The organism is Metabacillus mesotrionivorans (assembly GCF_052171315.1).
Taxonomy (GTDB): Bacteria; Bacillota; Bacilli; order Bacillales; family Bacillaceae; genus Bacillus_P.
Window position 1 is genome coordinate 344858 of the sequence record NZ_JBQMFF010000002.1, and the last position, 56666, is coordinate 401523.

The following is a 56666-nucleotide window of genomic DNA, read 5'->3' on the forward strand; positions in this document are numbered from 1 at the left end:
CGAGAATAAATTTAGCCGCTTTTTTCTTGCTTCCGATCCCTACAACATCAAGAAAGTTTAATTCTTCATCGAAAATCGTAAACGTGCATCTTGATACTGAAACAATATTCAGCTTTCTGTCCACCAGAAAGTAAGGAAATGGGATTTTGTCATATTTACTTGCGATTAATTGCATTTCCATGGCGTTCAGTCCTTGAATTAGTATTTTGAAGCCAGCTTTTCAGCTGAACTATGTTTTGAATCACCACGGTGTTTGGAGGGCAGTAATAATCGACATCAAAATCACTTGTCTGTTTTCCTCCAAGCATGACAGTTGGAGAAAAAGTCAGATTCTGCAATTGCGAGACGTATTCAATAACCGCTGGAATATTTGAAACAAGACTAGTTGTGAAAGCAATCACATCAGGCTTCCAGCGTTCGGCATACTGGCAAATGTAATCAATGGTCACATTGGATTCGATGCAGCATGCTTCCCAGCCAAATTCTCTAAACAAGAATGAAGTCATAATGCTTCCGACCGCATGATCTTCATTTCTCATAGAAAGCAGCATAACACGCGGCTTAACTGCTGCAGGCAGTGATAAATTGGAGTGTGTATGTATTTTTTCGACTTTTTGGTAGTAATAGGTTGCAATCATCGATTTGCAGACAGCCGCTGCAACATATTCATCTGCTACTGTTGCGCGATTCATCTCCCAGAGTTCCAGTACATTGTCCATAGTATCTGATAAAAAGCCATACACCTCAGTGCTTGTCGTATCCGTTTCAAGCAGACTGTTCAATAAGCTCCACGAAAGGCCAAGTTCCCCATCAATAAACAATTGACTCATTTCTTCTACGGGATTCATTAAAAATCACCTACCAATCGTTTGTATGTTTTTATCAGCCTAAGGACAGCGGAAAAGAGATTGCGCAATATGAGATTGTTAGGTTAAGCGTAACACATAACGCGTTAAGTAGATACAACAATTCCTTCGTAAAGCTAATTTTTCTGAAATCTTAACAATCTTTACGCAAAATCAGTCCGCTTTTGATAGAATGTAAGACATTCCACAATGAAAGGACTAACTCTTATGACTGAAAAACTCTATTATACTTCCCCAAAAACATTTGAATGGCAGACAGAGATTGTCCGCTGCACAAAAATAAACGGCCAAAGAGCTGTTATCCTCAAAGAGACTGCTTTTTATCCCGAAGGCGGCGGCCAGCCTTCAGATAGCGGAACGATTGGAACGATTCCAGTTCTTGACTTAATAGAAATAGAGAATGAACTTTACCATATTGTTTCTGAATACCCTGAAGGCATGTCTGTAAACTGCCTGCTTGACGACGCCCGCAGAATGGATCACATGCAGCATCACTCAGGACAGCACCTACTGTCGGCAGTCTGCCTTGAGCTGTATGGTTATGAAACTGAAAGCTTCCATCTTGGTGCAGAGACCGTCACGATCGATCTGAATACCCCGCACCTATCTGAAGATCAGATGACCGAAATTGAAAACAAAGCCAATCACTATATTTTTGAAAATCGAAAGATCCATACCTTTTTTGCCGGTGCAGATGACCTTAAAAACCTGCCGTTAAGAAAGGTTCCGGACGTGGATAGACCCCTTCGCATTGTACAGATTGACGGAATCGATACCTCAGCATGCTGCGGTACACACACCGCAGGTACAGGTGAAATCGGCCTGATGAAGCTGATAAAAACAGAAAAACAAAAAGGCAGGATCAGACTTCATTTTAAATGCGGCATACGAGCCCTGTCAGAGTTTCAGGAAGTACATAAACTTGTTAAACGTACAGCGCGCTTTTTTCAATCATCACAGGAAGAAATCCCTGAGCGGCTCCATTCAATCGATCAGGAACTGAAGCAGATTAATAAACAACTGGAATTTTTGAAAACTGAGAATGCTTTACTGCTTACAGAAAAAATAAACACTGACCAGCCTGGAAAATTGGCAGCCGTCCTTAAAGAAAGGGCATCACTGAAAGATCTTCAATTACTGGCAGCAAAATTCCATGGTAGCGGAAAAGAACTTGTTCTGCTTGGCTCTATGAGTGAGCATGCTGTTTTATTCAGTCAACAAAACAGCATCCATGCCGGCAATACCATTAGAGAGTGCCTGAAAGATTTCAGCGGCAAAGGCGGAGGAAGCGAAAAACTGGCGCAGGCCAAATTAGCAGACGTCTGCGAAACTGAAGCGTTCTTTCAGGCTATGAAAGAACAGATCCTGAATGTATTTCAGGATCTTGCGCCGAACTAAATGCCAAATGTGTTCCCGCCATTCACTGTAATCGTTTGTCCTGTTATATAGGCTGAATCATCTGACGCAAGAAAGGCAACTGTCCTCGCAAGCTCCTCAGGTGTTCCCATCCTATTCAGGGGAACGCCTGAATGATAGGCGGCGATATCCTTTGCACCTACATCACGATGACGCTCTACCGGAATAAAGCCCGGATTGACTAAATTAACCCGGATGCCGTATTCTCCGAGTTCACTTGCCCATGACCTGGTCATCCCCAGCATGGCTGATTTTGCTGTAACATAACTGGAAAAATGCGAGTTTCCAAGAGCTATGACTTCACTGCCTATGTTTATGACTGAGCCGTTTCTTTTTTGCTTCATTCCAGGAAGAACCTCTTTAAGCAGAAGGAGCGGAGCTTTCACAAAGAAAACAAGCTGGTCTTCGTAGTCTTTCCATGTTGCCTCTTCCAAGGACAGCTCCGGCTGGGGACCTGTGGCATTATTAACAAGAATGTCATACGTCCTTTCAGCGGCTGCCTTTTTAATCCCTTGCTCGGAAGTAAGATCTCCCTGGGCAAGAAATGCTGTGCCACCCTGCTCTCTTATCTGTGAAAGCACATCCAGCGCCTGCTGCTCAGACGATGAATAATTTATGTAAACCTCAGCTCCCTGGCGAGCGAGCTCTATCGCAATAGCTTTTCCCAGACCCCGGGAAGCTCCGGTTACAAGTGCTGACTTATTCGCTAATTTCATAAAAAACCTCCCAATCAACCGGTTACTAGTATGTATGTCAAGTGGTAATCACATCCATTTTAAGTATAATCTCAAAAACTTTGAGATTCAATAAATATCACTTGCATCCCCGCACTACGATTAGAAAGGCCAACTTTAAAGCAGTTGGCCTTTTTAATCGAACATATTTAATCAGCTTTTTTGCCCGCGTGATTGACCAGAATGGCAAAATACCAGCCGCCTTCACGAATGATTGGTTTCAGGCTTTGAAGTCTCATGCCGGACTGTTTTGCAAGAGCATCCAGTTCTCTTTTTGTGGGAAGAGCGTACAAATTATCAAAAGCGGTAAAAAAACTATTAAAGACACTTGAAAATTGCTTTCCATGCTTTGGTTTTCGAATTGGCGTTATAATGGTAATCATTCCATTTGCAGAAAGAGAGCTGCTTAATCTGCTGATAACTTTCGGACGTTTTTCGGGAGAGAGATAGTGAAGCAGATTATTCATCATGATCAGGTCTGCTTTATTTTCCGGCGACCATTCTTCAATATCCATACAATCAATTGAAATGTTTTTAAGCTCACTGCATCGATTGGCCGCTTCCTCAGCCACGTCCTTGTTCACTTCAACACCTGTTAATGTCAGATCTGGAAACGACCTGGACAGCTTCTGCATGTAGCCCCCATGTCCGCAGCCTACATCCACAACCGTATGGATGCTGTTTTTCTTTAGAATCTGCACAAGCTTAGGATAAGCAAGCTGTTCCAGCATAGCAGAGGTTTCTGCAACAGTCGCTCCGTGCTGTTTGTGATCAAAGGTCTGGCGTTCATCTGTTTTCATAATGGACGGATATGTCAAAAGCGCGGGAATGTGCAGCTCCATCATTTCTTTAAGCAAAATGCCGACAGACTTTGGATCACGCTTGCTGTCAGGCAGCATAAAGCTTCTGGAGGTTTTAAATTTATTTCTTGAAACCTTTTTAAGGTACTTAATAGAGACCCCGACTTCCACCCAGCGTTCAAGAATCTCTGTTTCTAATGAATGACTGGCTGCAACCTCTTCGATCGTTTTTGGAGATTTAAAAATTTCAAACAGATCAAGTTCATACCCGACATATGCGTGCCAGCTGTATAAGAACGGCAAATTCTTTTTCATCCAGCTTCTCGCTTTGTAAAGCCTTACATATTCAGCAATCATCAACGGCTGTACCTCCCTTTCGCTTCCCACGGATAATCATTTTCATACGTGAACATGTAGCGGGTATGCAAAAATTCAATATTCTGAATCGATCTCGCCGGCATCAGGCCGATCTGAATCAGCCTGTCCACAAACGATTCCTTCCAGATTCCAAGCCCCGAAATATTAAGCATTTGCTTTGTATGAAGCTTTTCATCATCTGTCATCTGTTTAAGGCTTCTGTTTCTGAGTGAACCAAAGTACCTGAAAGGCTTTGAATACGCTAGCGCGGACAGGTGGCTGAGGCTTAGAATAAAATCCACCCTTGATTTGCGGACTTTTTCATACCACTTTAAGTTATCCTGACTGTGTTCATTATGCCTGTACATCCAGCACAGCAGTTCGCCGAGCACATCTCCGTCCTGAATGGCAAGATTCATGCCTTCCCCTGCCATCGGATGCACGCTGTGCGCAGAATCTCCTAGAATCGCCATGTTCCCAGACACATATGAATCTGCGTGGAAATGAACGGGAATCATCAGCTGGATCTTCTTCCACTCCGTAAGTTCGGTCACATAGCCATCAAGTTCAGGACACAATTCGATATACTTCCTGTGAAAATGTTCGATGCCTTTTGCCTTAAGGGACTGATAGGCACCTGACTGAATGAGGTAGACCGTTCTGACTTCATTGTTTGGAAGCGGAAAGAGTCCGAGAAAAGCATGAGGTGTAGAGATGATTTTTCCTTCCGCCATGTCAGCCGGCCTTTTGAATGTGACGGTTAAAAAGTGATGATCATATTCATGCTCATTCAGGCTGACATTCATCGCTTTTCTGACGTTTGATTTTCTTCCTTCAGCTCCTATAAAATAATCTGCCTGAATTTCCACTTCCTCTTTTCCCATTGATACAATCGCTGCTGAATCATCACTGAATGACTTGAATCGCGCAGGCTGTATGTAATGGAAAGAAGGAAACTTTTTGGCTTCTTCAAGCAGGAGTTCCTTTAATTTTTCATGGGGGATCATCAAAGCAAAATTGTACTTGCTCTCAATGATTCCGTAACGCATTACAGCTGATCCAAGCAATCTATATGAACCTTTCTTGCGTTTCATTTCATTCATTTCGATTTCATTGATCCGGTGTCCTGATCTTAGAACAGGCTCTGATAAACCGAGAGCGTCAAAGATTTCAAGACTTTTCGGCTGAAGCAGCTCCCCTTTATACAAATGCGGGGAGCCTTTTGTCTGTTCTACCACGCAAACATCGATCCCGCACTTGGCAAGCTTCAGAGCAGCGGTCAACCCTCCAACTCCCCCGCCAATGACTAAAACCTGTGTTTTCATCCTCCCACCGCCTTTCACCTTTCATTTCCACATTTGGGAAACATTGAAACCATGGAATGCTCTCGGAAAAGCGGAGCCGACTGTTTAGGCCTGGCAGTCAGATAAGAAATCACCGGAAAAGTCCGGGTTTGACTTTTTCGGGGATTTTGTTCTGGCAGAAGGACTAGGAGGCGGAGCTGGACAGTGGAAAAGCGGAGCCGACTGTTCAGGCCTGGCAGTCAGATAAGAAATCACCGGAAAAGTCCGGGTTTGACTTTTTCGTGGATTTTGTTCTGACAGAAGGATTAGGAGGCGGAGCTGGACATGGGAAAAGCGGAATCAGCCGGTTAGCTCCGACAGGCAGAAAAGAAATTGCGTTAATGGTGCTTTGTATGGGGAAGCATTTTCCCAGAATGTAACCCAATATTTAGCGGTTAGCAATTTATAGGGCTGCACTTCTCCAAAATGGTACCCTCTATTTTTGCAACAACAATTTATAAGGATGCATTCCGTCAATATGCTACCTTATATTTATGAGACAGCAATTTATAAGGTTGCATTCCGTCAATATGGTACCCTTTATTTCTGCGTGACCAATTTATAGGGATGCGTTCCGTCAATATGGTACCCCCTATTTCTGCGCGACCAATTTATAGGGATGCACCTCGCCAAAATGGTACCCTCTATTTTTGCAACAACAATTTATAAGGATGCATTCCGTCAAAATGCTACCTTATATTTATGAGACAGCAATTTATAAGGTTGCATTCCGTCAATATGGTACCCTTTATTTCTGCGCGACCAATTTATAGGGATGCATTTCACCTAAATGCTACCCTCTATTCATCCCCAAACAATTTATAGGGATGCAATCCATTTTACTGCTGGCATCCCGCGATACACTGGGCATCGCTCCACCCCAACAAAAAAACCCAAGACTGCTGTTTAGAAGCAGTCTTGGGTAAAAAAGTGAAGCGGGAACATTTACACTGCCCCTTGATTTGAAAATGAAATCATCACAGAATCCTGGATCGGCTTGTAGCCTATTTTCTGATAGATGCTGTTGGATGTTGGATTTGAAAGATCTGTATATAGAGTGCAGAATGAATAATTCTTCAACAGCTCACTGCTGAGTGCGGACACGCAGCTGCTCGCATATCCTCTTCCCCTGAATTTTTCCGGAGTGTATACAAGGGATACCGTTATGCCGTTTTGAGTTGACCGCGATTTTTTTGCCATCGAAACAGGTATTCCGTCAACCGACCAGATGTAAATAGAGTCCTCAGCGAGAAATTTCTTCATTCTTTCTGCTGCCTGTAGTGTCGTAATCGGGGGCTCATTTGTAAACGTCATAAAGTCCGCCATCCACTCTGTTAAAAGCGGCAGGTGTTCAAGTTTTGCTTTTTGAAAGGTCCCTTCACTGACAGAGACAGGCTGCACCTCATGAAGCTGATAGATTTTTTGCTCCATCACAATGTCGGCTCTATTCCCCGCCTGTTCGGCCCACTCTTTGGCAAATCTTTCTGTCCAGTACCTCTCACCGACAGCACCCGGCACAGAAACCCCTGCTGAGATCAGCTGTCTGACCATTTCAGCAATCAACGTTTCACTGATTAGTTCGTTATTATATGTAAGAATTAAATTGTGAGGGGGCGTCATAAGCAGCGCTGCCGCAGGTGCCCCTTCTGTTTCCATCAGAGCGGTATATACGTCTGAAGCCGGAACCGTCTTTTTAAAAACAGACAGGAGTCCCAGTGCCAAATTATTTTCCGCTTCCTGCTTCATAAGCAGCGGTTCTGATTTTTCAATGTACGTGCGGCGGTCTTTGTATTCTTTAAGCATCATCCATTATCACCTCTAATCTTTGTATTAGATTCACCCCCTCAATTTCCCTTTAAAATAATTATTTTTTTCGCAAAAAAAACTCCGAGGCAAATCCCGGAGTTTAGAAGGTTGTAAACCTGAAAAATTTCTGCAGAGCATAAATGCCCCTTTTGAATACCGGCATGTCATCTCTGTATTTTTCAACATTAAGGGTATATTCAGCTCCGTCATTCGTCCAGAGTTTTGTGAAATACGCTTCGACTTCTTTCATTACGTCCTCATTCTGAGGTGCGGTGATTTTCAAGTCGTTCTCAAGATTAAGGTCATCAAGATTCCGTTTTGTGAAATTCGCCGAACCGCTGATGATCGTGGATTCATTTTTCCCTTTAATATAAAGAAGCTTCGGATGATACTGTTCATTTGTTGTGTTATACCATCTAATTTTCGCTTTCTTTTTTGTATCTTCCATCAATTCTTCAGCAACCGGACGGTTAGGCAGACCAATTTTCTCCTGGCCGAATGCATTTTGATTCGGATCAAGAATCATATTCACCTCAACACCGCGGTTAGATGCCTCAACGAGTGAGTTAATCACTTTTCTGTCAGCTAAATAGAACATTCCCATCCAGATGACATCCTGTTTTTCTGCAGCCCTGATCGACGACAGCAAATGCTCGTATATTTTCCCTTCAGTCAGCACCTGCACGCCGATATTCCCTTTCTCATTTTCCGTTTCAGTGTACTCAGGAAGTTTGGGTCCGCCGGAGTAGTCCGATACAGCCTGTTCAGATTCGAGCACGTCTGCAATGACATTTCCGCTAACCTGAAATGCGGTATTGGAATGAAACCCGCTTGCATCGTGAGGATTAGCGGATGAGACAATGGCTGTCTTCTCCGTTGCAACTGCTTTTCTGTGATTTGCCTTTACATTAAAAAGCTTTAAATAAGACCTTACCGTCATATCAGGAGCAGTATCCCCAAACGGATTGGCCACCCAGCCTTTTCCTGACTGGCCGAACCACTGAAAAAACGTTCTCCAGACACTGGAATACAGCGGATTAGAATCTCGCAGAGTCTCCATATCCGACAGAACGACATCTATGCCTGCATCCTTAAAAGCTTCAAGCTCCTTTGATTCGTGTGACCCATATGAGGTATTGATTTCGTCTGTAATAAAGACAATCGGCATGTCAGGGTTTTCTTTCTTTTTTTGAAGCAGTGCCTCAGTCAGCTGAGCACTGATATCGGGATAGGATTCTCCCTTGTTGTAATAGCCGTTAAACAAAAATAAGTCAATCACAACAAATTCTTCAGCTTCATCAATCGCTTTAAGCACAGCATCAAATATCATCCGATCTGATTTGACCCTGTTTTCTTTCTGATACGTCAGGTCATATAAAAAATCGACATCCTCCACCTTGCGTACTTTCCCTTCATATGAAAGACCCTCGGGAAGAGGCTTATAGCTTTGATACATAACAGTACCTGTTAAAATAATGAAAATTAGCAGGATGACAAACAGGCGTTTCTTTTTATAGCCTGAAAACGAAAACCTTGACAATAAAACTCCCCCTACAACAGAATAATGGCTTTCTTTATATCCCCTGTTTCATTGATATAAAAACCTTTAACAAAAAAATAGACCGCAGACTGGCTGCGGCCCGTACAATTAGTTATTTCGACTGGGGAAACATACGCTTCACCATTTCACCGAATTCATCTGCCAGTCCTGAAACCGGTTCGCCGTTACGGATTTTATCGCCGTAGTCTTTTACACGGTCAAAAAAGTCCGGATTTTCCGAAACAAACACGTTGTCCAAATTGCGGTCTGTTGATCGTACCTGATCAGCTACTTTGTTCTTCAATTCATCAGACAGTTTGCCTTTTGGATTGCCCTCAAGCATAACTGCTGCATATGCCGTATTATCAAGAACAATGACATTCGCATATTTGATTTCTTCTAAATCTGCCACTTTTTTTGCAGCATCGTCAGCTACATTCATGCGGTTATCGCGGTTTTCATTCGTTTGTTCATCATAAGTGACATTCTTAAGCTCATTGTTCATGATGTTGTCGTTTTCACGTGCGTTATTATCCATTCCACAGCCGGCGGCAATCAAAACAGAGAAGAAAATGGCTGTTCCTGTCATTAGAAACTTATTCATTCAGCATGCCTCCCAAATTTTTATTCGCTTTATTTTCTGCAATTGAGAACTGATTATGCAGGATGAACAAAAATACTTGTGGGAGACAATGAGAAAACCAGCCCCATCAAGAAGGCTGGCTCGTGATTTTTTGGAGTGCGTACCCTTTTTCTTTCCAGATATAAAAAATCCCCTGCTTAAAGGACTGAAACGTTTTTACATTTAATTTATAGCCCTGATGAGTGATGTGCTGCACAAGCTTTGGGTTCATCCCTGCAAAGATGGATACGGTCCCCATAAGCCGCAGGCCTTCTGCGATTTGATTAAGATGAAAAGCAATTGTTTCATCAAATGTCTCGCTAATGCCTGTAAAGTCAAAAATCATATACTCAGCTCTCCGCTCTGCCGCTTCCTTCAGGATCTTCTCCTTCATTATTTCCATTCTTTCTTCTGTCAGGGTTCCTGTCAGAGCGATCAAAAGAGCAGAGTCGAGTGCGGTGCCGATGATTGGCGTATACATTTCCTCAAGCAGCGCTTTTCCCTCTTCTATCACATCTTCATATTCTGTTACATCACGCCATGTCAGGACAAATCCTGTCTGTTCCCCTTGAAGATTGGTCAGTTTGTCCACAACGATCTTAGCTGTGAACCGGTTAAACAGCCTGATCTGGGCACTGTGCGGAAACGGACCGTTTTTAAGGATGTCATTTTGTTTTTTTTCGTGAAAGCGCCGGATATCAAACCCGATAAATGCTTCCGGATCAGTAATTCCTGCAAGCGGCCCCACTTTTGACAGAATCTCTTTTGCAGCATGATTCATCCAGATGATGCGGTACTCATCATCTGCAAAAATAAGACCTTCCCCTATCCGGTCCAGCAGAGAATATACATTCATATCCTCTAAAATCGATGAACTCATCTTCACTTGCCTCTTCCCCCTAGAAGACTATTTTTCTGTATGTATTCCACAATTATATCCTTTTCCACCATTTTGAAAAGAATAAACGTGCTGAGGGGTCAGTCCCGCTGTGCGTCAATGCACAGCGGGACTGACCCCTCCTTTATCCTTTTCCAGCCTGAAAGCTCGGGTATTTTGTCATTCCGCCGTCTGCATAGAGGGTGATTCCTGTTACGTAGCTTGCCTCTGATGAAGCAAGGAAGGCCACACAGGCAGCGATTTCTTCCGGTTTGCCGATGTATCCCATCGGGATGAGGTCAATGACATCTTTTTTAATCTCAGGATCCGCAAATTTTTCTGCATTGATTGGTGTATCTATTGCTCCCGGCGCGATATTGTTGACGCGGATGCCGGATGAAGCATATTCGAGTGCAAGGGTTTCAGTCAAAAGCTTGATTCCGCCTTTGCTTGCTGCATAGTGGGCAAAATGAGGCCAGGGAATCTGCTGATGCACAGATGACATATTGATGACAGAGCCTTTAATGTTATGATCAAGCATATGCCTGATCGCTTCTCTGCTTCCTAAAAAGCATCCTGTCAGGTTTGTCTGTATGACTTTATTCCAGTTTTCAAGGCTCAGTTCTTCCGTGGGAATCTCCGCCTGTATTCCAGCGTTATTGACCATAATATCAAGTGTGCCGTAAGTATCGACTGCAAACTGGACAATACGCTTCACATCATGCTCCTGTGAGACGTCACCCTGAATTTTTGAAGCTTCACCGCCGTTTGCCTTGATCTCTTCGATGACAAGGTCGGGCTTATCGTCCTCTGTTAAATAGTTGACAACGACTTTTACGCCCTCTTTTGCAAAGCGCTGTGCAATGGCTTTTCCAAGTCCGGATGATGCACCGGTAACAGCAGCAACTTTTCCCTTTAAGCTTTCATACATTCTGCATTCCTCCATTTACCTTTTTGTATAGCCAAGCAGCACTCCGCCTCCGATAATCAGCACGCAGCCGATAATAACAAGCACAATCTGTTTTTTTGTCTTTTTTTCACCAAGCAGAAAGATTCCGCCAAGTGTGGAAATGATGATTCCTGTCTGGGATAAAGAAAAGCTTGTGGCAACTCCGATTTTCGGAAGGGAGAGAAGCAGTCCCAGATTTCCTGCCGCCCACATTAATCCTGTCAGAATGTTCCGCAGTGCATATTTATCAAAAGGCTTATGTCTCGCGGTAAGAATAATAGCTGCAAGCACCATCCCAATCGCCTGCGGCAAAATGGCTGCCCAGCCGTCAATCTCAAAGTAGCGGATAATAATAACGTAGCCGATGTATCCGATTGAGGAAATAAACAGAATGAAGAGTCCACGCTTCAGGCTTTTTCCGGCTCCTTCTTCATCCTTCTGGCCAATGGATGTAAATACTACTCCTGTAATGATGAGGAGGATGGCAAGGCTTCCAAGGATAACCGTCATTTTAGTATCCCATTCTTTAAAAAGCAGAACGCCGAACAGTGTCGTCCCCAAAAGCTGCATGCCTGTTGAGATCGGCACGGTTTTGGATACGCCGATATGTTTGACACTGGCAAGCTGATTCAGCTGCCCGACCGTCCAGAAAATACCCGAGATAATTCCGATTGACCATACAACCGGAGTGAGATCAGGATTTGAAAAAAAGAACATAACAACGGAAAACAAAAACGCTCCTATTGTAATACCAAGTGTTTGGCTGTATGCATTACCGCCAAGTTTTACACTAACAAGCACAAGACTTCCCCACGCAACGGCGGGAATTAAAGCAAGTAAAATTCCAATCATGATGATATCCCTTTCTACTATGTAGTCGTGCAGCTATTTGGACATTTGAAAGTATTATTTCCCCTTATGCAGAAAATAACACAGCCTGCCTTAGTTCATTCCACTAATTAGAAAGATTGAAACAGCATGTTTATAAATGGCGCCGCTTTTTTATACTGGATAGAAAAAGGAGGGTCAAATATGGAAGATATTTTTGCTGAATACGGTGCGTGGGATCTCTATCTTAGAGACAGATACCCTCTTTTAGAATCCGGGATACTCAAAGAGGCTGAAGAAGATGAGCTCAGAGGCTTCTTTGAAACGTTTGAGTACGATTCATATGAACAGTTTTCAACCCTCTTTCCGCTCTATTTATTTCTCAGAAAGAAGAACCGGCAATTTTGATAAGATGCCGGTTCTTCTTTTTAATTTTTTGCTCTTTTCGTAAATAATGTGCTTTTGCATAGATGTTTAAAACTCCAGTGTATTGAAGTGGAAGGCACTTGACTCCTTGTCCAGCTGCAGCGCTCAGGCTCCTCTGTCAGAACAAAATCCCCCAAAAAGGCGGGACCCGGACTTTTCGCGTGATTTCTTATCTGACTGCCGGAGCAAAACGGGCGCTTCCGCTTTTCTACGGGATGAAGAGGGCACGGGAGATCCCGCAAGCGCAGCTGAGGAAGCTCCCGGCGCTCCCCGAGGTAATCTTGTGACTGGAACGAAGAGGAACGGGTACATGTGAAAATACAATAGACTAACCTAAATCAGTTTTGGTTTCAAATTCGAAAAAAATTCGAATACAGAACCCTTATTTATTGTAAATTTTGAATTTTTGATATATTATTCTATTTGTAACCGCTTACATATAGGCAGGCAAGGACCTGCATCTTGTTGGCGGGTCTTCAGCACGATTTTCTACATAGGTTTTCACCACAAATATTTAGGAGGCTGATGAAATGAGTCAAGCTACACTGAAGGCTGGAGAAAAACTGGAGAAATTTCTGCAGGGAAACAAAAAGCTGTTTATAAACGGGGAATTTGTAGAAAGCGTTTCTAAAAAGACATTTAATACACCTAACCCGGCAACCGGTGAAACGCTCGCTTCCGTGTATGAAGGAGATAAAGCCGACATTGATCTTGCTGTTAAAGCCGCAAGAAAAGCATTTGACAGCGGTCCATGGTCAAAAATGAGCGCGGCTGAGCGCAGCCGATTAATGTACAAGCTTGCTGATCTCATGGAAGCCAATAAAGAAGAGCTGGCCCAGCTTGAAACACTTGATAACGGGAAACCGATTAATGAAACAACTAATGCGGATGTCCCTCTGGCGATTGAACATATGCGCTATTATGCAGGCTGGTCAACAAAGATTGTCGGACAGACGATTCCTGTCAGCGGACAATATTTCAACTATACAAGACATGAGGCATTAGGGGTTGTCGGACAGATCATCCCGTGGAATTTCCCGCTGCTCATGGCGATGTGGAAGCTTGGCGCAGCTCTGGCAACCGGATGTACAGTGGTCCTGAAGCCTGCTGAACAAACACCGCTTTCTGCCTTGTATCTGGCAGAGCTCATTGCAGAAGCCGGCTTCCCTGAAGGTGTTGTGAATATTGTACCTGGATTCGGCGAGACTGCAGGAGATGCTCTTGTCATGCATCCTGATGTTGATAAGATTGCCTTCACAGGATCGACCCCTGTCGGAAAAATGATCATGGAAAAAGCGGCAAAATCCTTGAAGCGCGTTACACTTGAGCTTGGAGGAAAATCTCCAAACATCATTCTTCCGGATGCTGACCTGTCAGCAGCGGTTCCAGGTGCACTGACTGGCGTTATGTTTAACCAGGGACAAGTCTGCTGCGCAGGATCCCGCGTCTTTATTCAGAAAAAACATTATGATAATGTCGTGGCAGACATGGTGTCGCACGCTAAAAATATCCGTCAGGGAGCAGGAATCGAGCCGGAAACGCAAATCGGGCCGCTCGTATCTGACGAACAGCAAAACCGCGTGCTGAACTACATCCAGCGCGGCGTCGAAGAAGGAGCCGAAATCCTGACCGGCGGAAGCTCGCCATCTGAAAATGGATACTTTGTATCCCCAACGATCTTCTCTGCCGTGAAAGATGAAATGACGATTGCAAGAGAAGAGATCTTCGGACCGGTTATCGCTGCTATGCCTTATGATGATCTTGATGAAGTGATCAACCGTGCCAATCAGAGCGAATACGGCCTGGCAGCAGGACTCTGGACACGCGACATTGCAAACGCGCATTATGTGGCTGGCAAACTGAAAGCCGGAACGGTCTGGGTTAACTGCTACAACGCATTTGATGCCGCTTCTCCTTTTGGAGGCTACAAACAATCCGGTCTTGGACGGGAAATGGGCTCATATGCGCTCGATAACTATACGGAAGTAAAGAGTGTCTGGATCAATCTGCAGCGTTAATGCTTTCATCCTCCCCTGCCCGCTTGAGGCCGTTTTGCCTCAGCGGGCAGTTTTTATTTTGCACGCAAGTTAAAAGCCAATAAAAAAAACCGCCTGATCAAGCCAGACGGTGCTGCTTCTTACTTTTCCTCGAAATAATCTTTGTAAAAACCGCTTACTTTCCCATTATTGTCGATCACAAAGTAAAATTCTTCTGTTTCATTTTTCACTTCATATGTATTTCCCGCCGTTAACACTCTGTTGACCATATACTTCTCGGCATTTGTATGTTTGCAGGTAACCGTTTTGATTGTTTCTCTGTTAAGCCAGTCCTGATGAATCATCCATGATTCTCCTTTGCGCATTTTGACCTCATTATACTATAGAAATGTAGGTGCCGCCACCCGCTGAGTAATAACCTTCACTTCCCCGAATAGACTGGTGAAGATGAGGTGAAACATGTGAACCTATATAGACGGACAAAAGATGCAGTACGAAAGCGGATTGCAGAACTCAGAGACGTTCAAAGGACGGATGGTTCCTTCCGCTTCTGTTTTGAGGGCGGACCTATGACTGATGCATTTATGATTATTACGCTCAGATCCCTTGGAGATCAGGATGAACAGCTGATAGAAAAACTTGTCCGCAGGCTTATAAAGATTCAATCTCATGACGGGGTATGGAGACTGTATGAGGATGAAAAGGCAGGAAATCTGACAGCAACTGTTCAGGCCTACACGGCGCTTGTTATTTCAGGACACTTTACCGCTGCAAGCCCTGAACTTCAGCGTGCAGAGACATTCATTCTCGCAAACGGCGGTCTGTCTGACGTTCATTTTATGACAAAATGGATGCTTGCAGTCAACGGTCTTTATCCGTGGCCGAAACGATTCAGGTTTCCGCTGTCATATTTGCTGCTCCCGGCATCTTCCCCCTTCAGTATGTACCAGTTAAGTTCTTATGCAAGAATTCATTTTATGCCGATGATTCTGGCCATGAATAAAAAGTATATTCATAAGGGACTTGAAACAGCTGACTTTTCACACCTTTATGCATCTAAACCCAAATCAATCGACTGGCTGTCCCTTCACCGTGATGAGCGGTCCCGTCCAAATCTTTTCCTGCAGATGATACGCTCTATCGCAGCCTATCCAGCCTACCTTAACAAATCAGGATATCAGGCAGCAGAAAAATACATCCTTGACCGGGTTGAAGCAGACGGAACCCTTTTCAGCTATGCCAGCGCCACTTTTTTTATGATTTACGGATTGTTTGCCACCGGATATAAAGAGCAATCGTCGCAAATCCAGCGTGCCATATCAGGATTAAAATCACTAATCTATGAAAAGGACGGCCTTGCCACACTTGAAAATTCGACATCCACTCTATGGGACACAGCCCTTCTCAGCTACAGCCTTCAAGCTTCTGGTGTAAGCTGCCGGGATCCGATGATTGCTGCGACTACTGGTTACTTGCTGAAAAGACAGCACGCCAAAAAAGCTGACTGGGCGGTTCATAATTCTAAATCAGAAGCTGGCGGATGGGGATTTTCTGACATCAACACCAATCATCCTGATAACGATGACACCGCAGCAGCTCTCAGGGCCTTAACACCTGCAGCGGTATATGATCCCATCATGTTTTCCAGCTGGAACAGAGGAACCTCCTGGCTTCTTTCCATGCAAAACCGTGACGGAGGTTTTGCTGCATTTGAAAAGAATACGGACAGTGCCTTGGCTGCTATGCTTCCTCTTGAAAATGCAGGCGATGCTGCAGCCGATCCTTCTACAGCAGACCTCACAGGGCGCGTGCTTGAATACTTGGGATCGTTTGCCGGACTTAAAAAGAATCATCCTTCAGCAAAAGCAGCAATCAATTGGCTCAAAAGCCATCAGGAAAAAGACGGTTCCTGGTATGGACGCTGGGGAGTCTGCTACATTTACGGCACGTGGGCAGCCATTACAGGAATGAGAGCTGCAGGTGTATCTACTAACAACGCCTCCATTCAGAAGGCCGTGACCTGGCTGCTCAGCATTCAAAACGAGGATGGAGGATTTGGAGAATCCTGCAGAAGCTGCGAGGTTAAATCCTATGTGTCTCTTGGGTACAGCACACCATCTCAAACGGCGTGGGCACTTGATGCCCTTCTCACCGTTCTTGATAAAGAGCATGAGGCCGTTCATCTTGCCGTGAACCGTCTGCTGCTGCCTTTTGATCAAAAAAGCGAAGAATATCCAACTGGAATCGGTCTGCCAAAACAATTCTACATTCGCTATCACAGCTATGGCAGAATTTTTCCGCTGCTTGCTTTAAGTCGTTACCTGAAAATGAATTAGAAAAGGAGCCTTTTCCTAAAGGCTCCTCTTTTGCACGGTGCTTACGCAGTCAGACTTCACTTGATCTATTGTTATTTCGTACTCTTAAATGATAAACCAGCCTCTTCCAAAGCGGCTTTTAACTTAGGAATGGTACTCGGACCGACTCCATGCAGTTTCAATATATCCGGCTCACCATACTCTGACAGGCGCTGAAGGGAGGTAATATTGTTCCGTTCGAGAGCTCTTCTGGCAGGTGCACCTATCTTTGAAAGAAAATCACTCTCAATCTCTCTCTCCGATTCGCACACAGGGCAAATTGGGCAATCCGAGCTTTTAAGATAATTGTGGCCATTTTTACAAGTCCTCAATGTTTTATCCGCCAGCGTCGTTGACCTCCTTTTCATGAGAATCCTTTATTACAGAGTCGTGCCTGTTAAAAGAAATCATAGAAAAACGATTTTCTATCCGGAATCAGCCGTTCGAGACGGATTGCAGCCTCTTCACTGCCTTCCATTTCCCCAATTTCATATAAATCCGACGGCCGCTTATATCCAAGTAATGCTGCTGTCAGCGCATTAATGGAAAGGCTGATTTCGCTTTTCTCCGCGTCTGTTTTCGTCACGTTTCCATCGCTGATCTCGTACGTCCCATTATTCCACGGAGCATGTTCATCCTTGATCGTGAGGACTGTGCGTTCTTGTGAAGCAAATTCATAGTCTTTTAAAAAGGCTTCAGCATCTACAATTCTTGCCATAAAGTAAGGAGTCACTTCTGCTTTGATTCTTGGCTCTTTTAATGAATAGAAAAGAGGATCGCTTTCAAACGTGGTGATTTCAAGGTCTTTGATCATCGAGTCATGCTGGCAGATGAAATTCCATAAACCCGTTCTCGCTGAAGGTGTCAGCGGAACAAACTCTTCAACGGTCATTTTGGAATCTTTCACTTCATATAGGAGATATCCTTCTGCCGTACCGCTTTCATTGTAATAGACTGCTGCACAGGTGTCGTCGCTGTATATGGATTGCAGCCACCATCTCGTTTCCCTTTTCAGCATGCCTGAGAATCTCGAGGCGAACTGATCATAAACCTTCTCAATTTCTTCGGAATGGCCATCCTTTCCGGCATAACGCTTTACAGTTCCAGGAACCTGTTTTCCCATGACAAGACTCTCAGATTTTAAAGATGCTTTCAAATGGCTGCTGAAAAGTTCCCACCCGTATTTCCGGTAAAAAGGAACGGAAAAGGGATGAAGCATGGAAATCGTACAGCCTTCATTTTTCATCGTTTCCAGCAGGTCCGTCAGCATTTCCCGGACAAACCCGCTTCTGCGGTATTCAGGATATGTCGCTACACCGGCGACTCCGCCCATTTTTACTGTCCGTCCTCCCATATACACCTCTAAAGGCAGCAAATGAAGCTTTGCTGCAAGCTCTTCTCCTGAAAAAACACCATACAGCTGATGATGTTTATCCATCAAATCCAGCCGTTCTTCCACCTTCTCCTCAGGTACTTTGTACTGAAAAGCATATTCTGATAATTTCATTGCTTCTTTGTAATGCTCTTTTGTCAGTTTCACGACTGTCATCTTGATAGTCCCCTCTTTCATCATCGGATAAATCCGCCTTCTGAATGTATCGTCTGGCCGGTGATCCACTCGCTTTGCTCACTTGCCAAAAAGGCAATAAGCCTGGCAGCATCCTCAGGCTTGCCGATTCTCCCCGCCGGAAATTTCAAAACCAGAGAAGCCTTTATTTCATCAGTCATCCAGCCAGTATCTGTGGGACCGGGATTCACGGCATTGACTGTGATCCCCTTATGGCCGATTTCAGCTGCCAGCGTTTTTGTCATGTCTGGTATACATGCTTTTGTTGCCGCATATGCAAGCTCACCGGGCATCGGGCCAAGCGACTGTCCGGAAGTGAGCGTGATCACTCTTCCTCCCCGTCCTCTTGTAAATCTCCTCGCAAACTCGGTGCTCAGCATGATTGGAGCCCGCACATTTAGCAGATAGTGACGATCCAGAACAGCAGATGTAAGTGTTTCTGCATCGCTATAGACAGAGTAGGCTGCATTGTTAATAAGAACGGCAGCCTCGCCAAGCGTTCTCTCCGCCTCGTCAAACAGCATGGAAAAAGAAGCTGCATCTGTTAAATCAAGCTCCATACTGGCGCAGCGGACTCCCTTTTGAACGATGCTCTCTTCCAGTTTTTCTATGTCTTCCTTCAAAGAACCCCACGGCTGCTCGGAATCATAGGGTCTGTAGTACGTAAAAAAGATATCGATGCCTGCCTCAGCAAGCTCAAGGCATATGGCTGCCCCGATGCCTGATTGTCTGCTTGCTCCAGTGACAATCGCCATTTTTCTGTTATTCATTCATACACCTGCTTTTTAGAGATGCTGATTCAAGAAATCAGCAATTGCTTTGTATACAAGAATCTCATTTTCTTTTTTTGAAAATCCATGTCCTTCGTCTTCAAGCACTATATAGTCTGTCTTTCTTCCTTTTTGCCGCAATGCTTCTACAATCTTATCAGACTCTGCTTTGACAACACGGGGATCGTTTGCCCCTTGGATCACAAGCATCGGCTTTGTCATGCCGTCAATATGAGTAATCGGTGAAAAATCAATCAGTTTTTCACGGTCGCGTTCAGGATTGCCTACCCACTGATCCATTGCCGGCTTCCAGAATTTCGGTACACTCTCAATAAACGAAAAAAGATCGCTCGGCCCGAAAATATCCACTACCGCTTTGAAGTAGTCAGCGTGACGTCCGTGCAGCAGCAGAGCCATATAGCCGCCATAGCTTCCGCCCATCAGAAAGATTTTTTCTTTATCAGCAAGCCCTTCCCCAATCAGCCAGTCAATTCCGGCCGTCATGTCAAATCGCGGCCCATTCCCCCAGTCACCTTCAACCAATTTTGAAAAAGACAGGCCATATCGTGTTGATCCTCTGAAATTGGGTGCAAAAATGCTGTAGCCGCTTTTCAGAAGATATTGAAACAAAGCCCTGAATGCATTGGTCTCAGCAGATTGAGGACCGCCATGAGGCCAGATAATCATGTGGTGGTTGCTTACTTCCGCATGTGCCCTGTAAAGAGAAGCTTCAATAGCCATCCCGTCGAAAGAAGGATAGGTTACGGTCTCCGGTTTTACCAGATCCTCCGGTGAGAGTCCAGGCACACCGTGATTGGTTACTTGCTGCCATGAGTGTGACGGCGTTCTGCTGAAGATATTCAGCGGCATAATGGCAGACTGTCCAAGGAGGAAGAGCTTCCCTTCCTTTGTGATTTGCAGTTTGCTGATGCGGTCGGCAGGCACGTTAAGCTGTTCATAGGACTGATCCGACAGATCATAGCTATAGAGCTCATCCTTGACCCCTTTTTCTGCAATGATATAAAATTTGCCGGTGAAAGAGTCATATTTCAGAGTACTGAAGTCTTTGCCTTCAAACTGCAGAACCTTTGCAAAACTCTTTGACGGAAGGTGAAACTTTGCCAGATAGGAAAAGTCTGATTCATAGTTCGTCAGAAAATAGAGGTCATCCTCAGATATGTAGACAGCATCATTCTGCGTGTAAGAGACTTCACTTTCCGGTGCAGCGAGTATGTTTTCTCCGTCTTTTTCAACATAGAGGAGAGATGACGTATTGCTGAAATTCTTTATAAAGGCAAAGCTTGTTTCTTGCGGTGACACAGCAAGTAAATAAATTGGCGCATCTGTGCCCTTGAGCATCAGTTCTTCTTTTTCGCTATCAATTTCATAGCGGTATACTGCAAGGTTTTTTTCATAGCCATTTTTAGTTGATGTGTAATACAGCGATTTTTCGTTCTTTGAAAAAAACGGCTGCATATGGCGTTCGCCTTCAGCCAGACGCAGCGGAATCTGGGAACCTCCCTTTTTGGACAAGGCATAAAGCTGCGTATTTTCATCCCCGTCCCGGTCAAAGCCTGCAAGGATAAAATCCGCCCGGCTGTTATAAGCCAGACTGCCGCATGCCTGATTTACGGTTGTCAGAGGATATGGATAGTGGTTTGGAAGATCCATCGCCCACAGATTATAATGGCCTCCGATATTTGTACTGAAAACGAGCTGATTGCCATCAGGTGAAACGATGAAATCCTGAATGGACAGCACGTTCAAAAATTGCTCGACATCCGGCTGATTAAAAGTAATCATTATGTACACCCCTCAAAAAAATCATTTCGTGTTCTTATTCGACAAAAAGAAATAAATTCCTTCACCGTATTAGTGTAAAATAATTTTATTATGTAAACTTAATGTCGTACTTAAAGGCCCCTTCCAGGACCTTATTTTTCTTTCATCTGAATGAATCTTAATCCGGTCTGCAAATTGGAAAACGTCTGAATACTGTCCATTGAAACACCAAGATTGATAAGTGTCTGTGCGATCTCCGGCCTGATCCCGACAATCATGCACTGTGCACCGAGGAGTTTTACCGCTTCGGCTGCCTGAATCAGATGATTCGCCACATATGTATCAACAACGGGAACCCCTGTTATCTCCATAATGACGTAACGGCATTGATAGGTTTCCACACTGTGCAGCAGATTTTCGGTAATAACGGCAGCGCGTTCATCATGAACCGCACCGATTAACGGAAGGATGCAAACATCTTTTGATATAGGGATAATTGGTGCCGAAAGCTCATTAATCATGCTGTCCTGTTTTCTGTATGCTTTATTCCAGCAGTCCGTGCAGATCTTAACGAGCTCTGCAATCATCGGATCAAACCAGCTGTCCGTTTTCTCATAAAGCTCATCTGCACTGGCCGAATCCTCCATTTCATCAATAATTGTGCGTTTAAACTGCTGAATGGACGTGACCAAATACTTCAAACACTCTTCTTCCCTGTAGTGCCTGTCAATCCATTCTTTAAAGAAATGAACAGCCTCATTTTCCGATTGGCTGATTTGACTGAAAATGATCTGGAACGTTCTCCGCTTATCCTCTTCCGTTAAAAAATTCGGGCTGGCTACCTTTCCTTCCCATCTCTGAAAAAGCAGCTCCTCGTTCCGGTTCATCATGTCAATTACTTGCTGCATATACATTCCCCCAACTTTCTTTGCTATTGTACCGTACCCTCTGAAGCATCTCTCTCAAACGCTGTGTACAAGCTTTTTAGTAGGGAAATTCTAAATCTGACTCTATTGTTCCTTTTATTTTTTTCAGGAAGCTGTCCTTTCCGTTCAGCCAATCTTTGAAGTCAATTGAAACCGGCTCCCTGTCTCCCCCTGCGCCTATAAGGACTTGGAGTGTTTCAGGTACATATACAGCTGTATGAAGAGTTCCAGCCCAGTTGCCGTACTCTTTTTTGAATATGACACCATCTGTCCGGTTGAAAAAAGCAAAAGCGTCTTTCGGGTTCAGCTCTGTATGAAATCGCCCCTCTATCCTCTTCTTTCTTTGCATGGTTTCTTCAAGACGATGCCTGTTTTCAGAACGTTTATCACCCAATTCAAAATGATTGGTGCAGGCAAGCTTTTGCCCTCTTTTCACCTGAACGCCTTTGCTTGACGCTTCAGCAATAGCTGCATGCCCTGACGAGTCATAGAGGGAATAGTTAAATGCGTGGCGGTGAGGGATATCTTTCAGCAGCCAAATGGCTTCCTCAGTTGATTTGCACGTATCGAGCAGCATTCTTGCAATGCTGCAGCAAATAAACCCGTCACCCGGCTTGAGACGGTTCACAAAGTGATAGCCGACTGCAAGTCCCTTTTCATTCATTCCGTCCATGCGTCCGATCATCCGCGTCGCAAACCCTATGCTTGCATAGGCGGATTCCGGCTGCCAGATTAAAAACCTGCCTTCATATGTCTTTGGGTGATAATCGTAGTTTCTCGCATAAATTCCATCCTGCATCAGTGCGCTGCAACCTGACTTTTTCCAGTCTCCCTGATAGCCGCTGTATTCATGGATGACATCCGCTAGAGGCCACTCCATTCCCTCTGAAAGCCCTTCAAGCTCCGTCCACAAACCCGGGGCAAAAGATTCTATAAGGCGCTTTGCCTCCTTTAATTCTGTACTGTAGGACTTTGCAGATTTCACGCGTCTCTTTTTATGATTTTCAAAAAGGTTTGATCCCCTGTGGATCTTTCCCTGCTTCACGCCAAGGTCAAAATAAGTGCCTCTCCCCTGGATAATTTCCACTTCGATTTTTGTCATAACGATCACTCTCCGTTACTCTATCATGAATGATTTTATCGGCAGAAACAAATTCTAATGAGCAGATTTAATGATTTTGTGCGAAAGCAGAAGTATGATGATAGATGAACGAAAACATACGGAGGTTGAGACTAATGAATTCAGAGTATAAGCAGCTCCTTCAGCCATTTTCATTTAAGAATGGCGTTCAATTAAAGAACAGGATTGTCATGGCCCCCATGACAAACTTTTCCTCAAACGATGACGGCACTGTGACAAAAGCAGAAACGGATTACTACAGCCGCCGTTCAGGCGGACCCGGGATGGTCATTACTGCATGCGCCTATGTGACTCCAAGCGGAAAGGGCTTCCCGGGAGAGTTCGGCAGTGATACTGACGATATGATTCCTTCCTTAAAACAGCTGGCTGCAGCCATTAAAGAAAAAGGCTCAAAAGCCATCATGCAAATCTTCCACGGAGGACGAATGGTCCCCGCTGAACTGGTTCCAGGAGGAGATGTTGTGAGCGCAAGCAATGTGCCGGCCGAGCAGGGACACCCATCCGGCGAGGCGCCTGTGCCGCGTGCTTTAACAATAGATGAGATCCGCTCCATCATCGATGACTTTGGAGAATCAACGCGCCGCGCCATTCAGGCAGGATTTGACGGCGTTGAAATTCACGGCGCAAATGGATACCTGATTCAGCAGTTCGTATCGCCGCACAGCAATCGGCGCGAAGACGAATTCGGAGGTTCACTTGAGAAAAGACTTGCCTTTCCTTTGGCTGTAGTTGATTCTGTTAAAAAAGCAGCAGCCGAATTTGGTGATGAGAACTTTCTAGTAGGATACAGATTTTCTCCGGAGGAGCCGGAAACGCCTGGGATCACAATGGAGGATACCCTTGCACTGGTTGATGCCCTGAAAGAGAAGAATCTTGATTATCTTCATATTTCATTAATGGAATACTGGTCAGCTCCAAGAAGAGGAATTGATGATACCCGCTCAAGGCTTGAAATTATTCAGGAACGGGTTGGCGACAGCGTTCCCCTTATTGGCGTAGGGTCCATATACACCCCTGATGACGCGGTAAAAGCAATGAATACCGGGGTTCCTCTTATTGCACTTGGCAGAGAGCTGATTATCGACCCTGACTGGGTTCAAAAGATTGAAGAAGGACAGGAAGATAAAATTGAAACCCAGCTTGATAAACAGGCGCAGGATCGTCTTGTTGTTCCTGATCCGCTGTGGCAGGCAATAATAAACGCGCCAGGCTGGTTCCCTGTTAAAGAATAGAATGTACACAAAAAGAGCATCTTTGCAGATGCTCTTTTTTGTGGAGTCTATATCGCTTATTTTCAGGGTTCAGCATGGTGTTGAACGGACGATTCTGCTTTTCTGGTGTCCAGCTCCATCAGCCAACTCCTCTGCCAGAACAGAAAATCCCCAAATGCAAAGTGCGCCTTCGAGGATTTTCTTTATCTGACTCCCGGAGCTGAACGGCTGATTCCGCTTTTCGCATTGTCCAGCTGCGCCTCCTAGTCCTTCTGTCAGAACAAAATCACCGAAAAAGTCAAGACCGGACTTTTTCGGTGATTTCTTATCTGACTGAAAGGATTGAACAGTCGGCTCCGCTTTTCTTGTTACCCTTCAATCAGCAACGACTCTGGATCTTCAAGAAGGTCTTTGATTGTCGCAAGGAAGCTTACGGCTTCTTTTCCGTCGACGATGCGGTGATCGTAGGAAAGCGCAATGTACATCATTGGGCGGTTTTCCATTGTATCCTTATCGATTGCAACAGGGCGAAGCTGGATTTTATGCATGCCCAAAATTCCAACTTGCGGTCCGTTAAGAATTGGTGTTGACATCAGGGAGCCGAAAACGCCTCCGTTTGTAATCGTGAATGTGCCGCCTGAAAGGTCAGCAATTGTCAGCTTGTTTTTCTGTGCTTTACCGGCAAGATCACTGATATCCCCTTCAATTTGGGCGAATGATTTGCGGTCTGCATCGCGGACAACAGGGACGACAAGGCCTTCAGGAGCAGAGACAGCAATGCCGATATCATAGAATTTTTTGATGATCAGCTGATCTCCCTGAATCTCAGCGTTGAGAAGCGGGTATTTTTTAAGAGCTGCGATTACTGCCTTTGTAAAGAATGACATAAATCCAAGACGCACATCGTGCTGTTCAAAGAATTTGTCTTTACGGCGCTTGCGGATGTCCATAACAGCAGTCATGTCCACTTCATTAAACGTGGTCAGCATCGCTGCTGTCTGCTGAACTTCCACAAGGCGTTTTGCGATTGTTTGTCTGCGTCTTGACATGCGCTCAATTTCTACCGGCTTGTCATAGGAATCTGCTGTTACGGCAGGTTTCGCTTCAGGTTTAGGAGCAGCTGGCGCCTGCGGCTTAGCTTCTGGCGAATAAGCCTCTACATCATGTTTGCGCAATCTTCCAAGCGGATCTCCTGATGGAACCTGGGAAAGGTCAATCCCTTTTTCCCGTGCAAGCTTGCGGGCAGACGGAGAAGCAATCGGTCGCTGTGACTTCGCTTCTTGCTGTTCTTGCTTTACAGGTGCAGACGGCTTTGGCTGCTCTTCCGTTTTCACTTCTTGTTTAGGCTCTTCAGGTTTTGACTCAGGAGCTTTTTGCTCTTCACCAGAAGAAGCTGCGCCGTTTTCATCAATCTCGGCAATCACTTCACCCACTTGAACCGTGTCTCCTGAATCTTTAACAACCTCTTTCAGCACACCAGAATAATCAGCTGTCAGTTCAACGTTTACTTTATCGGTTTCAAGTTCAACCAGATATTCCCCTTTTTCAACGTAGTCTCCCGGCTGTTTCAGCCATTGTGCGATTGTTCCTTCTGAGATGGATTCAGCTAATTCTGGTACGATTACTTGTGCCATGATTAAATTCTCCCTTCGTTTTTCCACGTCAATGCTTCAGTCACGATGCGTTCCTGATCTTTTTTATGAACGTTTGGATCTCCCTCTGCGGTTGAAGATCTTCTCTTTCTGCCGATATACTTCACTTTTGTCTGTGCCGGCGAAACTTCCCGTAGTTCCGGTTCAATGTATGTCCATGCACCCATGTTCATTGGCTCTTCCTGTACCCATACAATCTCTTCAAGAGCTTCATATCTTCCCAAAATAGCTGCTATTTCTTTTTTCGGGAAAGGATACAGTTCTTCCACTCTTACAAGGTGAATACTGTCAGCTTTGTTTTCCATTGCGTTCAGTTTGTCCGTTAAGTCTGTTGCGATTTTTCCGCTGCAAAGGACAATTCGCTTCACTTCTGAATGGTTCAGGCCGAGTCCTGGCTGTTCAATAACTGAACGGAATCCACCAGCGCTCATTTCATCTATAGTTGAAACAGTCTGTGCGTTTCGCAGCAAGCTCTTTGGCGTCATGATGACAAGCGGTCGCACTTCCTCGCGTTTAAGCAGAGCTGCCTGTCTTCTTAAAATATGGAAATATTGCGCTGCGCTAGTCAGGTTGGCAACTGTCCAGTTGTTTTCTGCTGCAAGCTGAAGATAGCGCTCAAGTCTCGCACTTGAATGCTCCGGCCCCTGTCCCTCGTACCCGTGCGGAAGAAGCATCACAAGACCTGATTTTTGTCCCCATTTTGCGCGGCCTGCAGAGATGAACTGGTCAAAGAATACCTGGGCGGCATTGGCAAAATCTCCGTACTGTGCTTCCCAGAGCACAAGTGTTTCTGGAGCAAAGACGTTATATCCGTATTCAAATCCGAGCACAGATCCCTCAGAAAGCGGACTATTATGAACGGCAAATGATACGTTAGATTTACTTAGTTTATGCAGCGGTGCATAAACATTGCCTGTCTCGCTGTCATGCAGGACAAGATGTCTTTGGGAGAATGTGCCGCGCTCTGAATCCTGTCCTGAGAGGCGGATCGGTGTACCGTCTTCAAGGATCGTTGCAAACGCAAGCGTTTCAGCAAGAGCCCAGTCAGCCTTTTGCTCACCTGCAAAGATGTTCGCCCGGCGCTCTAAAATGCGCTTAAGCTTATCAAACACATGAAAATCTTCCGGCCATTTTACAAGTTCATCATTAATTCTGAGCAGAGCTTCTTTCTCTACAGCCGTTTCAATTGCCGGCAGCCCGTTGATAACGATTTCAGGAAGTTCAATATCATGTACCTGAGTGACTTTTTTAGAAGGCACTTTTTGGTAAGCTGCATCAAATTTATCCAGTACCTGCTGATCAATTTCTTCTATTTTTTCTTTCGTAGCATATCCTGCTTCTTCAAGCTTCTTCGCATAAAGGGCCCGCGCAGTAGGATGCTTGCGGATTTTTTCGTAAAGCTGCGGCTGCGTCGTCATCGGCTCATCCATCTCGTTGTGGCCGAAGCGGCGGTAGCCGATCAGGTCAATCAGGAAGTCGCGGTTAAACAGTTTGCGGTATTCGATCGCCATTAGAACAGCTGCAAGGCAAGCCTCCGGATCATCTGCATTAACGTGAACGATCGGAATTTCATACCCTTTGGCAAGGTCACTTGCATACTTAGTCGACCTTGAATCCATGCTTTCTGTCGTAAAGCCGATCATGTTATTTGCAATAATGTGAATGGATCCGCCTGTCTGGTAGCCTTTCAGCGAGTTCAGGTTCAGTGTCTCCGCTACAATTCCTTCTCCAGGAAACGCTGCATCCCCATGAATAATAATTGCCATAGATTCTTTTACGTCATGCTCTGGGTAGCCGGCTGTTTTGCGGTTATCCTGTGCGGCACGCGTATAGCCCATGACAATCGGATCAACATACTCCAGATGGCTTGGGTTGTTTGCTAGAGTCAGTCTCGCCCTTTTCGTGCTTTCATCTGTAATCTGTCTGTCAGCGCCAAGATGATATTTTACATCTCCGCTCCAGCCATAGTTGATGCCTACAGAACCTTCAGATGGCACAAGCTCCTTGTTTGGAGAATGCTGAAATTCTGAAAAAATAATTTCATACGGTTTTTTAAGGACATGGGCAAGAACATTCAGACGCCCTCTGTGCGCCATTCCGATGTTTACATTGTGTGTGCCTGCGTGAACTGCATTAGAGATAAGTTCATCAAGCATCGGAACAAGCATATCAAGCCCTTCAATTGAGAACCGCTTCTGTCCGACAAACGTGCGGTGAAGGAATTTTTCAAATCCTTCAACTTCAGAGAGACGGCGAAGTATGGAAAGACGCTTTTCGTTTGTGTGGCTTTTGAAAATTTCTCCTGATTCAACCATTTTTTTCAGCCAGTATTTTTCTTCAAAACGGTGAACATGGGAAAATTCAAAAGCAATGGTTTTTGTATAAACTTCTTTTAAGTAAGTAATTGCCTGAAGTCCGTTCGTCACATCCTGCGGTGCATCCGCACACAGAATCGACGCTGGAATTTCTTCAAGATCTGCTTCTGTAAGCCCGTAATCCTTCAGCTTAAGAAACTCTTTTCCAGGGTTTTCAAAAGGATAAATAGATGCGTTTAAGTGTCCGTAAGTGCGGATATCATCAGCGAGCTTGACTGCATAGGCAATCTTCTTCATCTTGTCCGCACTAGGCACGCCCCCTGCAGCCGGAACAGCCTCTGGTGCTGCCTGCTGCGGTGATTCATCCCAGCCGTTAAACATTTCTCGCAATTCGGCGTCAACCGATTCCGGATCCTGTTTATACTGATCAAACAGTTCCAGGACATAGCCAAGGTTCGGGCCATGAAAATCTTCAAGTCGAATCTTGCGCTTTGTTGTAGTTCCTGACATCTTACATTACCCCCAGCAATGGTATTGAATCTGCTTTCAAGCAGATCCAATTGGATATTATTGTAATATACTATCCTTTCATTCAAAGAATGATAGGTTTGGATTAAAACGCTTCCATTTCCATTTTAACACTCCCTGGCTTTTTTATCAAAGGAGTATCATAAGAAAATTAAAAATAATAGTGAAAAACAAAAATTAATAATGATTCTTCATGAGACCGCAGCCCTGAATTTCGACTGACTGCCAAAAAATAGCTTGTTATCCGACAAAAACCCCCATATTTTTGCCAATTTCCTTTTCTTACAGCCAACCGCACCCGCATTTTTGTACTGTTCTTTCTTTTATCTGTTTTCCTGTCAGATCAGATCCTCCATACAAGGATGAATATTGTTTAGATTTGAGTATTTCATAATAATATTTGAAAGAAAAAAGCGCCTCATCACGAGACGCTTATCAGGCATGAATACTTTTTTGAAGCAATTTTTTCAAAACAGGAAACAAGACTTCCGGAAGCGTGTCAATATCCGGAACAACAATGCTGAACTTCCCATATATGTTCTGGATTGTTTTCTGCTGTCCTTCATCAATTTCGCCGTTTGAAAGGAAAATATTTATCACTTCAATTCCGCGCTTTCTGGCTTCAAGCACCGCTTCATGTGTGTCGATGATCCCGTTCTGCTCATACCCTGAAGCGGCCGGTTCACCATCTGAGAAAACCAGCATAAATTTTTGGCTCTCACTTCTTTGCATCAGCTGTTTGGTCATATGGCGAATTGCATAGCCGTCGCGGTTATCCTCTTCCGGCTGCAGCTGGAGGATCTCCGGCCCCCTCTTTTTTTGAAGGGACGAACCAAAGTCAATGACCGTCTTAAAGTGGTTTGGCTGGCTTGTTTCGGTGGCTTCATTTGTATCTTCCCAAAAACCGGTTACTTGATGGACGACAGTTACCGATTTAAGGGCTTCATGAAACAGTGTAATCCCGAGCTTCGTCTGCTCCATTTTGTCAAACATGGAAGCAGAGCAGTCAACGAGCAGGCAGAAGGCAGCATCAATCTGCGCTGAAGGCTGATTTTTCTTATAGAACAGACGAGGATTATCATCCGTTAAAAGCTTCAGCAGTTTCTTGCTCAATCTCCCTGTGTGCAAATCGCTTCTTGGGGAAATTTTTTTATGTTCCAGGGTTTTTTCAATCATTTGCTTTAATTTTTTTTGATAAGGGGCGATGATTTCTTTTTTCTCGCGGTAGGAGACCTGTTCATCAGCAGAAGGCAAGTCCGGAACTGTAAAAACAGGAATGGCATATTTGTTTTCTTTGCCAAATGCTTCATTTCCGCCTTTTTCCTCCCTGTTTTCTGCATTCTCCATGGCTTCGATCTCCGAATAATCGTTTCTGGCTGTCTTTTTGGATGACCCCTGCACCATTCCCAGTGCCTGATCTCCGTCATCCCCTTCCCTTACGCCTTCACCCAGCAGGTCAGTTTTCGTTCCCTGCTCAAGATCAAACTGAAGAAAACTTTTCGTTGCCTCGCTTGTTTCCCGGTGCCATGTTGGAAGCTTGTCTTCATGGACATCCTCATCATCATCTTCTCTTTCTTGCTTGAGAATATCATCATTTTTAAGTTTTGATTTTCTTTTCATTTCATCAAATGTCATAGCCTCATCGGCTGCCGCATAGTCAAGAACCGGAAGATGAAAATACATGTTCAGCATATCAGCCTCGAGAAGATCCTCAAGCACCTCTGTGACAGAGAGAACAATTTTGCTGATGGCTGCTGTTTCTTTTGCCTCGTAAAAAGATAAGATCTCTCTTTCTAAAAAAGGAACGGCAAGGTCAATGGACTCACTTAGTGACGGAAAAACCTCCAGGGGTGAATCCGATGTAGCTTTTAAATAGAAAGCGTTGTAAAGTGCATCTGTTAAAATGGTCCGTTCCTGATTTATAATCAGCTGGCTTTTAAAAAACCGCCTGTACATTTCCCTTCTTGCCGCAAATACACGCACAGTGCCGGGTCTTTCTTTTTTGCAGGCTTCCTCGAGGCGCAAATCCTCAAGCATGACGAAAAGCTGCTTGGCAAAGCTTGAAAGCGAAAGGTTCTGTGCAGCTTTTACAAAGGAATCAACAGCTTGATAATCCGTATACCTGCTGCTTCCGATGCTCCGGAGAAACACATCGCTTTTCAGTCCGTTCACCATATCCTTGCGGGGACGATTGTCCCAGAAATGGCTGATATGCACTTTTTTAGTGAACGGGTCAAAATAGGACTGCACGGCAAATTCAACTTCTGTCTCATCGCTGCGTGTCAGTGTTTTTGCAAGATCCGACAGCTCCATAAAAAGAAAGGAATCTACCCGTTTATCATTGAATTTAATGTATTTCATGACAGATCCCCTTTATGCAAACAGCGTTTCTGCAATATTACGGATCGCTGCCTTTTCCCTGTCATCTTCAAGTTTCTCAGTAATTCCGCGTGAGATCGCACGCAAAGGCGGAAGATAGACGGCAAGGTCGCATGTATCAATCAAGGCCCGTACTGAAGCGGCTTCTTCTGAAATTTGTCCGTTTTGCACCTGTAAGAGTAAATCAGATGACAAAGTGACAAATTGGGACAGAAGTTTTTCATCTTTCAATTTCGACTGTGTGCGAAGAACGGATTTCAGCTGGTCTCCCTGAATATACGGAACTTCTATCACAACAAAACGGTTTTTCAGTGCTTCATTCAGAGGTACCGTGCCGACATACCCTTCATTAATGGCAGCAACTGTGCCAAAGCCTTCTGAGGCGCGGATGACTTCCCCCGTAAACGGGTTCGTGATCATCTTACGGTAATCAAGCACTCCGTTTAAGATAGGAAGCGTTTCAGGCTTCGCCATATTGATTTCATCTATATAAAGCAGATGGCCTTTTTTCATCGCATGGATGACAGGCCCCTCAATAAACTCAATTGATGTTTTCGCCCCCTCTTGCGAAATGGTTTTATAGCCAAGGAGTGCCTCGGCATCAAGGTCGACACTGCAGTTAATGCTGTGCATCGGCTGTCCGAACAAATTGGAAAGGGTTTCGGCAAGCTTGGTTTTTCCAGAGCCTGTAGGTCCTTTTAATAGAACGTTTTTCCCAAGCGAGAGGGCAATCATTGCATCAAAGAGGACCGCATCCTCTGAAGGCATATAGCCTCCTTTTCCGATCAAGTATGAGTCCCCGCTGTTTTTATAGGATTCTGCCCGCTTCCTGATATCTGCCAAAAGCTGCTGCGGAAGGTTCATGGCTTCTAATTGTAAGGTCATTGTAGGTTGTTCCCTTCTCTCGTTCAAATTTCTCTGCCCCAGTATACTAGAAAAAAACGCATGACTCAAAGGGATTGTCTTTTGCAAGCGTGTTCAAAGAAAAAACCGATTATAACTGGTGGATTGCTGGTCGGAAGTGCTACATTAATTGATAAAAAAGAGGTGAATCTATGTTTAGTTTGTGGGCAGCTCTTATAGCTTATGCTGTATTTTTTGCGCCGGGAAAGAGCGGCGAGGAAGATGATATCATGAAACACCTTTTGACTGGTTCTTTTGAACAGGCAGATCCGCTCGTTGTTATGGTGTTCTCATTTTTAGGGATTTTCCCAATGATCTTTGCTCTTTTGATTTTGCCGAATGATACCCGGAAGCTTCCGGCCTGGCCGTTTGTTCTCGGTTCATTTGCCCTTGGAGCTTTTTCGCTGCTTCCTTACTTCTTTTTGAGAAAGGAGCGTAAGCATATAGAAAGGAAATTCTCAGAAAAAACGAAAAGGCTTCGTGATTCAAAGTTGGTGATTTTGATTCTTGCCGTGCTTACTGCCGGTCTATACCTTTTCGGCATCTTTATGGGGTCAATAGAGAGATATTCAGAGGCCTTTCAATCTTCGCAGCTGGTCAGTGTGATGACAGCTGACCTGTTTGTTTTAACATGGCTTTCGTGGTATGTGCTTAAACATGAATACAAAATGGGCACAAGAGCCTTCTATTCTTTTATTCCCGTTCTCGGTCCGCTTTGTTTGCTGCTTCTAAAAGAAAAAAAATAAGGGTGAAGACATCCTTCACCCTAGTTTCAAAAAGCTTATTCAGCGAAACAGTCCGGATACAATCTCGAATGACCGCAGGCGTTCGTGATGGTCGTAAATGGAAGCATTGACCATAATTTCGTTTGCTCCGGTTTCTTCTATGAATGTTTCAAGTTTCTCTTTTACCGTGCTTTCACTGCCGACAATGGATGAACCAAGCTGCTGATGAATGGCAGCTTTTTCATATGGCGTCCACAGCTCTTCCATATTTTCAACCGGCGGCTGCATTTTTCCGGGACGATTGCGGACAAGATTCAAAAACTGCTGCTGCATGGAAGTCGCCAGATAGGCTGCTCTTTCATCTGTATCAGCCGCGATGATGTTGGCGCCTACCATTGCGTAAGGTTCGTCTAGCACTTCTGACGGCCTGAAGCTGCTTCTGTACAAATTCATTGCGGGCACCGTATGCTCTGGAGAAAAATGACTGGCAAAAGCAAATGGCAGGCCAAGTCTTCCTGCAAGCTGTGCGCTGAAGCCGCTTGAACCCAAAAGCCAAATTGGCACATTCAGGCCTTTTCCCGGCACAGCTTTAACATGAGCTGCCTCTGTCGGGTTAAAGTATTCTCTTAATTCATCAAGCTGTTCAGGGAAATCTTCCCCATTGCTCATGTTTTCTCTACGCAGTGCCCGTGCTGTTAACTGGTCAGTTCCCGGAGCCCGTCCAAGCCCAAGATCAATTCTTCCAGGGTAAAGCGATTCAAGCGTTCCAAATTGCTCTGCGATGACAAGAGGAGAATGATTCGGCAGCATAATCCCGCCTGACCCAACACGTATGGTCGAGGTTCCTCCGGCAACATGGCCGATCAGCACAGCAGTTGCAGAGCTTGCGATTCCTTCCATATTATGATGCTCTGCCAGCCAGAAACGGTTATAACCCCACTTCTCCGCGTGCTGGGCAAGATCCAGTGTGTTTTTAAAAGCACCTGATGGCGTGCTCCCTTCTACAACAGGAGCAAGATCCAGAATTGAAAGCTTTACATCTTTTTTTGTATTGGACATAAAAAGTCCTCCTTCTAGTACATCTTAAAGACGAATTTATAGAAACTTACAAAAAGTAAGCGCGTGTGATTGGTATCTATTTTAACAAGGAAGAAGGATAAAAGAAACTAATTCGACTCCAGTCGGCTGCTTCCGGTTTGAAAAGCTTCTGCTAGCAGCCTGTACGACTCACGTTTTTCTTTAAAATCGTAAATGTTGGTCAGGATAAGGGCTTCATCTGTCTGATAGTCATCCGCTATCCGCAGCAGGTCCTCCTTTATCCTTTCCGGAGTGCCGATCAGCATTCGCTTTCGGTTCATTCGTATTTTGTTCTTTTGATCCTCATTAAACGTTATCTTTCGGGCTTGATCCGGAGGTATGATTCTTGTATCTCCCCCGCTTTCAACCTGGAGCAGCCAGGCATCCTGACTGCTTGCCAGATACTCGGCCTTCTCCTGAGATTCAGCGCAGACTGCAAAAATGCAGAAATTTGTCTTCGGTTCTTTTAAATTGCCCACTGGCTGAAATTGCTCTCTGTAATCTTCCATAGCTTTTTTCCCGCCGACCGGGTTGATAAAGTGCCCGTATGTAAATGCCATCCCGTGTTCAGCTGCCACTCTGGCTCCTCTGTGCGATATTCCGAGCAGCCACAAATCCGGAGAGGACGACAGCGGATCCGGCATCGCCTGTACACCAGAAAAAGCATGATCCTCCGGCAGGCCGCTGCTTAAGTAACCCCTTAAGTCCTTTAGCTGTCTTGGAAATTCGTTCATGCTCTTTCGCAGGCCGTCTGTCAGTGCAAGACGTGTTTCTGCCGAGCCTCCCGGAGAACGTCCAATGCCAAGGTCAATCCTGTTTGGAAAAAGCGTTTCAAGCGTACGAAACGTTTCAGCTACTTTCAGCGGACTGTACTGAGGGAGCAGCACACCTCCGGATCCGACTTTTATCCGTTCTGTATGAGAGGCAGCATGTGCCATCAAAATTTCCGGCGCTGTGCTTGCAAGACCGCTCGTGTTGTGATGTTCTGCAAACCAATACCGGCAATAGCCCAGCTTTTCAGCCTCTTTTACCAAGTGAAGGGATTGTGTAAGCGCATCTTTGGCTGTAAACCCTTCTGAAATGGGTGACTGGTCTAATATACTAAGTTTCATTGCATCTGATCCTCCCACTGGTGTAATGCCGATTATGCTGAAAAAAAGCGTCCATCTAAATAGATTTATCGCAGCGGTCTTTAAAAATCAAGCAATTGAACTGCGTGGAAACAAAAACAGATCCCTCAGGACCTGCCTTCTGCTATTCTTCCGGCTTCATGACAATCGAAGTAACAAGCCCAACCACAGCGATGGTTATACAGGAAAAAACAAAACTCCTCAATTCCAGTGTTTTATATCCCGCAAGAACGACAAGCCCGTCTACTAAAAGGATTGCGATGCCGATATTTAAGCTGGTATAGTCTGAAATCAGCCGTGCAAGCAGATCTGTCCCCCCGGTGCTTGTATCATTTCTGAGCATAATCCCGATTCCTATTCCTATAACGCATCCGCCTATTAATGAACTTAAGAAGATTGGCAGATCAAATGACGTCCTCAGAGGATCAAGCAGATCAATAAAGAACGCAGAAACGAGCAAACCATGAAAACTGCTGTAAAAATACGCCGGCTTATAAAACCAGGCATACATGCATAGCGGAATGCTGAACAATAAAATGCATAATCCAGTCTTAAAATCAAAGTAATAATGCATAATAAGCGCCGCACCATCCACACCGCCGTCAATCAGATGGTGAGGGACAAGAAACCCGTTAATGCCTATGCCGATCAGCAAACTTCCTATTAAAATGGCGGCTATCTTCTGTGTGATAAGCATCACCTTGCCTAAGAAAAGAGTCTTCTAACTATATGTCCAGGCATATTCTTTCAGAAGCATCTTTTTCAGACCGGCAAAATCAACCGCCGCAAATCGTTACTTCTCCCCTTCTGCACTCTTTTCGTAGAGCACTTCCTTTGTGGAATAAATCGTCACCGTCACACTCGAGCTGTAAACAGCGGCCATGATGAGAACAGGCTCGCTGTACTTATTGGTGAACTTGAAATCAGGACCATACCAGCTGACCGTCGCATCCCTACCCTTAGGCACATAGGGAACATTCCTGGAATGGGAAAACCGTTCAATTATTTTTAGGCCTGCATTGTCTGTCGCATTAAACAAGGTAGACGAAACCTGGCAGATTCCGCCGCCAATTCCTTCCGCAAGCTCGCCTCTAATGATAATTGGAGCTTTCATATAGCCTTTTGCAGCCGTTCTGTTCCCTACAACACCATTAAAAGAGAAGGTTTCTCCCGGAAAAACAACTGTATTATTAATGGCGTCTGCAGCAAGGATTATATTTGTTGATCTTTGTACATTTCGTTTGTTAAAAAAAGTAGCATAGCTGCCGATCCGTGCTGAACGGATGCTTTTTAAAAGATCACTGTCCACCCTGGGGTATAAATCCATTTTTGGCGCCTGGACCGTCATCGGCCCTTTCCCGTAAAAAAAGGAATATAAAAGTTCGCGGAATTTTTCTTTGTGCAGCCTGTAGCCTTTTTTTTCCTGTATAATCGCGCCTGATTTACTTACCTGGGCATTCACAGGGGGCTTGTACATCACATTGTCAATTCTCGTTGACATCTGATTTATTTTTTCATCGTCCAATATGTACATTTCTTCAGTAAGCTGCGCCAGATCTTCCTTTGAAATTGTCCCGATAATTTCGTTCTGGTCTTTAATCATCAGACTGTCATGATCGGGCTGCTGAGTCAGCGCAATCAGCAAAGCGAAAAAAGCCATTTTCATACATCATCACTCCCCTGCTTACTATTGGCTGGAGAGCATGACTTTATGTATGATTTTCGAACATTTTCACCTTAAAACATGATAGAATTCCAGATTGATTGAATTATAAGAAAGTTGACTTTTATAGAGGAGATGCGTTATGATTTTTCTTATCTTTTGCTGAACAAATTCAACATTTTCAAACTGACTGCTAACGATTTTTAAAAATGGATAATACTTGATTACTAGAGGTGAAAAAAATTGAACAAATTACTTGCTAAGGGTTTTTTAAATAAGCATCTTGGCTTTTTTATTTTCGCTGTAGTCCTGCTGTGGATTAAAACCTATGCTGCTTATCAAACTGAATTCTCACTCGGCATTGATAATGCCATTCAGCAGTTTCTGCTGTTTGTTAACCCGATTAGCTCTGCTGTTCTGTTTTTAGGATTAGCTCTTTTTGCAAAAGGAAAAAAGGCGTTTATCTGGATCATCATTATTGATTTCCTAATGTCCTTCCTTTTATATGCGAACCTTGTCTACTACCGTTTCTTTAACGATTTTATTACAGTCCCAACTTTGACGCAGACAAAGAATGCAGGCGATCTTGGACAAAGTCTCGGAGCTCTTGTTAAACCTTATGATGTCCTGTACTTCCTGGATGTTGTCATTTTGATGGTTCTTGTATTCGGGAAATTTGTAAAACCGGAAAATGTTCGAATGAAAGGCAAAAGAGTAGCGACTGTGATCGTTTCAGCTTTTGTTCTTTTCGGAGCAAATCTTGCTCTTGCTGAAATGGACCGTCCGCAATTACTGACACGCACTTTTGACCGAAACTACCTTGTGAAATACCTTGGAATGTACAACTACACAATTTATGATGCGATTCAAAGTTCTAAGTCTTCCGCTCAGCGCGCACTTGCTGACAGCAATGACGTTACAGAAGTACTGAACTATACAAAAGCAACACAGGCCAAGCCAAACCCTGAATATTTCGGCAAAGCTGAAGGCATGAACGTCATCTATATTTCACTTGAATCGCTGCAGACATTTGCGATTGATTACAAAATCAACGGCGAAGAAGTAACGCCGTTCTTAAACTCACTGACGAAAGACAAAAATACTCTTTACTTTGATAACTTCTTCCATCAAACCGGCCAGGGTAAAACATCTGACGCCGAGTTTATGGTAGAAAACTCATTATACCCTCTTCCGCAGGGAGCTGTTTTTACAACAAAAGCTGAAAACACGTATCAGGCAGCACCGGCAATCATGGATCAAAAGGGTTATTCAACCGGCGTATTCCACGGCAACTACAAATCGTTCTGGAATCGCGATGTCATGTATAAATCACTGGGATATGAACAATTCTTCGACGCTGAGTATTACTCAATGAAAGAAGAAGATGTTGTGAACTACGGATTAAAAGACAAACCATTCTTTGAAGAGTCCATTCCGCTCCTAAAATCAATGGAGCAGCCGTTTTACACGAAGTTCATTTCATTAACGAACCATTTCCCTTATCCGATTGAAGAAGATGAGGCTACCATTGACCCTCATACAACCGGAGACGGGTCAGTTGACCGCTACTTCCAGACGGCACGCTACATGGATGAATCTCTTCAGCAGTTCTTTGAAGACCTGAAGAAATCAGGTATGTACGACAATACAATGATCGTCATGTACGGTGACCACTACGGAATTTCAGAAAATCATAACAAAGCGATGTCTCAAGTAATGGGAAAAGAAATCAACGGCTTTGAGCACGCTCAGCTGCAGAGAGTTCCGCTCTTCATTCATGCCCCTGGCTTAAAAGGCGGACAGCAGCACCAATTTGGCGGCACAGTTGATATTCGTCCTACTGTTCTGAACTTGCTTGGCGTTGATACAAAAGACTATATCCAAATGGGTACAGACTTGATGTCAAAAGACCACCAGCAAGTAGTACCGTTCAGGAACGGTGATTTCGTTACTCCTGAATTCACTTCTGTTGACGGCAAGTTTTATGATACAAAAACAGGAGATCAAGTAAAAGAGAACGAAGAAATTAAACAAACGGAAGAAATGGTAGACAAAAAGCTGACGATCTCAGATAAAATCGTCTACGGTGACCTTCTCCGTTTCCACACTCCTGAAGGCTTTAAAAAAGTTGATCCTAATCAGTACCGCTACATGGGTCCTGATGAAAAAGAAGAATAATCAAAAGCTGATGAGAACTTTTTCTCATCAGCTTTTTTGTATTCAGTTCATGATAGCTCCGCAGGCAATCCGGTTTCCTGCATTTCCTGCCGGATCCGTCTGATAATCGTCTTTCGACTCGTGGATAATCAGCGAACTTCCATCCTCATCAAGCAGGGAATTCTTTTTCCCCTGCACCAAGGTAACATCTGCAGTCTGCAGTTCCACATCCACCTTCCCCTTCTCGTTAACTTCAATGTTAGGAAGATCCCCTGCATGATAACCTTTCGGATTATCGAATCCATGCTGTTTTTTCTTCGGATTAAAATGTCCTCCTGCAGTTTTAAAATCCGGTTTATCGCACTTTCCGGTTTCATGGATATGAATGGCTTTTATGCCGGGCGGCAGCCCTTCAGCCTTCAGCCTGATCGATACGCCTTTTCCCGTGTCAGTAAATACAGCCGTTCCAATTTTAATACCCTCGCTGTTTATCATCTCTGCTGTAACCGGAGCAGCAGTCCGCCCGCTCACAGGTGCTGACTCCTCACTTGAAGCTGTGCAGCCGCTAAGCGCCGTGACAGCAGACAGTAAAACCGCTGATACAATATGTTTTTTCATGATTCAGCCTCCATTTCAAAAATTTCTCTAGTAGGTTGTGCATAATGGAGGAAATTTAAAACGGAGGAAGTGATTATGTGAACATAAGTGTTTGCTTTTTCTTTTTGAGATTTGCGGGGCTATAGAGAGGACCTTTTGAATGGCTTCTTTTATGCTGCAAGGTTATGTCATGCCTGTTTATGACCCTTCACTCGCTCTCTTTCATGCTAAAGGTTCATATCACGGCTGCTCATGACCTTTCACACACTCTCCCCCATACTGAAGAGTCATATCACGGCTGCTTTTGACCCTTCACAAACTCTCCCCCATACTGAAGAGTCATATCATGGCTGCTTTTGATCCTTCACACACTCTCCCCCATACTGAAGAGTCATATCACCCCTGCTTATGCCCCTTCACACACTCTCCCCCATACTGAAGGGTCATATCACGGCTGCTCATGATCTTTCACACACTCTCCCCCATACTGAAGGGTCATATCACGGCTGCTTTTAACCCTTCACTCGCTCTCTTTCATGCTAAAGGGTCATATCACGGCTGCTTTTAACCCTTCACTCGCTCTCTTTCATGCTAAAGGTTCATATCAAGGCTGCTCATGACCTTTCACACACTCTCCCCCATACTGAAGGGTCATATCACGGCTGCTCATGACCTCACACTCACTCTCCTCTATACCGAGGGGTCATAACTTATTGCTGAAATGCAGATATATAACATCTTTTCTAAGCATCACAATAATAAAAAAAATCCGCTCCCTCTTTTAAAAGGAACGGATTTTATGAAACACAGCGGCTTCTTATTTTAAATATCTTTTAGCTCCAAGGTATCTTGCTTTCCAGTAGGAGTTGTCCATCTTCGAAACCGTTACACCCGATGAGCTTGCGTGAATAAATTCACCATTGCCAAGGTAGATCCCCATATGGGATGGACCTGCTTTATAAGTAGTGAAATAAACGAAGTCACCTTTTTGCGGAGAGCTTACAGACGTCATAATATCCCAGTAGCCTGCAGTGCTCAGGCGGGATACGGACGTTACTTTGTTCAGTACATAGTACATATAGCCGCTGCAGTCAAAACCTGACGGGGTATTTCCGCCCCAGCGGTACGGAACTCCAATGTGTTTTTTGGCTTCGGCAATCATTGTATCTATTTTACTGCTTGCAGATGGCTTTGTTTCTTCCACTTCTTTAGGCGGCTGTGCTCCTGAACCTTTAACTTTGAGAACCTGTCCTGCATATATGGTATCAGATTTCAGATTATTCATTGCTTTCAGTTCAGCAATCGTTAAATCAAACTTATTCGCAATTTTTCCGAGATAGTCGCCAAGCTGAACCTTATATGTAGACGTTTGAGGTGTCTGGGCTGCTGGTTTTGGACTTTGCACAGGAGCTTGCGGTGCAGGTGCTGATGATGCTTTGCTGACTTTTAAAACCTGACCCGGCCGGATCAAATCTGATTTAAGGCCGTTCCAGCTTTTCAGTTCATTTACCGATACTTTATGGTTTGACGCAATGACCCAGAGTGAATCACCTGACTTCACAGTGTATGCAGCGGCAGACGCTGGCTTTTTCACTGATGCAGGTTTTGGGGCTGACGGTTTTGCATTTTGAGCACCTGAGATTTGAAGGACTTGTCCAGGGTAAATCACTTCACTCGTTAATTTATTTGTTTGTTTAATTGTTTGAATCGTTGTTTTATAGTCACGTGACAATTTCCACAGCGAATCGCCTTTTTGTATGGTTACACTTGCTGCTGAAGCTGCAGAACCAATGAGGCCTGAGCCTATGACAGCTGAAGCAGTCAACCCGAGAATCTTCTTTTTCATCTTCTGCTATGTACCTCCTTTTTCTTACTTCACTATTTTAATAGATTAGGGCATTAATTACTACAAATTTCTAAAAATAGTATGATTTTCTTACATTTTACGACGGAAAATGTCAATTTTATCCCGAAAAATCCCCGTAAAATGACATACTGATGCTTTTTTCCCTGGAGCACCTTCTGTCTGAAGTACATATACTATTTAAAAGGAAACAGGGTGTTTTGGATGGCGAAAAGATCAAGAGGCAAGACTTTATGGAGAATGGCATCACGGGCCAGAGGAACGTGTCCTATATGCGGAACACAGCGGATAAAGCTCCTTTACCCGAGCCTTCAGGACGGGCAGAAGGTAACAGTCTGCAAAAAATGCAGAAATAAATAAACCGAAAAAAAAGAGAGGTTTCCCCTCTCTTTTTACTTGCTATCACTTAAAACAGCAATCTCGTTTCTCTGAAAATACTTCATACCGTATAAAATGACGAGCAGGAGCGAAAGCGTGCCGAATATAAGGACCATATATTGCAGTCCGATCGTATCAAGAAACAGCCCTGTACCGAGCAGTACGATCTGAAACATGACCCGGTCAAGCATATTTCTGAATGAAAAGAATCGCCCATGATATTCTTTTGGTATTTTTGTCTGAAAGATGGTTGAAACGATCGGGAAGAAACAGCCTACACCAAGTCCGAATACTCCAAATGAAACAAGTGACATCCACATGATATCGCTGAAGAATAAACTTAAATGAGCAATGGAGATGATGAGCGCAAAGACAAACAGCATATGAACAGATGAAAAGCGGTGCGTAATTTTCTTCACGAAAAAAGCGCCGATCATAAAAGCGATCCCCTCTACCGTATACAGCAGTCCTTTAATGGATGTGCTGTCCTGCAGTTCACTGATGTTGATGACCATGAGATTGAAACCGCCGATAAACAGCACTGGAATGATTGTCAGGACAAGCGCTGTAATCGCAATAGGCGCAGCCTTCAGCACCGGAAGCACTTCTCTGAAGGAACCCGAACTTCCCGTACCGTTTTTTTCTTTTTTCTCTTCCTCGAAATCAAGCAGGAACGTTGCTCCGAATAGTATGGCATAGGCAGCCATAGAAAGAGCATAGATCGATGTTAAACTCATAAATACGAGCAGTGCCCCTGCCAGTGCCGTTCCAATGACCCTTGCAATGGTCGCAACGTTCATATGTACCCCGTTCATCTGTATCAGATCCTGATCCTTGACGATAATCGGAATAACAGCCTGCAAAGCAGGAAAATAAAAAGCAGCCGACAGCTGAATGCTGATCATAAACAGAACCATAAACAAAAGAGAATCAAGCCCGATTGCGATAAACATAAACACGACACTTACCATCCGTCCAAGTCCGGAGTAGATCAGCACCGTTTTTTTTGAACAGCTGTCAATCAGCCTTCCCGCCAAAGGACCGACCAGCACTCCGGCAAGTAGACCAGTAAACAGAATAAGCGATTTCATAAAGTCAGATGGCACATTTTTCTGCATGAACTCAAGGTTTCCGATAATTCCGAACCACAGTCCAAGTCCGGCAACGAACTCCCCGCTGAGCACAATCCAGACATTTTTATTTTTCCACATCGTATTGTCCCCGTTTTCTTAGCTGAACCAGCTGAATTTTCTCTATTTATACTATAGCACCGGCTGATTTATTTCGCCACACGAAAAAAAGAGACCTTATTCGGTCTCCTTTAAATCATTGTATAAAAGTTGATTAGGAACGCAGCCGTAATGACATACATCATCCAGTGAAGCTCTCTCACCCTGCCTGTAAATACTTTAAGCAGCGTATAGGAAATAAATCCGAAAGCCACCCCTTCTGCGATGCTGAATGTAAGAGGCATCATAATAATCGTCAAAAATGCAGGTATCAATTCTGTCAGATCATCAAAGCGAATTTCCTTTAGCTCTGTCAGCATGAAGGCACCGATGATGACAAGTACGGGAGCAGTTGCCGCATTTGGAATGAACTGAATAAGCGGTGTGAACAGCAGTGTCAGCAAAAACAGCAGCGCGGCAAAGACTGCTTTCAGACCCGTTCTTCCGCCTTCTGCAATTCCGGTCGCATTTTCAATATAGGTGTTCATGGCTGTGCTGCCGAAAACGGCGCTTATCATTGTTCCGAGTGCACCAGTTGTAAGGGCACGCTTCATATGAGGTGTTTCACCGTTTTCATCGTTCAGATCGGCTTTTTTCGTCAGCCCGATTAACGTAGCGAGCGTGTCAAAAAGTTCAACAATTGTGAATGAAAAAATGACAGAGAAAATGCCGTATCCGATGGCTGCCATAATATCGAGCTTTAAAAACGTCAGTTCAACAGACGGCCAGTCCGTCGAAAAAATGTCGCCAGCTGATGCCGGAACAGGCGAATGGCCGGTTGCCATTGAAAGAATTGTAATGACAAAAATGCTCAAGATCAGACCGCCTTTAATGTTTCTCGACACGAGAGCGGCAGCGAGAATAAGTCCAAGAAGTGAAAGCCATGTACCTTTATCCGCGATGTTTCCCAGTGCAACATAAGTGGATTCATCAGGTACTATAATTCCTCCGTTTTTCAGGCCGATAAACGCGACAAAAAGGCCGATTCCGGCTGTTATCGATGCTTTAAGCGTTTTTGGGATAGCCGAAACGACTTTAGAACTTACCCCGGTAACCGAAAGCAAAAAGAAAACAAGTCCCGATATAAACACAGCGCCAAGTGCTGTTTCCCACGACAGGCCCTGTCCAAGCACCACCGTGTATGTAAAAAAGGCGTTGAGCCCCATCCCCGGGCCGATGACGATCGGCAAATTAGCCCATAGACCCATGAGCATTGTTGTTAAGACGATAGCCAAAATGGTACCCGCAAGTGCTGCCTCTTTCGGCATCCCCGCTTCTGACAGAATAATCGGGTTGACTAAAATGATATAACTGACAGTCATAAAAGTAGTCAAAGCTGCCAGAAATTCCGTCTTAACGGATGTATTCCGTTCATCAAGCTTGAAGTAATCATTCAGGAGTGAACGGGATTTGCTGCTGTCTTTCATGTCTATTCTCCTCCTCAATTTTTGAAGAGCGCTGTCTTACTAATGATGAAAGTTCAATCAAAGAATAAAGGCAAAGCTCGTCAATTAAAAACTATATTATATGCTTTTTACCGGAAAAAGAAAAGCCTTAATCCGAGCTGAACGGATACAGCCCCCCGTCAATCGCAAAGGACATTTTCCCCGTTTCCTCTGATACAACTAAAGCGATGGCATCTGTTTTTTCAGTTATGCCGATTGCCGCACGGTGTCTTGTCCCAATCTTTGTTCCGGAATTTTTAATGGATAGAGGGAGCACATTTGCTGCTGAAACAATCCTTGTGCCCGAAATAAGCACTCCCCCGTCATGAAGAGGATTTCCGGGATAAAAAATGCTCTCAAGAAGTGACGCTGTGAGCTCTGCATTTATCTGAACTCCGTTTTGGAGAAGCCCCTGCAGCGGATTTTCCCGTTCAATTACGATTAATCCGCCGTGCTTGTGCTTTGCAAGCTCCTGGATGACTTTGGAAAGCACCTCATAGTGCGGCGTGTATTCTGACAAGTAGGCCTGTAGATAATAGGATGATGCCTGTGCCTGCAGCTGCTGGAAGGTTTTATGCAGCTCATCGAGTTCGCAAAGAAGGCAATAATTTTTCACATGCAGCGATGACATAAGCTGCTCTGATTCTTTTATGATCATGCCAAGCTGATGATAAATATGTTTCTTAATCGGGTCCAGCGGTTCTTGTTCCACTCCGCACTCTCCTCTCCGGCAAATCTTTTTTAGTGTTTGAAACGAAGAGTCATCTCATGCAAGAAATTCCCAAAAACGGTTAATACTAATAAAAATTTTCGGGGAGGGTCTATAGTGACTGTAATGAAAATCGTTCAATATTTGTTCTCTGGAATGGGTATTGTCATTTTAAGTTTCTTCTACTATCAAATGTTTAAGCCGCAAAAAAAAGAGGTGGAACAGAAACCGAAATAATGACTTGCCATTATCTTTTCGTGGTATAATTCTTTCGTTACTCTACAGAAACGGAGAAAGCAGCCATGAAACAAACATATACGTTATGGGATAAAAGCAAACAGTTCTTCCATATTCTTCTTCCAATTTTAATTACACAAGTAGCGCTTTATTCAATGAATTTTTTTGATACGACGATGTCCGGAAAGGTCAGCCCGGGAGATCTTGCAGGCGTTGCAATCGGTTCAAGCGTATGGGTTCCGGTATATACAGGACTGAGCGGAATCTTGCTTGCTGTCACACCTATCGTTTCTCAGTATGCAGGAGCCAAACAAAAGGATAAAATTCCTTTCACGGTCATTCAGGGCCTCTATTTGTCGGTTCTCCTTGCCTCAGCAGTTGCAATAGCGGGATTCTTTGCTCTTGATCCGATTCTGAATTCCATGAACCTGGAAAACCATGTCCGGGAAACAGCCAAGTACTACCTTGCAGCGCTGGCTTTTGGAATACTTCCTCTTTTTTCTTATAATGTTCTGCGCTGCTTCATAGACGCACTTGGCTTTACGAGGGTCTCTATGTTTATTACTCTGCTTTCCCTTCCTATTAATGTTGTTTTAAACTATCTGCTTATCTTCGGTAAATTTGGATTTCCCGCTCTCGGAGGCGTGGGGGCAGGGGTAGCATCAGCGATAACGTACTGGTCGATTATGCTGATCTCGGTTTATGTCGTTTATAAAAAAGTTCCCTTTGCAGACTACGGCATTTTCAGCAGGTGGTATAAGGCTTCTGTCAAGGCATGGCTTGATCTGCTTAAAATCGGGATCCCCATCGGCATTGCGATTTTCTTTGAAACAAGCATTTTCGCTGCTGTCACTCTGCTCATGAGCAACTATGATACGGTGACCATTGCTTCTCACCAAATCGCTATTAATTTTGCCTCCCTTCTGTATATGCTGCCGCTCAGCATCTCAATGGCCCTTACCATTGTAGTAGGGTTTGAGGTTGGCGCCAAACGCTATAAAGATGCAAAAATATACAGTTACCTAGGGATTGTGCTTGCTGTTATCCTGTCTTTGCTTACAGCAGCAGTCATCTACTTCTTCAGAAGTGAAATTGCCGGAATTTACACAAATGACGGGATTGTCGTTGGCCTGTCTGCGCAGTTTTTAATCTACGCCATCTTCTTTCAGCTTTCTGATGCAATTGCTGCTCCAATTCAGGGAGCCTTGAGGGGATATAAAGATGTAAATGTCACGCTTATCATGGCTCTTGTCTCATACTGGGTGATAGGGCTGCCAACGGGATACTACCTTGCAAACAACACAGATTTCATGGCTTTCGGATACTGGATTGGACTGATTGCGGGACTTGCAGCTGCGGCTGCAGCACTCTCCGCCAGACTATGGTTCATTCAAAACAGAGTTTATGATAAAAGACAGCGGGGCTGAACATTCCATCTCTTATACCAAAAAACAAAACCCCCGGGTGCACCGGGGGTTTTTGTCTATATGCAGGAAACCATTTTTATCAGCTGGACCTGATGACGATTGAAAGTTTATAGTTCGCATATAAATTCAAGCCATTTAAAAACTCATCCAGGTCTTCATTTTTATCGAACTTGCATTCAATTAAGTAACAGCTTTCCCCGCTTATTTTATACAGCTTGGCGGCATTCTTTTTTTCTATAAACTCAAGCAGAGGTTTATGGTTATGGTTTCTTGTGAAAACATTGATAAATGCATGAATCATTTTTCCTGTTTTCTGGTCATTTACATTGATAGTATACCCTTCAATAATGCCCTCTTCTTCAAGCTTGAGTACTCTGGCTGATGCTGCCTGACCAGTCAAATGGACTTTTTTGCCCAGTTCTTTCATGGTCATTCTTCCGTTATTTCTTAGCTCCTCAATAATCTTAAGGTCTGTTGCATCCGGCATGCGGCAAACATCCTTTCAATAATCAAGCCAAATGGCTTTAAGACTTGATTTCATCTATGTATTACCTTCTGCATGTATTTTATACTAAGAAAGAAAAGTTGAGAAGGAGGAACACAATGTACATTCAGCAAATACGAAACGCCACTTTAAAAGTCCAATATGCGGGTAAAACCTTTTTGATTGACCCATTTTTCGCAGAAAAACATGCAATGCCGCCGTTCCCTAACACACCAAATCAGGATGTGAGAAATCCGCTTGTTGATCTTCCTGTACCGGTTGAAGAACTCACTCACGCTGATGCTGTTATTGTTACACATTTGCACCCTGATCATTTTGATCAAGCTGCGGCGGAAGCTTTGTCTAAAGACATGATCATTCTCGCTCAGAGTACGGAAGATGCAGAAGAAATCCGTAAATATGGCTTTACTGATTGTTCAGCGTTTAATGATGTTCAGCTTTTCGAAGGCATCAGGCTGATACGGACATCAGGACAGCACGGAAGAGGAGACATCACCAAAATGACAGGACCCGTTTCGGGGATTGTCTTTAAAAATGATAAAGAGCCGACATTATATGTTGCCGGAGATACAGTCTGGTGCAGCGAGGTTGAAAAAGCGCTTGATCTCCATCAGCCGGATGTTGTGGTTGTAAACGGTGGCGCAGCGAGGTTCCTTGAAGGCGGTCCTATTACAATGACAGCTGAGGACATTTTTACCGTTAAGGAAGCAGCTCCTCAGGCTGAGATCGTCGTTTCGCACATGGAGTCTTTAAATCACTGCCTTTTATCCCGAAGAGAGCTTAACCGTTTGATTACAGAGAAAAACCTCAGCAGCACTGTTTTTGTGCCGGAGGACGGGGAAACTCTAAAATTCTAAGAACAGAAAAACGAGTGCGGAATGAAATCCGCACTCGTTTTTAGTCATTCCATTTATATGTCCAGAAGATTTCCTTCTCAATCCATTGTGAAACTTCAGGATCTTTGTTTTTGAATTTCTCTTCCATTTGCTTCAGCATACCCTCTGTCTGGCTGCGGTGAGCACGCAGCGCGTTCAGCTTCATGTCAGCAACACTTGTAATATCGATTGTCACATCATGCTCGCCAAGAACCTCCGTACGGTTGCGGGTTATGGCGATGCAGTAAGTTTCCGGCCTTTCTTCAATCGGCTTTCTCTTCAGGGCATGAATGACTGCTTCCCCAGTTGCATCATGATCCGGATGAACCCCGTGACCGGGATAAAATGTCACAACAAGCGTCGGTTTTACTTCATCAATGATTTCTTCAATGATATCCGCAAATGTGTCAATGTCTTCAAATTCAAGCGTTTTATCGCGAAGGCCAAGCATTCTTAAATCCTGCACATTGAGTGCATCACATGCATCCTTCAATTCTTTTTTGCGGATTTCAGGGAGCACTTCTCTGTTGGCAAAGAGAGGACTTCCCATGTTCCGGCCCATTTGCCCGAGTGTTGCACAAGCATAAGTAACCGGAATTCCCTCTTTTCGTTTTAAAGACATCAATCCCCCCACGCCGAATGATTCATCATCCGGATGAGGCAGGACAACTAATACATGTTCTCTCATCATTTCTTCTCTCCTTCTACTCAGCAAACGGTGTTTCGCTGATCTGAAGCGCGATGGCAAGCTTTCCGTCGCGGTCATGCCCAGCCATCAGCAGCTGATTGTTTTCATTGTATACCCAGTCTGTCAGGCCTTCTGCATAAATCCAGCCATGATCCATTTTAAGTCCGACCCTGTATGGGCCCTGTCCTGTAATTTTTGCCTGGTTAAACGAGACTTTTGCATTTCGGATGAATGCAACGACCGTCATGTTGTTTTCATTCATATGGGCAGAATATGCGCCGGTTGTTGTTTCAAGATGCACATATACTTCTTTGTTTACTAAAACATCCAGGTATTTCTGAATATCTTCTTTGGAAATTGGGACCATGTGATTGCTCCTTTATGTAAGTACTATCCGTTCTTCTGCTACTTTTACATGCAGGTCCATCAGGGCGATTTTCTCCTGATCACTGAGTCCGGATGCTGAAATGCGCTTAATAGCGGAAAAGAATTTCTGCTCCGGCTTTTTGCGGAGCCTGGGATGAGTGTGTTCATCCTTAAGGTCTCTTTCAATGGCGTCACAAAGAGTCTTCATTTCGTCTGATGACACCTCAAGACTCCGGTTTGACCAAAGGTTTCTGTATGCTTCAAGCAAGCTTCTGTCAAAACTCATCTTCTTCAACCCTTCCTGCATGTCTTATTGTATACCTAAAAATCATTTCAATGAAAGAAAAAAGCCTCGCACAAGGGCAGGCTTTCCTACAATTCCATTGTTTTCTTTTTCTTCCATTTCCAAGCGCTTCCCTTCACGTGTGAAAAAGAGAACAGAACAAGCGCAGACCAAATGAGTGAGAAAGTAATCATTTCCGTTCCAGAAAATGATTCATTGTAAACAAGCACCCCTAGAAGCAGTGTAATTGTCGGGGCGATATACTGCAGAATACCGACCATGAATAAAGGAATGTGCTGTGCTCCTTTTGCAAACAGCAAAAGCGGAACAGCCGTGACGATGCCCGCTCCAATTAAAAAGGCATTTGTTGCAGGCGACCAGTCAAAAAAGGCTGAATTGCCTTTTGCCGCAATCGAGAAAATATAGATTAGAGCTGCCGGCATCACCATCAGTGTTTCAAGTGTAAGCCCGATCGACGCATCAAGCTTGGTTACTTTTTTCGTCAGGCCGTAAAAACCAAAACTTAAAGCAAGTACAAGAGCAACAAATGGAAACTTCCCGTACTGAAGCGTCATAAACAGCACGCCTGCAGCTGCAAGGCCAAATGAAGCATATTGCCACTTATTCAGTCGCTCTTTCAGGAAAATCATTCCGAGGAGGACGCTTATTAAAGGATTAATATAATAACCGAGGCTCGTTTCAAGAATATGGTTGTGGTTCACAGCCCAAATATAGAGATACCAGTTTATGCTGATCAGTACAGACGAAAGAACGAGAGACAGGAGCAGGAGCGGTTTTCTCAGCATGCGTTTGATCACATCTGCGAGCTGTCCCCACTGCTTTTTCATCTGAATGAGGAACATCATGAACAAGAACGACCAGAAAACACGGTGTGCCAGAATTTCCTCAGATCCTACATGCTCAATCAGCTTCCAGTAAACAGGGAGAATCCCCCATAAAAAATAGGCGAGTGCCGTATGCATCAAGCCTGTGTGGTATGCATCATATTGTTTTTGCTTCATTTTTACAGCACCTTCCTTTACAATCAACATGCCCATTATAATCCTGAAACAAGGATTGCGACAAGAAAAAAATCTTAACCGTTGCCCTGAATCATTCATATAGTGAACTATACCTGCAAAAAAGGGCGTGACAAGCATGTTTCCCTGGAATAAGAAATTCCCCTTCAATCAGTCAGACGGACAGATGCCGGATGCCTTTAAAAACATGAACCCGAAAAATGTGGAGGATTATATTCAAACCATTATGGGCAACGTTTTTGGCGAAGGATTTCAAACGCAATTTCCCTATCAGGGCAATGTAGCGCCGGCAAAAACACAGCAGACTGTCTCCCGGAAGCCTGAACTGTTTGAAACGAACGATCACATTTTTGTAAAAATCAGCGCATCTGAAGAACAGGCTTCAAACCTCAGAATACAGCACAACAGCAATCAGCTCTTTATTATGAACTACCCGGAGAATGGAAAGCAGGAGAAGATTATCCTTCCGTCACTTGTCAGGAGAAAGGGCACAAAAGCCTCCTACAAAAACGGTGTTTTGGAGATCCGCATGCAAAAAAATGAAGATCTCCAAATGTCGGAAATTGATGTTGTGCCGGAAAACTAAAAATCACTGCAACAATAATGGACCAGAGACTATAGGCTCTCTGGTCCATTATTTATCTGCAGAATCAATTTTGTCAGTATGGCCCTCCCGGGTAAGGTCCTCCCGGATAGCCTGGATAGCCGCCCGGTCCTGGGTATCCTCCATAATATGGAGGCGGCGGTGGCGGATAATAATAGGGTCTAGGATAGTTAAACAAGGCACTGCCAAGAAATCCTCCGAGCAATCCTCCTACAAGCGGCGCTCCAAATCCAAAAAAGAATGGTCCTCTGTTGCCTCCGCCTCGGTAGCCTCTGGCTGGATAGTACGGGTACATGCATTCCCCTCCTCTTTATTGCTTACCTTATAAGGGTATTCACCTAAAAGGTTTTGGAGTGGGCGCATGTCTTAAAAAAACGAAAATAATCATCTGCTGTTTACGGTGTTTTCAACAGAGCCGTCCATTTTGTGTACAACCAATGAACAGTCGTTGTTCTTCACAAGCTCCCTTCCTTTTTCAACAGCTTCCTGCTTGGTGTCAAATCTGTAGCTTGCCCTCTTGCTGCCTTCTTTTTTAACCATCCATCCTTGTTCGTCTGAAACAACATGATATTCTTCTTTTGAATTGCCGTTATCCGAACTGCTGCCGTCAGCCCATTTTTCAGCCTGCGACACTGCAATCGGTATGGCGCGGCCCTCATCGTACCCGTCATCTACCAGTGCATTTCCAATTTCGATTGCTTTATCACGCGTCTTTGCGGGTAAATTTTTCATTGATTGAGGATAATCCTCTTTTGTCCATGGCATATTCTTCATTCCTTTCTGATTTTTTCTTATCTATTACCCGCCCTGCATGATTGCAAACAGATTCCTTCAGTTTCTCAATCCATAAAAGAACATAAAAAAAAGACTGTTTAACACAGTCCCTTAATGCTCATAAATCATTTTTCGGGTCATGCCCCCGTCGACCACAAGGTTTGCTCCTGTGACGAAATCATTTTCCGGGTCTGTCAGATAAAAGCAGGCTTTCGCAATATCCGCAGGCTTTCCTACCCTTTTAGATAAATGCTGCTCGTGATCAACAGATCGCAGCTGATCGTATTCCTTTGTCTCAATCCAGCCGGGTGAGATGCAGTTTACTTTGATCCGGTCATCGCCAAGCGAGGCGGCAAGCGCATGAGTAATGGCCACGATGCCGCCTTTTGTCGCTGCATATGCCTCTGAATTCGGCTCAGACATTTGCGCTCTTGTCGACGCTATGTTCACAATAAAACCGCCAGCTTCATTTTTCTTCATCACTCTGGCAGCTTCCTGAGAAGCGAGAAAAACACTTCTTAAATTTGTATTCAGCACATCATCCCAGTCTTCAATGGTTAATTCGTAAAACGGCTTAAAACGGGACACACCGGCATTGTTGATCAGGATATCGATTTTGCCGGTTTCACGGACAGCCGTTTTCACCAGTATCTGAATATCTTCAATCTTTCTTACATCTGTCTGAATAAAGTGAATGTTATCAGAGCTGTCGGAAATGGTTTTCCCTTTTGCTGCGTCAAAATCTGCCAGAAAAACGCGGTCTCCTTTTTCTGCATATTGCCTGACAAGCTCCTCGCCAATTCCATTGGCTCCACCGGTAATGATAACAGTGCGGCTCATTTCATTTCCTCCCCAAGACAGTATTTATCAGCCCATTCTTTTACCTCATCCATAACCTTTTCAAGAGAATAGCCCATTTCTGTGAGCTTATATGTCACTTTTACAGGAGTATCGGGGATGACAACTCTCTCGACAATGCCAGCCGATTCCAGTTCTTTCAGCCGTTCAACAAGCATTTTTTGACTAATACTAGGAATAGTATCTGTCAGATCTTTAAACCGTTTAGGTCCGTCAAGCAGCACGTGGACAATTAAGCCTGTCCACCGCTTGCCTAAAAAACCGAAAGCTTTTTCCATTTTTGGGCACAAGTTAGATTCCATCGCGAATCTCCTTTACCAGCTTATTTCTTGACATCTATTCATCACCATATTATGATTTTACTATCAGCACTTACTAAAAGTTAGTTTGTAACTTTTTGTATATTATACCTTATTTAAAATACTTATTCAACTTTGGAGGTTTTTCACATGTCAGCAGCAACAACTGAAAGCATCTTATCTATTATGTCTGAACGCAGTTCAGTGCGCAAATATGATCCATCCGCAAAAATCAGCAAGGACGAGTTAAAAGAAATTTTGGAACTGACGGGAAAAGCTCCATCTGCATGGAACCTGCAGCACTGGAAGTTCATGGTTTTCCACAGCGATGAATCGAAAGAAAGACTTCTTCCTATTGCATACAATCAAAGCCAGATCACAGAAGCGTCTGCTGTAGTTGCCATTCTCGGCGACCTTGAAGCAAACAAAAACACAGATAAAGTATATAATCCTCTTGTATCAGCAGGTTTTATGAAAGAAGAGATCAAAGATACATTGGCAGGGCAGATTCACGGAGCTTATCAAAATCCTGTATTCGCACGCGATGCAGCGTTCAGCAACGCTTCTCTTGCAGCCATGCAGCTCATGCTGACGGCTAAAGCAAAAGGGTATGACACGTGTGCTATCGGAGGATTTAATGCATCTCAGCTTTCAGAAACGTTTAAAATTGAGGACCGTTACGTTCCTGTTATGCTAATTACGATCGGTAAAGCAGCAAAGCCTGCTCACCAAAGCTCTCGCATCAGCATTGATGAACTAAGCACATTTTTATAAGGAAAAGACCGGCGGTTATAAAAACTTGCCGGTTTTTCGTTTTTTTCAGCTTCTTTTGGGGAAAGTAAGGTCAGATAAATCTACTTAAGGAGCTAATGCAGCATGATAAACATCATCATCGGATTGGTTTTGCTGATGGCACTTGCCTATCTTGGCTGGTCCATCATCTGGATTGCGCCGCTTATTGCTTTAATTGTAGCCGGCCTTGAAGGAGTTGACCTGCTTCCTGCCTATACGGAGACGTATATGAAAGGGTTTGTCGATTTTACCTTTAAATGGTTTCCGATTTTCCTGCTTGGGGCTATATTCGGAAAACTGATGGAAGAAACCGGCATGGCGCAGTCTGTCGCCTTTAAAATCACGCAGTTTATCGGAAAGAAACGAGCTGTATTAGGCGTTTTAGTAGGAGCAGCCGTTCTTACTTACGGCGGTGTCAGTCTGTTTGTCGTCGTTTTTGCCATCTACCCGCTTGCAATCGCTCTTTTCCGGTCTGCAGATGTGTCCAGAAACCTGATACCTGCAACGATTGTGTTAGGTGCATTTACCTTTACGATGACTGCCCTGCCGGGAACACCGCAGATTCAAAATATCATTCCAACCGATTATTTTGGCACAACTCCGACCGCAGGTCCGATTATGGGGATTGTTTCCGGTCTCATCATGGCTGTGGGAGGCTATTTCTATTTAGCCTGGCGAGGCAAAAAGCTCCAAAACAAAGGTGAGAAATTTACAGAGCCCAAGGGCGGGGACGAAGTAAAGGACATTGATCCGTCGCAGCTTCCAAACGCCTATCTTTCGATTATCCCCCTGATTGTTGTTGTAGTTGTTCTGAATGTGTTTAAATTGGATATTTTGCTTGCACTTGTCATTGGGATTTTATCCATCATGCTCCTTTCCATTACTAAATTTAAAATGTTTATCAAATCAATCAACGGCGGAGCTGCAGGTTCTGTGATGGCCATTGTCAACACAAGCGCTGCAGTTGGTTTCGGAGCAGTAGTGACAGCTGTACCCAGCTTTGAACAGCTTACTGATCTGATTCTTGGAGTGAAAGGGAATCCGCTTATATCAGAGGCAATTGCCGTTCAGCTTTTGGCCAGTATAACCGGTTCAGCCTCCGGAGGAATGGGAATTGCTCTTGAGGCTCTGGGAAGTCAATATATGGAGCTTGCCAAAAGCACAGGAATTTCCCCTGAAGCTTTTCACAGGGTTGCAGCAGTTGCTTCCGGCGCCTCAATCCTTCCGCATAATGGAGCTCTGCTTACACTCCTTGCGGTTACAGGACTCAAACACAAACAAACCTACCTGGATGTTGCCGTTGTAGGACTGATCATTCCGATTATAGCTGTCATTGCAGCGATTGCACTTGCGTCCATGGGATTATATTAAAGAATAAAGGAGCGGTTGACTATGTTAAAAGACAAAGTTGTACTTATTACAGGAGCTGCACAGGGAATCGGCTATGAGGTTGGCGAGCGGTTTGCTGAAAACGGAGCAAAAGTTGTTTTAACAGATGTAAATGAAGAAGGCGTAAAAAAAGCAGCCGAACAGCTTGCGCAAAAAGGCTATGAAACACTCGGCCTGAAATGTGATGTGACAAGCGAAGAGGAAATCAAAAAGGCCATTGATGACACCGTTGCCCATTTTGGCGAATTTCACATTCTTATCAATAATGCAGGCCTCCAATATGTATCGCCAATCGAAGAATTTCCTACAGAAAAATTCGAGCTTTTAATCAAAATCATGCTGACCGCACCGTTTCTTGCTACAAAGCATGTTTTTCCGCATATGAAAAAACAAAAATACGGACGCATCATTAACATGGCATCCATTAACGGAGTCATCGGATTTGCCGGAAAAGCCGCCTACAACTCAGCCAAGCATGGAGTCATCGGGCTCACAAAGGTTTCAGCGCTTGAAGGAGCTGCAGATGGCATTACCGTCAATGCCCTTTGCCCAGGATATGTTGACACTCCTCTCGTGCGCAACCAGCTTCAGGATCTTGCCAAAACGAGAAACGTAGAACTGGAAAAGGTGCTTGAAGAAGTCATCTACCCTCTCGTTCCTCAAAAACGTCTGCTTTCAGTTGATGAAATTGCTGATTATGCCGTTTTTCTGGCAAGTGATAAAGCAAAAGGCGTGACCGGACAGGCCGTGCTTCTTGATGGCGGTTATACGGCTCAGTAACAAAAAAAATGCCTGGATTCGATTTGAATCCAGGCATTTTTCATTTCAAGTTTTCCTTATACCACGCAGCCGCAGCTTCCACCTCAGAAGATGTCAGCTGATGGCCGTGGTTTTCCCAGTGCACCAAGACATTACCCCCTGCACCTTTCAAGAGATCCGAGAGCTCTTCTGTTTCTTCCGGCCGGCAGATCGGATCGTTCATGCCTGCCCCGATAAAAATTGGCATATCATTCAGTTCAGGAATGGCTACGCCACGTCTTGGCACCATCGGATGATGGAGGATCGCAGCTTTTAACGGCCGTTCAAAGTGGAATAACAGGCTCCCTGCTATATTTGCCCCATTCGAATACCCGATTGCTGTTACTTCTGAACGGTCAAAAGAATATGTTTCTGCTGCTTCAGATAAAAAGGCATTCAGTTCATTCGTTCTGAAAATCAAATCTTCTTCATCAAATACACCTTCAGCGAGTCTCTTAAAAAACCTCGGCATGCCATTTTCGAGCACGTTTCCCCTTACACTGAGTATATTTGCATCAGAATCAATATGTTTGGCGAGCGGTATAAGATCATTTTCATCTCCGCCAGTGCCGTGAAGCAGCAGAAGAGTTCTGTTTCGGTTCTTTCCTTTTTCAAAAAGATGTTTCATGATGTGTCCCCTTCCATGATGACAGGGTCTGGCTGCACGC

The 56666-nt window shown here is 44.3% G+C and carries 55 protein-coding genes (1 of these 55 cut by a window edge); 14 read left to right on the forward strand and 41 right to left on the reverse strand.

Annotation, left to right across the window (positions count from 1 at the left end):
• Positions 1-181: the 5' portion of an ATP-binding protein gene (locus ACTSEZ_RS06570; protein ID WP_369733370.1), read on the reverse strand. 929 nt of this gene lie to the left of the window's left edge; the window shows 181 of its 1110 coding nt (coding positions 1-181); it begins with the start codon at positions 179-181; its stop codon lies off the left edge, out of view.
• Entirely contained in the window at positions 156-848 is a 693-nt protein-coding gene (locus ACTSEZ_RS06575; RefSeq protein WP_029565807.1) for a cobalamin B12-binding domain-containing protein, read from the reverse strand. The genes ACTSEZ_RS06570 and ACTSEZ_RS06575 overlap by 26 nt, the downstream gene beginning before the upstream one ends.
• Positions 849-1073: 225 nt before the next feature.
• Between ACTSEZ_RS06575 and ACTSEZ_RS06580 the strand changes: the two genes are divergently transcribed.
• Positions 1074-2264 (forward strand): alanyl-tRNA editing protein, encoded by a 1191-nt coding sequence (locus ACTSEZ_RS06580; protein ID WP_035206564.1) that lies wholly within the window; start codon positions 1074-1076, stop codon positions 2262-2264.
• Here ACTSEZ_RS06580 and ACTSEZ_RS06585 read toward each other — a convergent pair.
• From ACTSEZ_RS06585 to ACTSEZ_RS06625, 9 genes are all read right to left on the reverse strand, one after another.
• On the reverse strand, positions 2261-2998 hold the full coding sequence (locus tag ACTSEZ_RS06585; protein ID WP_369733371.1) for an SDR family NAD(P)-dependent oxidoreductase: 738 nt from the start codon (positions 2996-2998) through the stop codon (positions 2261-2263). The genes ACTSEZ_RS06580 and ACTSEZ_RS06585 overlap by 4 nt on opposite strands.
• Before the next feature lie 167 nt (positions 2999-3165).
• Positions 3166-4173: a class I SAM-dependent methyltransferase gene (locus tag ACTSEZ_RS06590; protein ID WP_029565810.1), complete on the reverse strand. Its 1008-nt coding sequence runs from the start codon at positions 4171-4173 to the stop codon at positions 3166-3168.
• Positions 4173-5498, reverse strand: coding sequence for an FAD-dependent oxidoreductase (locus ACTSEZ_RS06595; RefSeq protein WP_369733372.1), 1326 nt, complete (start codon positions 5496-5498; stop codon positions 4173-4175). The genes ACTSEZ_RS06590 and ACTSEZ_RS06595 overlap by 1 nt, the downstream gene beginning before the upstream one ends.
• Positions 5499-6461: 963 nt before the next feature.
• Positions 6462-7322: a GNAT family N-acetyltransferase gene (locus tag ACTSEZ_RS06600; RefSeq protein WP_369733373.1), complete on the reverse strand. Its 861-nt coding sequence runs from the start codon at positions 7320-7322 to the stop codon at positions 6462-6464.
• A 100-nt stretch (positions 7323-7422) separates the two neighbouring features.
• The gene (locus ACTSEZ_RS06605) at positions 7423-8862 is read right to left on the reverse strand and encodes a phospholipase D family protein (protein WP_369733374.1); all 1440 of its coding nucleotides are present in this window, start codon (positions 8860-8862) and stop codon (positions 7423-7425) included.
• A 112-nt stretch (positions 8863-8974) separates the two neighbouring features.
• Positions 8975-9466 carry a YhcN/YlaJ family sporulation lipoprotein gene (locus ACTSEZ_RS06610; protein ID WP_369733375.1) on the reverse strand — a complete coding sequence of 164 codons (492 nt, stop codon included), beginning with the start codon at positions 9464-9466 and terminating at the stop codon, positions 8975-8977.
• A 106-nt stretch (positions 9467-9572) separates the two neighbouring features.
• Positions 9573-10364 (reverse strand): STAS domain-containing protein, encoded by a 792-nt coding sequence (locus tag ACTSEZ_RS06615; protein ID WP_369733376.1) that lies wholly within the window; start codon positions 10362-10364, stop codon positions 9573-9575.
• 142 nt (positions 10365-10506) lie between these two features.
• Positions 10507-11292 carry a glucose-1-dehydrogenase gene (locus ACTSEZ_RS06620; RefSeq protein WP_029280834.1) on the reverse strand — a complete coding sequence of 262 codons (786 nt, stop codon included), beginning with the start codon at positions 11290-11292 and terminating at the stop codon, positions 10507-10509.
• Between the two features lie 15 nt (positions 11293-11307).
• Entirely contained in the window at positions 11308-12159 is an 852-nt protein-coding gene (locus tag ACTSEZ_RS06625; protein ID WP_369734066.1) for a GRP family sugar transporter, read from the reverse strand.
• A 183-nt stretch (positions 12160-12342) separates the two neighbouring features.
• Between ACTSEZ_RS06625 and ACTSEZ_RS06630 the strand changes: the two genes are divergently transcribed.
• Positions 12343-12546 (forward strand): hypothetical protein, encoded by a 204-nt coding sequence (locus tag ACTSEZ_RS06630; RefSeq protein WP_369733379.1) that lies wholly within the window; start codon positions 12343-12345, stop codon positions 12544-12546.
• Positions 12547-13094: 548 nt separating this feature from the next.
• Positions 13095-14582: an aldehyde dehydrogenase family protein gene (locus ACTSEZ_RS06635; protein ID WP_369733380.1), complete on the forward strand. Its 1488-nt coding sequence runs from the start codon at positions 13095-13097 to the stop codon at positions 14580-14582.
• Positions 14583-14701: 119 nt separating this feature from the next.
• On the opposite strand, the gene ACTSEZ_RS06640 is transcribed toward ACTSEZ_RS06635, so the two are convergent.
• Positions 14702-14905, reverse strand: a complete 204-nt coding sequence (locus ACTSEZ_RS06640; RefSeq protein WP_029280830.1) for a DUF6501 family protein — start codon at positions 14903-14905, stop codon at positions 14702-14704.
• A gap of 117 nt (positions 14906-15022) precedes the next feature.
• On the opposite strand from ACTSEZ_RS06640, the gene ACTSEZ_RS06645 reads away from it, so the two are divergent.
• Positions 15023-16897, forward strand: a complete 1875-nt coding sequence (locus tag ACTSEZ_RS06645) for a terpene cyclase/mutase family protein (RefSeq protein ID WP_369733381.1) — start codon at positions 15023-15025, stop codon at positions 16895-16897.
• Between the two features lie 71 nt (positions 16898-16968).
• On the opposite strand, the gene ACTSEZ_RS06650 is transcribed toward ACTSEZ_RS06645, so the two are convergent.
• The 6 genes from ACTSEZ_RS06650 to ACTSEZ_RS06675 form a co-directional block, all read right to left on the reverse strand.
• Positions 16969-17283: an RNA polymerase alpha subunit C-terminal domain-containing protein gene (locus ACTSEZ_RS06650; RefSeq protein WP_369733383.1), complete on the reverse strand. Its 315-nt coding sequence runs from the start codon at positions 17281-17283 to the stop codon at positions 16969-16971.
• Between the two features lie 29 nt (positions 17284-17312).
• The gene (locus ACTSEZ_RS06655) at positions 17313-18464 is read right to left on the reverse strand and encodes a GNAT family N-acetyltransferase (protein ID WP_369733384.1); all 1152 of its coding nucleotides are present in this window, start codon (positions 18462-18464) and stop codon (positions 17313-17315) included.
• A 20-nt stretch (positions 18465-18484) separates the two neighbouring features.
• Positions 18485-19252, reverse strand: a complete 768-nt coding sequence (locus tag ACTSEZ_RS06660; protein ID WP_369733385.1) for an SDR family oxidoreductase — start codon at positions 19250-19252, stop codon at positions 18485-18487.
• 15 nt (positions 19253-19267) lie between these two features.
• Positions 19268-21055, reverse strand: coding sequence for a S9 family peptidase (locus ACTSEZ_RS06665; RefSeq protein WP_369733386.1), 1788 nt, complete (start codon positions 21053-21055; stop codon positions 19268-19270).
• A 131-nt stretch (positions 21056-21186) separates the two neighbouring features.
• Positions 21187-21942 carry an STAS domain-containing protein gene (locus ACTSEZ_RS06670; RefSeq protein WP_369733387.1) on the reverse strand — a complete coding sequence of 252 codons (756 nt, stop codon included), beginning with the start codon at positions 21940-21942 and terminating at the stop codon, positions 21187-21189.
• A 76-nt stretch (positions 21943-22018) separates the two neighbouring features.
• A complete protein-coding gene (locus tag ACTSEZ_RS06675; protein WP_369733388.1) occupies positions 22019-23062 on the reverse strand; it encodes a C45 family autoproteolytic acyltransferase/hydrolase in 1044 nt (347 codons plus the stop codon).
• A 134-nt stretch (positions 23063-23196) separates the two neighbouring features.
• Between ACTSEZ_RS06675 and ACTSEZ_RS06680 the strand changes: the two genes are divergently transcribed.
• Positions 23197-24333 (forward strand): NADH-dependent flavin oxidoreductase, encoded by a 1137-nt coding sequence (locus ACTSEZ_RS06680; protein WP_369733389.1) that lies wholly within the window; start codon positions 23197-23199, stop codon positions 24331-24333.
• 347 nt (positions 24334-24680) lie between these two features.
• On the opposite strand, the gene odhB is transcribed toward ACTSEZ_RS06680, so the two are convergent.
• From odhB to ACTSEZ_RS06700, 4 genes are all read right to left on the reverse strand, one after another.
• A complete protein-coding gene (odhB, locus tag ACTSEZ_RS06685) occupies positions 24681-25946 on the reverse strand; it encodes a 2-oxoglutarate dehydrogenase complex dihydrolipoyllysine-residue succinyltransferase (protein WP_369733390.1) in 1266 nt (421 codons plus the stop codon).
• Between the two features lie 2 nt (positions 25947-25948).
• Complete coding sequence (gene sucA / locus ACTSEZ_RS06690) at positions 25949-28789, reverse strand: 2-oxoglutarate dehydrogenase E1 component (protein ID WP_369733391.1); 2841 nt, start codon at positions 28787-28789, stop codon at positions 25949-25951.
• Positions 28790-29242: 453 nt separating this feature from the next.
• Positions 29243-31168, reverse strand: coding sequence for a vWA domain-containing protein (locus ACTSEZ_RS06695; RefSeq protein WP_369733392.1), 1926 nt, complete (start codon positions 31166-31168; stop codon positions 29243-29245).
• Between the two features lie 12 nt (positions 31169-31180).
• Complete coding sequence (locus ACTSEZ_RS06700; protein WP_029566364.1) at positions 31181-32071, reverse strand: ATP-binding protein; 891 nt, start codon at positions 32069-32071, stop codon at positions 31181-31183.
• Between the two features lie 170 nt (positions 32072-32241).
• Here ACTSEZ_RS06700 and ACTSEZ_RS06705 point away from each other — a divergent pair, with 170 nt between their 5' ends.
• Complete coding sequence (locus ACTSEZ_RS06705) at positions 32242-32835, forward strand: hypothetical protein (RefSeq protein ID WP_029566365.1); 594 nt, start codon at positions 32242-32244, stop codon at positions 32833-32835.
• A 39-nt stretch (positions 32836-32874) separates the two neighbouring features.
• Here the strand turns inward: ACTSEZ_RS06705 and ACTSEZ_RS06710 are convergent, their stop codons facing one another.
• From ACTSEZ_RS06710 to ACTSEZ_RS06725, 4 genes are all read right to left on the reverse strand, one after another.
• Positions 32875-33873 carry an LLM class flavin-dependent oxidoreductase gene (locus ACTSEZ_RS06710; protein ID WP_369733394.1) on the reverse strand — a complete coding sequence of 333 codons (999 nt, stop codon included), beginning with the start codon at positions 33871-33873 and terminating at the stop codon, positions 32875-32877.
• 107 nt (positions 33874-33980) lie between these two features.
• Positions 33981-35003 (reverse strand): LLM class flavin-dependent oxidoreductase, encoded by a 1023-nt coding sequence (locus ACTSEZ_RS06715; protein WP_369733395.1) that lies wholly within the window; start codon positions 35001-35003, stop codon positions 33981-33983.
• 142 nt (positions 35004-35145) lie between these two features.
• Positions 35146-35718, reverse strand: coding sequence for a YitT family protein (locus ACTSEZ_RS06720; RefSeq protein WP_369733397.1), 573 nt, complete (start codon positions 35716-35718; stop codon positions 35146-35148).
• Positions 35719-35814: 96 nt separating this feature from the next.
• Positions 35815-36687 carry a VanW family protein gene (locus tag ACTSEZ_RS06725; protein ID WP_369733398.1) on the reverse strand — a complete coding sequence of 291 codons (873 nt, stop codon included), beginning with the start codon at positions 36685-36687 and terminating at the stop codon, positions 35815-35817.
• Positions 36688-36927: 240 nt separating this feature from the next.
• On the opposite strand from ACTSEZ_RS06725, the gene ltaS reads away from it, so the two are divergent.
• On the forward strand, positions 36928-38862 hold the full coding sequence (ltaS, locus tag ACTSEZ_RS06730) for a lipoteichoic acid synthase (protein ID WP_369733399.1): 1935 nt from the start codon (positions 36928-36930) through the stop codon (positions 38860-38862).
• A 42-nt stretch (positions 38863-38904) separates the two neighbouring features.
• Here ltaS and ACTSEZ_RS06735 read toward each other — a convergent pair whose 3' ends face one another.
• Entirely contained in the window at positions 38905-39459 is a 555-nt protein-coding gene (locus tag ACTSEZ_RS06735; protein WP_369733400.1) for a superoxide dismutase family protein, read from the reverse strand.
• Positions 39460-40255: 796 nt separating this feature from the next.
• Positions 40256-41284 carry a C40 family peptidase gene (locus tag ACTSEZ_RS06740; RefSeq protein ID WP_369733401.1) on the reverse strand — a complete coding sequence of 343 codons (1029 nt, stop codon included), beginning with the start codon at positions 41282-41284 and terminating at the stop codon, positions 40256-40258.
• Between the two features lie 258 nt (positions 41285-41542).
• On the opposite strand from ACTSEZ_RS06740, the gene ACTSEZ_RS21345 reads away from it, so the two are divergent.
• Positions 41543-41662, forward strand: coding sequence for a hypothetical protein (locus ACTSEZ_RS21345; RefSeq protein WP_503129018.1), 120 nt, complete (start codon positions 41543-41545; stop codon positions 41660-41662).
• Positions 41663-41694: 32 nt separating this feature from the next.
• Here ACTSEZ_RS21345 and ACTSEZ_RS06745 read toward each other — a convergent pair whose 3' ends face one another.
• From ACTSEZ_RS06745 to cdaS, 3 genes are all read right to left on the reverse strand, one after another.
• A complete protein-coding gene (locus tag ACTSEZ_RS06745; RefSeq protein ID WP_369733402.1) occupies positions 41695-42891 on the reverse strand; it encodes an MFS transporter in 1197 nt (398 codons plus the stop codon).
• Positions 42892-43001: 110 nt separating this feature from the next.
• Entirely contained in the window at positions 43002-44336 is a 1335-nt protein-coding gene (locus ACTSEZ_RS06750) for an NCS2 family permease (RefSeq protein ID WP_369733403.1), read from the reverse strand.
• A 127-nt stretch (positions 44337-44463) separates the two neighbouring features.
• Positions 44464-45066, reverse strand: a complete 603-nt coding sequence (gene cdaS / locus ACTSEZ_RS06755; protein WP_369733404.1) for a sporulation-specific diadenylate cyclase CdaS — start codon at positions 45064-45066, stop codon at positions 44464-44466.
• A 299-nt stretch (positions 45067-45365) separates the two neighbouring features.
• On the opposite strand from cdaS, the gene ACTSEZ_RS06760 reads away from it, so the two are divergent.
• On the forward strand, positions 45366-46727 hold the full coding sequence (locus ACTSEZ_RS06760) for an MATE family efflux transporter (RefSeq protein WP_369733405.1): 1362 nt from the start codon (positions 45366-45368) through the stop codon (positions 46725-46727).
• 79 nt (positions 46728-46806) lie between these two features.
• On the opposite strand, the gene ACTSEZ_RS06765 is transcribed toward ACTSEZ_RS06760, so the two are convergent.
• Positions 46807-47214, reverse strand: coding sequence for an Lrp/AsnC family transcriptional regulator (locus tag ACTSEZ_RS06765; protein WP_369733406.1), 408 nt, complete (start codon positions 47212-47214; stop codon positions 46807-46809).
• A gap of 116 nt (positions 47215-47330) precedes the next feature.
• Between ACTSEZ_RS06765 and ACTSEZ_RS06770 the strand changes: the two genes are divergently transcribed.
• Positions 47331-48089 carry an MBL fold metallo-hydrolase gene (locus ACTSEZ_RS06770; protein ID WP_369733407.1) on the forward strand — a complete coding sequence of 253 codons (759 nt, stop codon included), beginning with the start codon at positions 47331-47333 and terminating at the stop codon, positions 48087-48089.
• A 40-nt stretch (positions 48090-48129) separates the two neighbouring features.
• On the opposite strand, the gene bshB2 is transcribed toward ACTSEZ_RS06770, so the two are convergent.
• From bshB2 to rarD, 4 genes are all read right to left on the reverse strand, one after another.
• Positions 48130-48795 carry a bacillithiol biosynthesis deacetylase BshB2 gene (gene bshB2, locus ACTSEZ_RS06775; protein ID WP_369733408.1) on the reverse strand — a complete coding sequence of 222 codons (666 nt, stop codon included), beginning with the start codon at positions 48793-48795 and terminating at the stop codon, positions 48130-48132.
• A gap of 16 nt (positions 48796-48811) precedes the next feature.
• A complete protein-coding gene (locus ACTSEZ_RS06780; protein WP_029280790.1) occupies positions 48812-49162 on the reverse strand; it encodes a YojF family protein in 351 nt (116 codons plus the stop codon).
• 12 nt (positions 49163-49174) lie between these two features.
• Positions 49175-49447 (reverse strand): protein YoyC, encoded by a 273-nt coding sequence (gene yoyC, locus ACTSEZ_RS06785; RefSeq protein ID WP_369733409.1) that lies wholly within the window; start codon positions 49445-49447, stop codon positions 49175-49177.
• A gap of 86 nt (positions 49448-49533) precedes the next feature.
• Positions 49534-50496, reverse strand: coding sequence for an EamA family transporter RarD (gene rarD, locus ACTSEZ_RS06790; protein WP_442504690.1), 963 nt, complete (start codon positions 50494-50496; stop codon positions 49534-49536).
• Positions 50497-50602: 106 nt separating this feature from the next.
• Here rarD and ACTSEZ_RS06795 point away from each other — a divergent pair, with 106 nt between their 5' ends.
• Positions 50603-51070 (forward strand): Hsp20/alpha crystallin family protein, encoded by a 468-nt coding sequence (locus ACTSEZ_RS06795; protein WP_369733411.1) that lies wholly within the window; start codon positions 50603-50605, stop codon positions 51068-51070.
• 73 nt (positions 51071-51143) lie between these two features.
• Here ACTSEZ_RS06795 and ACTSEZ_RS06800 read toward each other — a convergent pair whose 3' ends face one another.
• From ACTSEZ_RS06800 to ACTSEZ_RS06815, 4 genes are all read right to left on the reverse strand, one after another.
• A complete protein-coding gene (locus ACTSEZ_RS06800) occupies positions 51144-51383 on the reverse strand; it encodes a hypothetical protein (RefSeq protein ID WP_369733412.1) in 240 nt (79 codons plus the stop codon).
• Positions 51384-51472: 89 nt separating this feature from the next.
• Complete coding sequence (locus ACTSEZ_RS06805) at positions 51473-51853, reverse strand: DUF2188 domain-containing protein (protein ID WP_369733413.1); 381 nt, start codon at positions 51851-51853, stop codon at positions 51473-51475.
• A gap of 120 nt (positions 51854-51973) precedes the next feature.
• On the reverse strand, positions 51974-52702 hold the full coding sequence (locus ACTSEZ_RS06810; protein ID WP_369733414.1) for an SDR family NAD(P)-dependent oxidoreductase: 729 nt from the start codon (positions 52700-52702) through the stop codon (positions 51974-51976).
• Positions 52699-53022 (reverse strand): winged helix-turn-helix transcriptional regulator, encoded by a 324-nt coding sequence (locus ACTSEZ_RS06815; protein WP_369733415.1) that lies wholly within the window; start codon positions 53020-53022, stop codon positions 52699-52701. Before ACTSEZ_RS06815 ends, ACTSEZ_RS06810 begins: the two co-directional genes overlap by 4 nt.
• Before the next feature lie 147 nt (positions 53023-53169).
• Between ACTSEZ_RS06815 and ACTSEZ_RS06820 the strand changes: the two genes are divergently transcribed.
• From ACTSEZ_RS06820 to ACTSEZ_RS06830, 3 genes are all read left to right on the forward strand, one after another.
• The gene (locus ACTSEZ_RS06820) at positions 53170-53793 is read left to right on the forward strand and encodes a nitroreductase family protein (protein ID WP_369733416.1); all 624 of its coding nucleotides are present in this window, start codon (positions 53170-53172) and stop codon (positions 53791-53793) included.
• 102 nt (positions 53794-53895) lie between these two features.
• On the forward strand, positions 53896-55182 hold the full coding sequence (locus tag ACTSEZ_RS06825) for a GntP family permease (RefSeq protein ID WP_369733417.1): 1287 nt from the start codon (positions 53896-53898) through the stop codon (positions 55180-55182).
• A 21-nt stretch (positions 55183-55203) separates the two neighbouring features.
• Complete coding sequence (locus tag ACTSEZ_RS06830) at positions 55204-55980, forward strand: 3-hydroxybutyrate dehydrogenase (RefSeq protein ID WP_369733418.1); 777 nt, start codon at positions 55204-55206, stop codon at positions 55978-55980.
• Positions 55981-56020: 40 nt separating this feature from the next.
• On the opposite strand, the gene ACTSEZ_RS06835 is transcribed toward ACTSEZ_RS06830, so the two are convergent.
• Positions 56021-56626, reverse strand: a complete 606-nt coding sequence (locus ACTSEZ_RS06835) for an alpha/beta hydrolase (protein WP_369733420.1) — start codon at positions 56624-56626, stop codon at positions 56021-56023.
• Positions 56627-56666 lie beyond the last annotated feature (40 nt).

What these genes read in the sequence shown, in the direction of transcription:
- ACTSEZ_RS06575 (WP_029565807.1), bottom strand. Translation starts at nt 848, where the DNA reads ATGAATCCCGTAGAAGAAATGAGTCAATTGTTTATTGATGGGGAACTT.
- ACTSEZ_RS06580 (WP_035206564.1), top strand. Translation starts at nt 1,074, where the DNA reads ATGACTGAAAAACTCTATTATACTTCCCCAAAAACATTTGAATGGCAG.
- ACTSEZ_RS06585 (WP_369733371.1), bottom strand. Translation starts at nt 2,998, where the DNA reads ATGAAATTAGCGAATAAGTCAGCACTTGTAACCGGAGCTTCCCGGGGT.
- ACTSEZ_RS06590 (WP_029565810.1), bottom strand. Translation starts at nt 4,173, where the DNA reads ATGATTGCTGAATATGTAAGGCTTTACAAAGCGAGAAGCTGGATGAAA.
- ACTSEZ_RS06595 (WP_369733372.1), bottom strand. Translation starts at nt 5,498, where the DNA reads ATGAAAACACAGGTTTTAGTCATTGGCGGGGGAGTTGGAGGGTTGACC.
- ACTSEZ_RS06600 (WP_369733373.1), bottom strand. Translation starts at nt 7,322, where the DNA reads ATGATGCTTAAAGAATACAAAGACCGCCGCACGTACATTGAAAAATCA.
- ACTSEZ_RS06610 (WP_369733375.1), bottom strand. Translation starts at nt 9,466, where the DNA reads ATGAATAAGTTTCTAATGACAGGAACAGCCATTTTCTTCTCTGTTTTG.
- ACTSEZ_RS06615 (WP_369733376.1), bottom strand. Translation starts at nt 10,364, where the DNA reads ATGAGTTCATCGATTTTAGAGGATATGAATGTATATTCTCTGCTGGAC.
- ACTSEZ_RS06620 (WP_029280834.1), bottom strand. Translation starts at nt 11,292, where the DNA reads ATGTATGAAAGCTTAAAGGGAAAAGTTGCTGCTGTTACCGGTGCATCA.
- ACTSEZ_RS06630 (WP_369733379.1), top strand. Translation starts at nt 12,343, where the DNA reads ATGGAAGATATTTTTGCTGAATACGGTGCGTGGGATCTCTATCTTAGA.
- ACTSEZ_RS06635 (WP_369733380.1), top strand. Translation starts at nt 13,095, where the DNA reads ATGAGTCAAGCTACACTGAAGGCTGGAGAAAAACTGGAGAAATTTCTG.
- ACTSEZ_RS06640 (WP_029280830.1), bottom strand. Translation starts at nt 14,905, where the DNA reads ATGATTCATCAGGACTGGCTTAACAGAGAAACAATCAAAACGGTTACC.
- ACTSEZ_RS06650 (WP_369733383.1), bottom strand. Translation starts at nt 17,283, where the DNA reads ATGAAAAGGAGGTCAACGACGCTGGCGGATAAAACATTGAGGACTTGT.
- ACTSEZ_RS06655 (WP_369733384.1), bottom strand. Translation starts at nt 18,464, where the DNA reads ATGACAGTCGTGAAACTGACAAAAGAGCATTACAAAGAAGCAATGAAA.
- ACTSEZ_RS06660 (WP_369733385.1), bottom strand. Translation starts at nt 19,252, where the DNA reads ATGAATAACAGAAAAATGGCGATTGTCACTGGAGCAAGCAGACAATCA.
- ACTSEZ_RS06665 (WP_369733386.1), bottom strand. Translation starts at nt 21,055, where the DNA reads ATGATTACTTTTAATCAGCCGGATGTCGAGCAATTTTTGAACGTGCTG.
- ACTSEZ_RS06670 (WP_369733387.1), bottom strand. Translation starts at nt 21,942, where the DNA reads ATGCAGCAAGTAATTGACATGATGAACCGGAACGAGGAGCTGCTTTTT.
- ACTSEZ_RS06675 (WP_369733388.1), bottom strand. Translation starts at nt 23,062, where the DNA reads ATGACAAAAATCGAAGTGGAAATTATCCAGGGGAGAGGCACTTATTTT.
- ACTSEZ_RS06680 (WP_369733389.1), top strand. Translation starts at nt 23,197, where the DNA reads ATGAATTCAGAGTATAAGCAGCTCCTTCAGCCATTTTCATTTAAGAAT.
- odhB (WP_369733390.1), bottom strand. Translation starts at nt 25,946, where the DNA reads ATGGCACAAGTAATCGTACCAGAATTAGCTGAATCCATCTCAGAAGGA.
- sucA (WP_369733391.1), bottom strand. Translation starts at nt 28,789, where the DNA reads ATGTCAGGAACTACAACAAAGCGCAAGATTCGACTTGAAGATTTTCAT.
- ACTSEZ_RS06695 (WP_369733392.1), bottom strand. Translation starts at nt 31,168, where the DNA reads ATGAAATACATTAAATTCAATGATAAACGGGTAGATTCCTTTCTTTTT.
- ACTSEZ_RS06700 (WP_029566364.1), bottom strand. Translation starts at nt 32,071, where the DNA reads ATGACCTTACAATTAGAAGCCATGAACCTTCCGCAGCAGCTTTTGGCA.
- ACTSEZ_RS06705 (WP_029566365.1), top strand. Translation starts at nt 32,242, where the DNA reads ATGTTTAGTTTGTGGGCAGCTCTTATAGCTTATGCTGTATTTTTTGCG.
- ACTSEZ_RS06710 (WP_369733394.1), bottom strand. Translation starts at nt 33,873, where the DNA reads ATGTCCAATACAAAAAAAGATGTAAAGCTTTCAATTCTGGATCTTGCT.
- ACTSEZ_RS06715 (WP_369733395.1), bottom strand. Translation starts at nt 35,003, where the DNA reads ATGAAACTTAGTATATTAGACCAGTCACCCATTTCAGAAGGGTTTACA.
- ACTSEZ_RS06720 (WP_369733397.1), bottom strand. Translation starts at nt 35,718, where the DNA reads ATGCTTATCACACAGAAGATAGCCGCCATTTTAATAGGAAGTTTGCTG.
- ACTSEZ_RS06725 (WP_369733398.1), bottom strand. Translation starts at nt 36,687, where the DNA reads ATGAAAATGGCTTTTTTCGCTTTGCTGATTGCGCTGACTCAGCAGCCC.
- ACTSEZ_RS06735 (WP_369733400.1), bottom strand. Translation starts at nt 39,459, where the DNA reads ATGAAAAAACATATTGTATCAGCGGTTTTACTGTCTGCTGTCACGGCG.
- ACTSEZ_RS06740 (WP_369733401.1), bottom strand. Translation starts at nt 41,284, where the DNA reads ATGAAAAAGAAGATTCTCGGGTTGACTGCTTCAGCTGTCATAGGCTCA.
- ACTSEZ_RS21345 (WP_503129018.1), top strand. Translation starts at nt 41,543, where the DNA reads ATGGCATCACGGGCCAGAGGAACGTGTCCTATATGCGGAACACAGCGG.
- ACTSEZ_RS06745 (WP_369733402.1), bottom strand. Translation starts at nt 42,891, where the DNA reads ATGTGGAAAAATAAAAATGTCTGGATTGTGCTCAGCGGGGAGTTCGTT.
- ACTSEZ_RS06750 (WP_369733403.1), bottom strand. Translation starts at nt 44,336, where the DNA reads ATGAAAGACAGCAGCAAATCCCGTTCACTCCTGAATGATTACTTCAAG.
- ACTSEZ_RS06760 (WP_369733405.1), top strand. Translation starts at nt 45,366, where the DNA reads ATGAAACAAACATATACGTTATGGGATAAAAGCAAACAGTTCTTCCAT.
- ACTSEZ_RS06765 (WP_369733406.1), bottom strand. Translation starts at nt 47,214, where the DNA reads ATGCCGGATGCAACAGACCTTAAGATTATTGAGGAGCTAAGAAATAAC.
- ACTSEZ_RS06770 (WP_369733407.1), top strand. Translation starts at nt 47,331, where the DNA reads ATGTACATTCAGCAAATACGAAACGCCACTTTAAAAGTCCAATATGCG.
- bshB2 (WP_369733408.1), bottom strand. Translation starts at nt 48,795, where the DNA reads ATGAGAGAACATGTATTAGTTGTCCTGCCTCATCCGGATGATGAATCA.
- ACTSEZ_RS06780 (WP_029280790.1), bottom strand. Translation starts at nt 49,162, where the DNA reads ATGGTCCCAATTTCCAAAGAAGATATTCAGAAATACCTGGATGTTTTA.
- yoyC (WP_369733409.1), bottom strand. Translation starts at nt 49,447, where the DNA reads ATGAGTTTTGACAGAAGCTTGCTTGAAGCATACAGAAACCTTTGGTCA.
- rarD (WP_442504690.1), bottom strand. Translation starts at nt 50,496, where the DNA reads ATGTTGATTGTAAAGGAAGGTGCTGTAAAAATGAAGCAAAAACAATAT.
- ACTSEZ_RS06795 (WP_369733411.1), top strand. Translation starts at nt 50,603, where the DNA reads ATGTTTCCCTGGAATAAGAAATTCCCCTTCAATCAGTCAGACGGACAG.
- ACTSEZ_RS06800 (WP_369733412.1), bottom strand. Translation starts at nt 51,383, where the DNA reads ATGTACCCGTACTATCCAGCCAGAGGCTACCGAGGCGGAGGCAACAGA.
- ACTSEZ_RS06805 (WP_369733413.1), bottom strand. Translation starts at nt 51,853, where the DNA reads ATGCCATGGACAAAAGAGGATTATCCTCAATCAATGAAAAATTTACCC.
- ACTSEZ_RS06810 (WP_369733414.1), bottom strand. Translation starts at nt 52,702, where the DNA reads ATGAGCCGCACTGTTATCATTACCGGTGGAGCCAATGGAATTGGCGAG.
- ACTSEZ_RS06815 (WP_369733415.1), bottom strand. Translation starts at nt 53,022, where the DNA reads ATGGAATCTAACTTGTGCCCAAAAATGGAAAAAGCTTTCGGTTTTTTA.
- ACTSEZ_RS06820 (WP_369733416.1), top strand. Translation starts at nt 53,170, where the DNA reads ATGTCAGCAGCAACAACTGAAAGCATCTTATCTATTATGTCTGAACGC.
- ACTSEZ_RS06825 (WP_369733417.1), top strand. Translation starts at nt 53,896, where the DNA reads ATGATAAACATCATCATCGGATTGGTTTTGCTGATGGCACTTGCCTAT.
- ACTSEZ_RS06830 (WP_369733418.1), top strand. Translation starts at nt 55,204, where the DNA reads ATGTTAAAAGACAAAGTTGTACTTATTACAGGAGCTGCACAGGGAATC.
- ACTSEZ_RS06835 (WP_369733420.1), bottom strand. Translation starts at nt 56,626, where the DNA reads ATGAAACATCTTTTTGAAAAAGGAAAGAACCGAAACAGAACTCTTCTG.